The following is a 56,659-nucleotide window of genomic DNA, read 5'->3' on the forward strand; positions in this document are numbered from 1 at the left end:
ACCGGCACCGGCAACCATGACCACGATAACGGCTTGTTGGACTCGGCCGCAGGCTTGCCAGAAGGCGATGGACTGGTGAAGGCATGCCCTGAGGCAGAGGCATTGCAGGACAAGTTAGCACAGCTTGATTCCTGGCGCCTGGTGCGTCACGAGCTCAACGAAATCAGGGGCCTTCTGGCACTGGATTTCTAATGCGACGAGCCCGAAATCAACGCTGTCCGTGGTTATAATTCAACGCTTCGGTGTGTGGCGCAGCCTGGTAGCGCACTTGCATGGGGTGCAAGGGGTCGAAGGTTCGAATCCTTTCACACCGACCACAATTTAAGAGCTTGAAAAGCAGATCGCTTTTCAAGCTTTTTTACTTTCCGGGGTGGCTCATGCTGTCATGTTCAATTTGCTTTTGCAGGTGCCTTGATTGAGCGAGCCTGATCTGGCCGCAGCAGCCATGGCGGCGTTCGACCAGGTGGTGGCTGCCACACCGGGTTTTCGCGCGCGCGCCGGGCAGCGCGAAATGGCGCAACGCATTGCCAGCAGCCTGCACGACGTGAGCCTGGGCGACCAGCCCGAGCCGCACAGCTTTGTGGCCGTGATCCAGGCGGGTACTGGCGTTGGCAAGTCTGCCGCTTATTTGTCCACCACCGTGGCGCTGGCCCTGGCGCGCAAAACGCGGGTGGTGGTGTCCACCGCCACCGTGGCGCTGCAAGAGCAGCTGATGACCAAAGACCTGCCGGCATTGGCGGCCGTGCTCGACACCCCTTTTGTCTATGCCCTGGCCAAAGGCCGTGGGCGCTATGTCTGCAAGCTCAAGCTGGAGCGCCTGGTGGGTCATGTCGGGGAAGACGCGGCCGAACTGTTTGAAGGTGACGACGAAGCCAATCCTCCGCAGTCCCCCGGCACTTTCCAGTCCAACCGGGGAGCGGTCTGGCAAGACCCCATGGAGCGACGCATCGTCCTGTATGAAACGCTGGCGTCAGCGCTGGCCTCGGGTAAGTGGAACGGCGACCGAGACAGTCTGGCCGAGCAACCCGAGCCGCGTGACTGGTCCACGGTGGCCGCCGAGCGCCACACCTGCACGGCGCGCCATTGCCCGCGTTTCTCAAGCTGCAGTTATTACCAGGCCCGCATGCAATTGGCGCAGGCGCAGGTGATTGTGGCCAACCACGATCTGGTGCTGGCCTCGCTGGGCATGAAGGCGCTGCCCGATCTGGACAACTGCCTGGTGGTGTTCGACGAAGGCCATCATTTGCCAGCCGTGGCGCTCGACCAGTTTTCCAGCGCCATGGACCTGAGCGGCTTGCGCTGGCTCGACAAGCTGCCAAAAATCCTCGCCGAGGTGGCCGACAAAATGGGTTTGACGCTGGCTCAGGATGTCACCACGCTGGCGCAGCAGCTCAAGACTGCGCTGCTGGAGGCAGGCCGGCTGGCGATGGAACTGGTGCGCGGCGCATCAAGCGGCTACGACACGGTGTATCGCTTCAAGGACGGCGTTGTGCCCGATGCCATGCTGGAGCCGTTCAAGCAGATTCACGACCAGGCCGCAGCGCTGTCCGACGCGCTGGAAGCCTTGGGCGCCGAACTTAAATTACGCGCCAAGGAAGACCCTTCGCAAGCGGCGCACTGCTCGGTGCAATACGCCAGGCTGGGCCAGATGGCGCCCAAGCTCAACAGCGTGGTGGCCACCAGCGTGCAGTGGCTCAACAGCGATGAAACGCCGCTCGCCAAATGGCTCAAGTCCGACACTGGCTCTGGGCTCGTTTCCTTGAGCGCGCACGCCTGTCCGATCGTGCCCGGTGATTTGCTGCGGCGCCACTTGTGGAGCCAAGTGCGCGGCGCCGTGGTGACGTCGGCGTCGCTCACCACCTGCGGCAGTTTCGATTTTTTTCTGGGGGAAACCGGGCTGGCCGATTCGCCGCAGGTGAGTACACTGGCGGTAGAGAGTCCGTTTGACTACCGCACGCAGGGCCAGTTGATCGTGGCCGACACCGCCGCCGACCCGAAGCAGGTGGATCTTTACACCACGCAGATGGTGGCCGCCCTGCTACTTGACCTGCGCGAGGTGCCGCACGGTGCCCTGGTGCTGTTTACCTCGCGTGTGCAGATGCAGGCGGCCGTGAGTGCGCTCGACCCATCCTTGCAGGAACGTGTGCTGGTGCAGGGGCAGATGGCGCGCGCTCGCTTGTTGGGCATCCATCAGGCGCGGGTGGAGTCGGGCTTTGCCTCGGTGATTTTTGGCCTGCAGTCGTTCGGCGAGGGGCTGGATTTGCCGGGCCAGCTGTGTGAAACGGTGTTCATCGCCAAGCTGCCGTTCGGGTCGCCATCAGACCCGGTGGACGAAGCGCGCGCCGAATGGCTCAAGCGGGCCGGGCGTGACCCGTTCTCGGAACTGGTGGTGCCGGCCACCGGCATCAAGCTGTTGCAGTGGACCGGGCGTGCGATTCGCTCCGAGACCGATCAGGCGCGGGTGGTTTGTTATGACAAGCGGCTACTGAGCATGGCTTACGGCAGGCGCATGTTGCAAGGCCTGCCGCCTTATGCGGTTTCAAGGCGTGTTGCCGGGGCTGTTTCGGCGTTTTGATGCGAAGATGACAGCCTGTGTGTTGCGTTCAAGGATGTAAAGGGTGAATAATTTCTTTAGACAGGTCACAAGCTGGGGCGCGCGAGTCGGCTTGCTGCTGGCCGCGTTGGTTTTCATGGCCAGCTTGGTGTTTGCCGCCGGGCTGCTGTTGGCGCTCTGGCTGTTGCGCGCTTTGTGGGCAAAACTCACTGGCCGACCGGTGCAACCCTGGGTCTTCAAGATGCATCGGACCGACCTCTGGCAAAGGGCTTATCAGGCGCGCGCGCCTGACGGCCGTGGCAAGGCTCCCGTGGATGTGATCGATGCCGAGGTGAAAGACATTACCGATGTGACCGACGTCGAGGAAAAACGCCCTTGAAACCCCTGCGGCAAGCGCCTGGGATCAGCGCAATTCTGGTTCGGTGGGGGCTGCGCTCACGTTGCCGGCTTGTGTGAGGGTGACCCGCCGGGCGCCATCGAAGCGACGGCTCCAGTACGAACCGCCCATGTTTTCCACCCGAACCTGCGCGCCGGGTTTGGGGGAATGGATAAATTTACCCTCGCCAATGTAAATACCCACATGGCTGAAGGCGCGACGCAGGGTGTTGAAGAACACCAGGTCGCCGGGTTGCAGTTCGGAGCGGTCGATCTGCTGGGTGGCGGCGGCTTGCTGCTCGGCCTTGCGCGGCAGAATCAGGCCCACGGTTTGCTCATACATGGCTTTGACAAAGCCGCTGCAGTCAAAACCTGTTTCTGCTGAATTGCCGCCGCGCAGGTAAGGTACCCCCAAGAACCCCAATGCATTCAACACCAGATCGGAGGCCTTGTGGGTCACCTTCTGGCGCACTTGGTCCATTTGCGCCAACAAGCCTTTATCATTCAGAAAACGGCTCAGGTCATCAGGCGCTTCTGCCGGTGTGGCGTGCACGTTGGTGGCAAGCAGCAGGGATGACAGGAGGGTGGCGATGCGCATCGGCGTAGTTTACACACTTTTATCAACCTGCAACTGTTTCGAGAAACCTCTCTTAACCCATTGATTCATAATTATTTTTAAGGATTTTATATGTTCAAGGCATTGTTGTTGGAAAACACAGACGGCTTCAAGGCCAGTGTGACGCAGGTGGATGAGTCGCGCCTGCCGCAGGGCGACGTGACGGTGGCGGTGTCTTGGTCCACCCTCAATTTCAAGGACGGCCTGGCCATCACCAACAAGAGCCCGGTGGTGCGCCAATGGCCGATGGTGGCCGGCATCGACGGTGCCGGCACGGTGCTGGCATCGAGCCATCCCGACTGGCGGGCGGGCGACGCCTTTGTGCACAACGGTTGGGGTGTGGGCGAGACGCACTGGGGTTGCCTGGCCGAAAAGGCCCGGCTCAAGGGTGACTGGCTGGTCAAACTGCCCAGCGCCTTCACGCCCCGCCAGGCCATGGCGATCGGCACGGCAGGCTACACCGCCATGCTGTGCGTGTTGGCGCTGGAAGACCATGGCGTGAAGCCCGATGCGGGTGAGGTGCTGGTGACGGGCGCCACTGGCGGCGTTGGTAGTGTGGCGATTGCACTGCTGGCCAGGCTGGGCTTCAACGTAGTCGCTGCCACGGGCAAGTCCAGCGAAGAGGCTTACCTGAAGTCCTTGGGCGCCGGCAGCATCATTGACCGGGCCACCCTGTCGGCACCCGGCAAGCCGTTTCAAAAAGAGCGTTGGGCGGGCGTGGTCGATGCAGTGGGCTCGCACACGCTGGCGAATGCGCTGGCGCAAACACGCTACGGCGGCGTGGTGGCGGCCTGCGGCCTGGCGCAAGGCATGGACTTGTCGACCACGGTGATGCCGTTCATCTTGCGCGGCGTCACGCTGGCGGGCGTTGATTCGGTGATGGCACCGCTGGCCAAACGCCGGCGTGCCTGGGAGCGCCTGGCACGCGACCTCGATACCGCCTTGCTGGAAACCATGGTGCAAGAGGTACCGCTGGAAGCCGCCATTGCCAGTGCGCAAAAATTGATGGATGGCAAGGTGCGGGGCAGGGTGGTGGTGAAGGTTGCGGTCTAATGAAGGCTTACCTTGTGATTCATTTTTGAAAGCCCGTTATGCTGCTCGACGCTGAACTCTCCCAACTGGTGCTGGTTGATTACCAGACCCGCCTGATGCCCGCCATTTTCGAGGCGCCGCTGGTGCTGGCCAACGCCGTGCTGCTGGCGCAAGTGGCCAAATTGATGCAGGTGCCGGTGTGGGGCACCGAAGAAAATCCGTCCAGGCTCGGCGAAAACCCGCCCGAACTGCGCGCCCTGTGCCAGCGCACCCTGGCCAAGATGCAATTCAGCGCAGTCGAAGAAGGTCTGGGCGAATGGCTGCGGCCCCCGGTCAAAGCGCCTGCGGGCAATGCGCGCAGCCTGCCAAAGCACCTGCAAAAGCCGTCCAGCACACCCGTTGCGCGCAACAGCATTGTGATTGCGGGTTGCGAAGCGCATGTGTGCCTGCTGCAGACTTCTTTGCATCTGCTCGAAGACGGTTTCGATGTCTGGGTGGTCACTGATGCCTGCAGTTCGTCCACCGAACGGCTGCGCGATGCGGCCTTCGACCGCCTGGCCGGTGCGGGCGCCGACCTGGTGACCACCGAGATGGTGGCCTTCGAGTGGTTGCGCAGTGCCGAGCATCCCCAGTTCAAGCCGGTGCTGGCCTTGCTCAAGCAAGGCCATCGTCGCGCCTGAATGTCGGCTGGCCGGCGGCCATAATCGCCGGTCATTCAAGGAGTTGTTGTGGACATTGTGTTGCTGATCAAAGCCGCCATCATGGGCGTGGTGGAGGGCTTGACCGAGTTTTTGCCGATTTCGAGTACCGGCCATCTGATACTGGCGGGTGCTTTGCTGGGTTTTGATGACGAAAAAGCCAAGGTGTTCGACATTGCCATCCAGACCGGCGCCATTTTTGCCGTGATCCTGGTCTATTGGCAAAAAATACGCGACACCATGCTGGCCCTGCCATCCGAGAAGCAGGCACAGCGATTTGCCCTCAATGTGCTGATCGCCTTCGTTCCGGCGGTGGTTCTGGGCCTGCTCTACGGCAAGGCCATCAAGGCGCATCTGTTCACGCCGGTGGTGGTCGCCAGCATGTTCATCATTGGCGGTTTCATCATCCTCTGGGCCGAACGGCGGCAGCAAGGCAAGCCGGCGGCCACGCGCATTCATGACGTGGAATCCATGACCGCGCTGGACGCGCTCAAGGTGGGCATGGCACAGTGCACCGCCATGATTCCGGGCATGAGCCGCAGCGGCGCCACCATCATTGGCGGCATGTTGTTCGGCCTGAGCCGAAAGGCTGCCACCGATTTTTCGTTTTACCTGGCCATTCCCACGCTCATTGGCGCCGGCGCCTACAGCCTGGTCAAGGAGCGCGCCTTGTTGTCCATGGCTGACGCGCCAATGTTCAGTGTCGGGCTGGTGATGTCCTTCCTGAGTGCCTGGTTGTGCATCCGCTGGCTGCTGCGCTTCATTTCGACGCACAGTTTTGTTGGCTTTGCCTATTACCGCATCGTTTTCGGCCTGGTGGTGCTGGCCACCGCCTGGAGCGGCACGGTGAACTGGTCGGCATAACGATTTGTCAGCTCAAGCCCTGCAGATTGAGCAGAGCCGCCTCGATGGCCGCCGCCGTCACCAGCGGCTTTTCCATCGGAAACAGGTGGCTGCCGTCGATCATCATAAGGCGGCCCTGCGTGACGCGCCGCGTCAGGTCCAGTCCTACCTGGCTGATTTCGCTTGAGCGCGTGCCGCCAATGAAGGCCACAGGGCACTTGATCGGGTGCTGCCTGATCAGCGCTTCCAGGTTGCTGGGCAAGGTGTTGTAAATGGCGGTTTCAATCTCGCGATCAAAGCTCAACACGCGCTGGATTTGCCCGTTGACGACCTCATCATGGGTGCCGTGGGCAATGTAATCTTCCAGCACTTGCGGATGCCATTTGGCAAAGGCTTTCTTGCTCTTGAAATGCGCCAGGGCGGCGTCAAAGCTGGGCCAATGCTGGCGGCGCTTGCGGCTGAACTTGCCCGGCGACACCGACCCCACCAATTGGGTGCGCTTGGCCAGGCCCAGCGCTTGCGCCCGCCAGCCACCCACCAGGGGCGAGTCGAGCAGCAGCACGCCACGCACCAGCCGGGGCGCCTGGCTGCCTGCCATCAGGCTCAGGAATCCACCCAGGGAGTGACCGGCCAAAAAAACCGGGGCACCGGCCTGATCTGCCTGCAACCGTACAAAGTCGATCAGTTGTTGCACCAGATTTGGCCAGTTGTTGCTGACCGGATAACGCGGGTCGTGGCCATATTTGTCAATGGCCGAAACCTGGATGCCACGCGCCTTCAAGGCCTGGAACAGCACGCCGTAAGTGGCTGCACCGAAGCTGTTGGCGTGGGAAAAAATGAGGGGCGTTGAGGGGCGCATCCTGATCAGTGGAGCACAGAGCAAAATTGCTCCGCAAAAGTTGGTCTGTGCCGCAAAGGTATCAGATTAATTTTTCTTGCGGCGAGCTGATCTTCTTCAGTGCCTGGTTGCGACTGGTGGCTTGCATCAGCGGCACGGCGGTTTGCTCGCCGTTCCACATGGGGTCTTCGATGCTGTCAAAAACCTCGCGCAGCTTGGCACCCCAACTGTTATGCATCATCTTGAAGTAGGGGTTGTGCTCGTCGATGCAGACCACCTTGTCGGTTTGGAACCGGTTGACTTCATAGACCACCATGTCCAGCGGCAGACCCACCGACAGGTTGGATTTGAGGGTGGAGTCCATCGACACCAGCGCGCACTTGGCCGCCTCATCCAACGGAGTGGAGGGGGTGATGACACGGTCCAGCACCGGTTTGCCGTATTTGGACTCGCCCACCTGAAAGTAGGGCGTTTCGGGCGTGGCTTCAATGAAGTTGCCGGCTGAATAGACCTGGAACAAGCGCATGCCCTCGCCCTTGATCTGACCGCCAAAAATGAGCGACACATTGAAGTCAACCCCCGCCTGCTTGAGCGCGGCGGCGTCGCGCTCGTACACATGGCGAATGGTCGCCCCCAGCACGCGCGCGGCGTCGAACATGCTCTTGGCGTTCCAGATGGTGATGGGCTCGCCGTCTTCGGTGTCCTTGAGTTTTTCGACCTGCAAGATCTCGCGCACCGACTGCGAAATGCTCAAGTTGCCGGCCGACAGCAGCACCATGAAGCGGTCGTCAGGCTTTTCGTAAACGATCATTTTGCGAAAGGTGCTGATTTGGTCCAGACCAGCGTTGGTGCGGGAATCGGACAAAAAAACCAGTCCGGCGTTGAGTTTGATGGCGACGCAATAAGTCATGTAGAAACGAGTTGAAATATACCTTCCGAGTTTAATCCGTTCATGACATCATCCGGCACCGGTCGTTCCCGTCGGCGCGTCCGGTCATCGACTTCGGATAAACCCTAGGTTCGATGGATATTTTGGCAAACTTGACCGCAATCAAGAGAATTTATACCAAATCGTCAGACTATCCACTTCAGCCAAATTCAGCACATGAATTCAAGGCTTTTATGGCAAATAAATCACAGGAGACAGCATCATGAAATTTCGTTTATCAGGATTCAAATCCAGCAAATCCGCAGCGACGGTTGCCAGTGCAGTTGCGCTGGCCACAATGACAGCAATGTCCCCGGCATTCGCCGCTTGGGAGCCGAGCAAGCCGGTGGAATTCGTGGTGCCTGCGGGTACTGGCGGTGGCGCTGACCAAATGGCACGCCTGCTGCAAGGCATCGTCATCAAGCACAAGCTGATGAAAGAACCCTTGATCGTGGTGAACAAGTCCGGTGGCGCCGGTGCCGAGGGTTTCCTGGCCGTCAAGGAAGCCAAAGGCGATGCGCACAAGATCATCATCACCTTGTCCAACCTGTTCACCACCCCGATGGCAACCGGTGTTCCCTTCAACTGGAAAGACATGACGCCTGTGGCCATGCTGGCGCTGGACCAGTTTGTCCTGTGGACCAACGCTGATGCGCCTTACAAATCTGCCAAGGAATATCTTGACGCGGTGAAAGCGGCCGGCCCCAGCAAAATGAAGATGGCGGGCACGGGCTCCAAGCAGGAAGACCAGATCATCACCGTCGCGCTTGAGAAAGCCACAGGCACCAAATTCATCTACGTGCCCTACAAAGGCGGTGGCGATGTGGCGGTGCAACTGGTGGGTGGTCACGTCGATTCGACGGTCAACAATCCGATTGAAGCCGTCGCCCAGTGGCGTGCCGGCAAGCTGCGCGCCCAGTGCGTGTTCGACACCGATCGCATGCCCTACAAAACCAAGGTCACAGAGACCCAGTCCTGGAATGACATTCCAACCTGCAAGGAAGCCGGTGTTCCGACCGACTACACCATGCTGCGCGGTATTTTCATGCCAGCAGGCGTGACCCCCGACCAGCTCGCGTTTTATGTGGATTTGCTGAAGAAAATTCGCGAGACACCAGACTGGAAAGAGTACATGGAGAAGGGCGCTTTCAACCAGTCATTCATGACCGGTGCCGAGTTCACCAAGTGGCTGGACGCGACCGAAAAGACGCACCGCACGCTCATGACAGAAGCCGGTTTCCTGGCGAAATAAGCCAACTTTTTCCGGGAATGACTCAATGGACCGGTTTGAACCGCAGCTGCGGTTCAAACCGGCCCGTCCGGGCATCCGATCAACTTTGAAAACCGAGTGAGAATTCCTGATGGAACATAACGAAGCATCTGGTGAAGCTGTGCTAAGGGGCGTCGCTACCTACCTGGTGGAGGCCGTGGTTGCCTTCTGCCTTTTGGTCCTTGGGATCGTGGTGACCTACGAGAGTAGCAAACTGGGGGCTGGCTGGACCACCGATGGTCCCGGTGCCGGTTACTTCCCGTTTTACATTGGCATCATCATGTCCATTGCCAGTGCCGGCTTGTTGTACCAGTCCTTGCTGGGGAAAAATAAGAACACCAAGGTGTTTGTGGATCAGGAGCAGTTAAAGCAGGTCATGATGGTCCTGCTTCCTGCTGGTCTCTATGTTTTGGTGGTCCAGTTTCTGGGGCTTTACCTGTCATCGGCCATCTACATCGCCTTGTTCATGATCATTCTTGGCAAGTACTCCTGGATCAAAAGCGTGATCGCAGCTTGTGCGGTCAATACACTGTTTTTCTTTATGTTTGAAGTGTGGTTCAAGGTGCCCTTGTTCAAAGGCTCTCTGGAACCGCTGAGCTTCCTGGGTTACTGAGTCGAAACCCTCCCGGTCGCAGTTTCGCCACCGGTCTGCAAAACGTACAAAATCACTTGGAACATTGAAAATGGAAGAAATTAACTCATTAATGCAGGGGTTCGCGGTCGTGCTGACCCCGATGAACATCGGCTTGATGTTCGTCGGCATCATCCTGGGTGTGCTGATCGGCGTTTTGCCAGGGCTTGGCGGTGCCAATGGTGTGGCCATTTTGCTGCCCCTGACGTTCACCATGTCGCCCACCTCGGCCATCGTGATGCTGTCGTGCATCTACTGGGGTGCCTTGTTTGGCGGGGCGATTACCTCCATCCTGTTCAACATTCCGGGTGAACCGTGGTCGGTAGCGACGACCTTCGACGGTTATCCGATGGCGCAAAACGGGAAAGCCGGGGAGGCGCTAACGGCTGCTTTCACCTCTTCATTTGTCGGTGCTTTCCTCGCTGTGGTCATGATCACTTTCATGGCGCCGCTGGTCGCCAAGTTTGCGCTCAAATTCGGTTCCCCCGAGTTTTTTGCCGTGTACCTGCTCACATTCTGCAGCTTTGTCGGCATGGGCAAGGGCTCGCCCTTTAAAATCCTGCTGTCGATGGCACTCGGCTTTGCCCTGGCGACGGTCGGCATGGACACGGTCACCGGCCAATTGCGTCTGACGTTCGGTCAACCCGAGTTGATGCGCGGCTTTGACTTTTTGATCGCCGTGATTGGCTTGTTCGGTATCGGTGAAATCCTGATCTCGATGGAAGAGGGATTGAACTTTTCCGGCAAGAGCGCGAAGATCAACGCCAAGGTGGTTTTTGAAACATGGAAGCAACTGCCCAAGTACTGGATGACCTCGATCCGCAGCGCCTTGGTGGGCATCTGGATGGGCATCACCCCCGGCGGCGCGACACCAGCCTCGTTCATGAGCTATGGCCTGGCCAAAAAGATGTCCAAAAACGGTGCCAAATTCGGTACCGGTCACATCGAAGGCGTGGTGGCTCCCGAAACCGCCGCTCACGCTGCGGGCACCAGTGCCTTGCTGCCGATGCTGGCCCTGGGTATTCCAGGCTCACCCACGGCAGCCGTGCTGTTGGGCGGCTTGCTGATCTGGGGTCTGCAGCCAGGCCCGCTGCTTTTTGTCGAGCAACATGACTTCGTCTGGGGTCTGATTGCCAGCATGTACCTTGGTAACATCGCCGGCCTGATCGTGGTGCTGACCACGGTGCCCTTGTTTGCGTCGATTCTGCGCATTCCGTTTTCCATCATCGCGCCGGTCATCATCGTGATCTGTGCCATTGGTGCCTACACGGTGCACAACGCCATGCTGGACATCTGGTTCATGATGGGCTTTGGCATCATCGGCTATGTGTTCAAGAAACTCGATTACCCTCTGGCGCCGCTGGTGCTGGCGTTGGTGTTGGGCGACAAAGCCGAAGACTCGTTCCGTCAGGCCATGCTGGTGTCGCAAGGCGACGTCATGATCATGTGGTCCAATCCGCTGGTCGGCGGTATCACGACCCTGGCCTTGACCATGCTGTTCTGGCCACTGATTTCCAAGGCACTGGCGATCATCCGCCCTGGCAAGGTGGAAGAGTTCCCCGCTGAACGCCCCGTTGATTGATCCAGGAGAAACCAAAATGACAGTGATTGCAATGACCCAGGAAATGGGCTCGCTGGCCAAGGATGTGGCCCTGGAGCTTGCCGGAGCCTTGAATCTTTCCGTGATGCGCAAGGAAGTGGTGCAAAACGTGGCCGGCAAAATGCACGTTCCCACCAGTCTGATTTCCCGTCTGCGCGAGGGCAAGGCGGGGTTCATTGAGCGAGCCACCACCGACAAGGAGCGTGTTGCCATCTACACCGCTGAAGAGGTATTTGAACTGGCCAACGAGGGCAATGTGATTTTGCGTGGCTGGGGCTCGACCTGCCTGCTGCGCCCTGTCCCGCACGTTTTGAGTGTTCGGATCATGCGCTCCCTGCCCAAACGTGTCGAATGGCTGATGCACTACCTGGATACGGACGATCGTGAACTATGTGAAGCCGAGATTTTGCGCAGTGATGCTGCGCATGCCAGCAGCATCCAGCAGCAATTTGGCGTGACCTGGGGTGACCCTCAGCTCTATGACATCGTTTTGAATACGGACCGACTTTCTGTAGCAGCCTGTGTCGATCAGATCAAACTGCTGTGCAGTCGCCCTGAGTTCAAGCTGAACGAGGAGTCGCATGAGATTTTGGCGGGTTTGACGCTGTCGGCACGGGTGCGCGCCGCCTTGAAGTTCGAAGAACCCACCAAAGATGTCAACATTACGATTGAAGCCAAAAAGGGCATCGTGACCTTGACTGGCATTGTTCTGAATGAAGGCGAGCGCTCAGAGGTTGAAAGAGTCACGTCGCGGGTGCTCGGCGTGACGGGTGTCGAGGACAAGCTGCGCGTGATGACCACCTTCAGGCGCTTTACCTACGCCAAGACCTGAGTCTGTGGAACTGACCGGATGGTGCCCTGCAGGGCAGTCCGGTCAGATTTTCCCACGCTGTTTGAGGCGGCTCAGCGTTTCTGCTGACAAATTCAGGTACGAGGCCAGTTCCTTTTTGGGAATGCGGTCAAACAAATCGGGATGTTTACGCAAAAAGCGGTGCACCCGGCCCGGTGCATCCAGCAAATGCAAGGTGATGGTGTGGGCCATGATTTCACTCATTTCCCGCATCACCTCGTACTCGAATAATTTTTTAACCCCGGCGTGGCGTTCCATGAATGCTACCCACTGCAACATGGACAGCTTGGCAACGCGCGCCTTGGTCACGCAGACGATGCTGTAGGGCGTCGGCGTCTTCAGACACCAGGCGGCATAGCTGGTTTCCATATCCCGCTCGGCCGTAAAGCGCAGGATCATTTCCTTGGCGGCATTGTTCGTCACCACACGTTTCAGAATGCCGTCAAGAATGAAGTACTGCTCCATTTCATGCACGCCCTGGTGCAGGAGCATGTCGCCTTTTTGGCAATCAAGCACCGTCAGTTGCGGCTCGAGTTCCGCGCTCATTTCGTCACTCAGTCCAGTGAGCAAAACATTTTGCTTGAGCTGGACGCGAATGATGTTTTTATCGGGATGATTTTGAACGCGCGACATTGGGGTAAGGAGCGGGGTGTTAACCCCGAATTCAAGCTTATTGTTTCGAAAATTGACCGTGGTCAATGGCGATTTTCAGCCTGTGATTTTATCATGCCCGCCATGTGCAAACGATCCGTCAGAGCACATGCGTCAGCCAGCTCCTTTACCTGTGCAAGGCTTGATGCAATTGCAGGATTTCCCGGGGTGGCCAGTCCAGTGACAGCCAATTTGATCAACCTTCATCGAAGTTAAACGAAGAGACATTCCAACATGACCAACAACGCGCAATCCCCCGAACTGACCGACGGGTTTCATCTTGTCATCGACGCCATGAAGCTCAATGGCATCGATACCATTTTTACGGTACCCGGCATTCCCATCACCGACTTTACGCGCATGGCCCAAGCCGCAGGTATTCGCGTCATTTCGTTCCGTCACGAACAGCACGCTGGAAACGCGGCGGCCGCTGCCGGTTTTCTGACCCAGAAACCAGGCATTTGCATGACGGTTTCTGCGCCCGGCTTTCTCAATGGTTTGACTGCGCTGGCCAACGCCACTACCAACTGCTTCCCGATGATCCTCATCAGCGGTTCGAGCGAGCGCGAGATCGTTGATTTGCAGCAGGGCGATTATGAGGAAATGGACCAACTCGCCATCGCCAAGCCACTGTGCAAGGCCGCCTTCCGCGTGCTGCATGCCCAAGACATCGGCGTTGGCATTGCGCGCGCCATTCGGTCGGCTGTGTCAGGTCGCCCGGGCGGTGTCTATCTGGACTTGCCGGCCAAGTTGTTCGGTCAGACCATGGACGCTGAAGCAGGCAAGAAATCCTTGATCGAAGTCGTTGATCCGGCACCGCGCCAGATCCCTGCGCCGGATGCTGTGCAGCGTGCGCTGGACATGCTCAAAGGTGCCAAGCGCCCGCTCATTCTGCTCGGCAAGGGTGCCGCCTACGCCCAGGTGGATGCCGACATTCGCGCATTGGTCGAGACCACCGGTATTCCTTATCTGCCCATGTCCATGGCCAAGGGCCTGATTCCCGACAATCACGATCTGTCCGCCTCGGCAGCCCGGTCGTATGTGCTGGCTGAAGCCGACGTGGTGCTGCTGGTGGGGGCGCGCCTGAATTGGCTGCTGTCGCACGGCAAGGGCAAAACCTGGGGCGGCCCGAACGCCGCTACCCGTCAATTCATCCAGATCGACATCGCGCCGACCGAAATCGACAGCAACGTCGCCATTGCTGCTCCGCTGATTGGCGATATCGGCTCCTGCGTCTCGGCACTGCTGGCGGGCATGGGGGCCAACTGGTCCAAGCCGCCTGCCGACTGGACCGGTGCCATTACCGAGCGCAAGGACAAGAACCTGGCCAAGATGGCAGCCACCCTGACGCTGAATCCGTCACCGATGAACTTCCACGGCGCCCTGGGCGCCATCCGCGACGTGATCAAGGCGCGTCCGGATGCCATCGTCGTCAACGAAGGCGCCAACACGCTGGACTTTGCCCGCAGCATTGTTGACATGTACCAGCCGCGCAAGCGCCTTGACGTCGGCACCTGGGGCATCATGGGGATCGGCATGGGTTATGCCGTCGCCGCTGCCGTGGTGACCGGCAAGCCGGTGATCGCGATCGAGGGCGACAGCGCCTTCGGTTTCAGCGGTATGGAAGTCGAGACCATTTGCCGCTACAACCTGCCGGTCTGCGTGGTCGTGTTCAACAACAACGGTATCTACCGCGGCACCGATGTCAATGCCTCGGGCGGTGCCGATGTCGCCCCCACGGTGTTCGTCAAGGGCGCGCGCTACGACAAGATGATGGAGGCGTTCGGCGGTGTCGGTGTGCACGCGACCACGCCACAGGAACTGACGCTGGCCCTGAATGCGGCTATTGCCAGCGGCAAGCCGACCCTGATCAATGCCGTCATCGACGAAACAGCGGGCACCGAGAGCGGCCGCATCACCAACCTGAATCCCAAGAGCGCTGCGCTCAAGAAGTGATTGAGACCGATAGCAGTTTTCTTCAAACTATCAGCCAACAGACCCACCCCAATCGTTAACCCCTAGACAAGGAAAGACAAACATGAACAAACCCCTCAACGGCATCAAGATCATCGACTTCACGCACGTGCAAGCGGGCCCGGCCTGCACGCAGATGCTGGCCTGGTTCGGTGCCGACGTGATCAAGGTGGAGCGCCCGGGCTCGGGCGACGTGACGCGCTCGCAACTGCGCGACATCCCCAACGTGGACGCGCTGTACTTCACCATGCTCAACAGCAACAAGCGCTCGCTAACGCTCGACACCAAGACCGCAGAAGGCAAGGCGGTGCTCGAGAAAATGATCAAGGAATCCGACGTCATGGTGGAAAACTTCGGCCCGGGCGCACTCGACCGCATGGGCTTCTCCTGGGAACGCATCCAGGAAATCAACCCCAAGATGATCCTGGCCTCGGTCAAGGGCTTCAGCGATGGCCACGAATACGAAGACCTCAAAGTCTATGAAAACGTGGCCCAGTGTGCCGGCGGCGCGGCCTCCACCACCGGCTGGTGGAAAGGCGAGCAATCGGGCCCGATGATCTCGGCAGCGGCGCTGGGTGACACCAACACCGGCATGCACCTGGCCATCGGCATCCTGACCGCCTACATCGGCCGCCAGCAAACCGGCAAGGGCCAAAAAGTGGCCGTGGCCATGCAGGACGCCGTGCTCAATCTGTGCCGCGTCAAAATGCGCGACCAACTGCGCCTGGACACCGTGGGCTACCTGGAAGAATACCCCCAGTACCCGCACGAAACCTTCTCCGACGTGGTGCCGCGCGGCGGCAACGCCGGCGGCGGCGGCCAGCCTGGCTGGATCCTCAAGTGCAAAGGCTGGGAAACCGACCCCAACGCCTACATCTACTTCACCATCCAGGGTCAGGCCTGGTCACCGATTTGCGACGCCCTGGGCAAACCCGAATGGAAGACCGACCCGCTCTACATGACGCCCAAGGCGCGCCAGCCCCACATCATGGACATCTTCGCCACCATCGAAGACTGGCTCAAGGACAAGACCAAATACGAAGCCGTTGACATCCTGCGCAAGTTCGACATCCCGTGCGCGCCGGTGTTCTCCATGAAAGAGCTGCTGCACGACAAGTCATTGCGCGCCAGCGGCTCCATCGTCGAAGTGCCGCACAAGGAGCGCGGCAGCTACTGGACCGTGGGCAGCCCGATCAAGTTCTCCGACCTCAAGCCCGAGATCACCGCCTCGCCCCTGCTGGGCGAGCACACCGATGGCGTGCTGGCCGAGCTCGGCTACAGCGCCGAACAAATTGCGGCTCTGCACGCCGCCAAGGCCGTGTAAAGATGGTCACCTGAAAACTTTGGTTTTCCGGTCACCTGACAACGGCGCTCACCTTGGGCGCCGTTGTTGTTTGCAGGATTGCGCAAACGGCTGATGCCGTCCGATCGTCACCTGGCTCAAAAATAGCGATTGAGGGTGCCATGGGTGATTAAAATTACCGGCTGACACCATTCACCAATCGATCAAAAATTTATGAGCAAAGCATTAGACGGCGTTCGCATTCTTGACTTCACGCACGTCCAGTCAGGACCCACTTGCACCCAACTGTTGGCCTGGTTTGGCGCCGACGTCATCAAGGTGGAGCGCGCCGGAGAAGGCGATGCCACACGCGGGCAGTTGCGCGACATTCCGAACGTGGACAGTCTGTACTTCACCATGCTCAACCACAACAAGCGCTCGATCACGCTGAACACCAAAAAGCCCAAAGGAATGGAGGTGCTCAACCGGCTCATCAAGGAGTGCGATGTGCTGGTGGAAAATTTTGCCCCGGGCGCGCTCGATCGCATGGGCATCACCTGGGAGCACATCCAGAGCATCAACCCGCGCATGATCGTGGCTTCGGTGAAGGGTTTTGGCCCGGGGCCTTATGAGGATTGCAAGGTCTATGAGAACGTGGCGCAATGCGCGGGGGGGTCTGCCTCCACCAGCGGTTTCGACGACGGCCCGCCGATGGTCACTGGTGCCCAGATTGGCGACAGTGGCACCGGCCTGCACTTGGCGCTCGGTATCGTGGCGGCGCTGTACCAACGCAACAGCACCGGACGCGGGCAAAAGGTGCTGGCGCCGATGCAGGACGCCGTGCTCAACCTGTGTCGCGTCAAGCTGCGCGACCAGCAGCGCCTGGAGCGCACCCACACCTTGCACGAGTACCCGCAGTATCCCGATGGCAAGTTCGGCGACGCGGTGCCGCGCGCCGGCAACTCGTCGGGTGGCGGCCAGCCCGGCTCGATCCTGAAGTGCAAAGGCTGGGAGACCGACCCCAACGCCTACATTTACTTCATCACGCAGGGAGCCGTCTGGCCCGAAGTGTGCAAGGTGATCGGGCAGGAAGACTGGCTCACCGACGAGGCTTTTGCCACCCCGTCTGCGCGTCTGCTGCACCTCAAACCGATTTTTGCCCGCATCGAACAATGGACCATGACCAAAACCAAGTTCGAGGCCATGGAGATTCTCAACCAGCACGACATTCCGTGCGGGCCGATTTTGTCGATGAAGGAAATTGCCGAAGATGCTTCGCTGCGCGCCACCGGCACCATCGTCGAGGTCGACCACCCCACGCGTGGCAAATATCTGTCGGTGGGTAACCCGATCAAGATGTCGGACAGTCCGACCGAAGTCACCCGAGCGCCCCTGTTGGGCGAGCACACCGAAGAGGTGCTGGGCCAGCTTGGCTTCAGCGCCGAACAGGTGGCCCAATTGCGTGCCGAGTCGGTGATCTGACCAGGTTGTTCGTTCGCCCCAAGGGCGCGGCGCCAACACCGCGGGTTGCACCCCCAGCAAGCACCCCGAATGGCATCCGGGTGGTGTATCCATACCATGGCGCTCGCGGTTTGATTTTGACGCGTCCGGCTCAGGGTAATAGTGTCAATTGTTCCAAAAATTGACCATGGTCAATGGTGAATTTCGAATCCATTTTTATCATCCACGACAGCGCTAAAGAGCATCCTCTTTTGGCCCGCTTCAATGACGTTTTTGTCGGATAGATAAAAGGAAAGACAAACATGAACAAACCCCTCAACGGCATCAAGATCATCGACTTCACGCACGTGCAAGCGGGCCCGGCCTGCACGCAGATGCTGGCCTGGTTCGGTGCCGACGTGATCAAGGTGGAGCGCCCGGGCTCGGGCGACGTGACGCGCTCGCAACTGCGCGACATCCCCAACGTGGACGCGCTGTACTTCACCATGCTCAACAGCAACAAGCGCTCGCTAACGCTCGACACCAAGACCGCAGAAGGCAAGGCGGTGCTCGAGAAAATGATCAAGGAATCCGACGTCATGGTGGAAAACTTCGGCCCGGGCGCACTCGACCGCATGGGCTTCTCCTGGGAACGCATCCAGGAAATCAACCCCAAGATGATCCTGGCCTCGGTCAAGGGCTTCAGCGATGGCCACGAATACGAAGACCTCAAAGTCTATGAAAACGTGGCCCAGTGTGCCGGCGGCGCGGCCTCCACCACCGGCTGGTGGAAAGGCGAGCAATCGGGCCCGATGATCTCGGCAGCGGCGCTGGGTGACACCAACACCGGCATGCACCTGGCCATCGGCATCCTGACCGCCTACATCGGCCGCCAGCAAACCGGCAAGGGCCAAAAAGTGGCCGTGGCCATGCAGGACGCCGTGCTCAATCTGTGCCGCGTCAAAATGCGCGACCAACTGCGCCTGGACACCGTGGGCTACCTGGAAGAATACCCCCAGTACCCGCACGAAACCTTCTCCGACGTGGTGCCGCGCGGCGGCAACGCCGGCGGCGGCGGCCAGCCTGGCTGGATCCTCAAGTGCAAAGGCTGGGAAACCGACCCCAACGCCTACATCTACTTCACCATCCAGGGTCAGGCCTGGTCACCGATTTGCGACGCCCTGGGCAAACCCGAATGGAAGACCGACCCGCTCTACATGACGCCCAAGGCGCGCCAGCCCCACATCATGGACATCTTCGCCACCATCGAAGACTGGCTCAAGGACAAGACCAAATACGAAGCCGTTGACATCCTGCGCAAGTTCGACATCCCGTGCGCGCCGGTGTTCTCCATGAAAGAGCTGCTGCACGACAAGTCATTGCGCGCCAGCGGCTCCATCGTCGAAGTGCCGCACAAGGAGCGCGGCAGCTACTGGACCGTGGGCAGCCCGATCAAGTTCTCCGACCTCAAGCCCGAGATCACCGCCTCGCCCCTGCTGGGCGAGCACACCGATGGCGTGCTGGCCGAGCTCGGCTACAGCGCCGAACAAATTGCGGCCCTGCACGCCGCCAAGGCCGTGTAAAGAACACCTTTTGGCTGCGCAGGTTTTTATCAGGCTGGCAACAGGTAACACGAATGACGCCGCTGCATCGCTGCGGCAAGAAAACAATGAACCCGAAAATTATCCCCATCGCTGTACAGCAGGTTTCAAAAGAACGCAAACGGCAAGCCCCCAAAGGGCGTCGCGTCGATCCTGTTGCTTTGGCCGAGGTGCAATCCTTGCTGGGTGATGCGTCGCGACAAGCCGATTTGCTGATAGAGCATTTGCACAAGCTGCAGGATCGCTTCGGCCATTTGTCGGCGCCGCACCTGGCCGCCTTGGCGCAAGAGATGCGCATGGCGCAAACAGAGGTCTATGAGGTGGCCACTTTCTACCACCATTTCGATGTGGTCAAGGAGGGCGAGGCCGCGCCTGCCGCGCTCACGGTGCGCGTCTGTGACGGCTTGTCCTGCGAAATGGCGGGCGCGCGCGAATTGCTGGTCAGGCTGCCGGCGCTGCTGGGCCGGGAAGTGCGTGTCATTGCCGCCCCCTGCATCGGGCGCTGCGAGCAGGCACCGGCGGCGGTGGTCGGGCAGAACCCGGTGCCGCAGGCCACCTGCGAGTCGGTGGCGACCGCGGTGGCCGAGGCTGCCGTCACGGACGTTCCCGAGGGCTTTATCGATGCCGCCAGCTACCAGGCCGGTGGCGGCTATGCACTGCTCAGGGAATGCGTCAGCGGTGCACGCGATGTCGAATCAGTCATCAAAACCATGGAAGATTCCGGTCTGCGGGGATTGGGTGGCGCCGGTTTTCCGTCGGGACGCAAATGGCGTATCGTCCGCGCTGAAGCCAGCCCGCGGCTGATGGCGGTGAACATCGACGAGGGCGAGCCGGGCACGTTCAAGGACCGTTTTTACCTGGAACGCGATCCACACCGCTTTCTGGAAGGCATGCTGATTGCCGCCTGGGCCGTGGGCATTGCCAAAATCTACATTTACCTGCGCGACGAATATCATGGCTGCCGCGCCCTGCTGGAGTCCGAGCTGGACAAGCTGCGTTCGGCCCCGCCCATGGCGGACATGCCGCAGATCGAGCTGCGCCGCGGCGCGGGCGCTTACATCTGCGGCGAAGAGTCGGCCATGATCGAATCGATCGAAGGCAAACGCGGCATGCCGCGCCTGCGCCCGCCCTACGTGGCGCAAGTGGGTCTGTTCGGGCGGCCCACCCTGGAGCACAACTTTGAAACCCTTTACTGGGTGCGCGACATCCTGGAAAAGGGCAGCGCCTGGTTCAGCGCGCATGGGCGCAACGGCCGCAAGGGTTTGCGTTCATTCTCGGTTTCAGGGCGCGTCAAGAATCCGGGGGTCAAGCTGGCCCCAGCCGGTATCACGATCCAGCAACTGATCGACGAATACTGCAGTGGCATGCAGGAGGGGCACACCTTTTACGGTTACCTGCCTGGCGGCGCCTCGGGCGGCATCCTGCCCGCGTCGATGAACCAGATTCCGCTCGATTTCGACACCCTTCAACCTTACGGCTGCTTTATCGGCTCGGCCGCCGTGGTGGTGCTGTCAGACCAAGACAGCGCCGTTGGCGCGGCACGCAACCTGATGCGGTTTTTCAAGCATGAGTCGTGCGGCCAATGCACGCCTTGCCGTGTCGGCACAGCCAAGGCGGCCGATTTGATCGACCAACCCAAATGGGACCTGGCCCTGATTGCAGAACTGTCGAACGTGATGCGCGATGCTTCCATTTGCGGTTTGGGGCAGGCTGCGCCCAACCCCATGGACAGTGTTGTCAAGTATTTTCCACACGAGCTGAGCTGATCTTGACAGCAGCCCCAGAAGTCTAAAGAGAATCACCATGAATGCGATTACCAGGCGTGAATTGGCGCAACTCGATGCGCCGCTTGTCACCTTCAGTCTCAACGGGCGCGAGGTGACGGGGCAGGCCAGCGAGTCCCTGCTGCAGGTCGCCGAGCGCGAGGGCATTGAAATCCCCCACCTTTGCTACAAGGAAGGTCTGGAGGCGGTCGGCAACTGCCGCTCCTGCATGGTCGAAATCAATGGTGAACGGGTGCTGGCGCCTTCGTGCTGCCGCAACCCGGCGCCGGGCATGAAGGTGGTGACGGACAGCGCGCGCGCGCTGGCTTCACAAAAACTGGTGCTTGAACTGCTGCTTTCGGACATGCCCGAGAAGGCCTACACGCGCCACAACGAGGTTGATCACTGGGCTGGCAAGATAGGGGTTGGCAAGCCGCGTTTCAAGGCGCGCCAGCAGGTCAGGCAAGACCTGTCGCATCCGGCTATTGCCATCAACCTGGATGCCTGCATCCAGTGCACCCGTTGCCTGCGTGCCTGCCGCGACGAGCAGGTCAACGACGTCATCGGACTGGCGTTTCGCGGCAACCAGGCCAAAATCGTGTTCGACATGGACGACCCCATGGGGTCTTCCACCTGTGTCGCCTGCGGCGAGTGCGTGCAGGCGTGTCCCACGGGTGCGCTGATGCCGGCGCGCGAGGCTGCGCTGGCAGTGCCTGACAAACAGGTGGCCTCGGTCTGCCCGTATTGCGGCGTGGGTTGCCAATTGACCTACAACGTCAAGGACAACAAGATTCTTTTTGTCGAAGGGCGCGACGGACCGGCCAACCACGGCCGGCTGTGCGTCAAGGGGCGTTATGGTTTTGACTATGCGCACCACCCGCAGCGCTTGACCCAGCCCCTGATCCGGCGCGCCGATGCGCCCAAGCGCGGCGACTTCACCATGGACCCGGCGCGGGTCATGGACGTGTTTCGCGAGGCCACATGGGAAGAAGCGCTGGCGCTGGCGGGTGGCAAACTAAAGCAGATCCGTGACCAGTACGGCAAAAAATCACTGGCAGGCTTTGGCTCGGCCAAGGGCAGCAACGAAGAAGCCTACCTGTTTCAGAAGCTGGTGCGCACCGGCTTCGGCAGCAACAATGTGGACCATTGCACCCGTCTGTGCCATGCCTCGTCGGTGGCTGCCTTGCTCGAAGGCATCGGTTCGGGCGGCGTTTCGAACCCGGTGATGGACGTGACCCAGGCCGAGGTGGTCATCGTCATTGGTGCCAACCCCACCGTGAACCACCCGGTGGGCGCGACCTGGATCAAAAATGCGGTCAAGAACGGCACCAAACTGGTGGTCTGCGACCCGCGCCGCTCCGACATGGCGCGCCTGGCGCACCGTTTCCTGCAGTTCAAGCCCGACACCGACGTGGCCCTGCTCAATGCGATGATGCACGTCATCGTGCACGAGGGCCTGGTCAATCAGGACTTCATCGCCAGCCGCACCATCGGTTTTGAGGAGCTGCGCAAAAATGTCGAGGGTTACAGCCCCGAGGTCATGGCGCCGATTTGCGGCATCGATGCCGACACCATCAAATACGTGGCGCGACTCTATGCCACCTCCAAAGCCTCCATGATCCTGTGGGGTATGGGCGTTTCGCAGCACATCCATGGCACGGACAATGCCCGCTGCCTGATTGCGTTGGCCCTGATGACTGGCCAGATCGGCCGCTCCGGCACCGGCCTGCACCCCCTGCGCGGCCAAAACAATGTGCAGGGCGCGTCTGATGCCGGCCTGATTCCCATGATGTACCCCGACTACCAGTCGGTGTCCGATCCGCAGGTGCAGGCCCGCTTCGAATCCAGCTGGAAGCTGCCCGCAGGCAGCCTGGACAACAAGCCCGGCCTGACCGTGATCGAGGTCATGCACGCCATCAAGCGGGGCGAGGTGCGCGGCATGTACATCATGGGCGAAAACCCGGCCATGTCGGACCCGGACGTGCACCATGCGCACGAGGCGCTGGCAGCGCTGGACCATCTGGTGGTGCAGGACATCTTCCTGACCGAGACGGCCTACCTGGCCGATGTCATTTTGCCGGCCAGCGCCTTTCCGGAAAAAACCGGCAGCTTTACCAACACCGACCGCCTGGTGCAAATGGGGCGTCAGGCGATCACGCCACCCGGCAACGCCAGGCAGGACTTGTGGATCATCGAGCAAATGGCGGCCCGTCTCGGTCTGGACTGGCAGTACGCCGATGTTTCCCAAGTGTTCGACGAAATGCGCCACACCATGCCCAGCATTGGCGGCATCACCTGGGACCGGCTGGAGCGTGAGCATGCGGTCACCTACCCGTGTGTGGCCGAAGGCGACCCGGGCGAGCCGGTGGTGTTCGTTGACAGCTTCCCGAGGGAATCCGGCCGCGCCCGCTTTGTCCCGGCCGACATCATTCCGGCCAACGAGCGTCCCGACGCCGAATACCCCATGGTGCTGATCACCGGACGCCAACTGGAACACTGGCACACCGGCAGCATGACGCGGCGCGCCACGGTGCTCGATGCCATCGAGCCAGATCCGGTGGTTTTGATGCACCCGCTCGACCTGGCCGCGCTGGGTGGCAAACCCGGCGATGTAGTCACCTTGGCATCCCGCCGCGGCACGGTATCGCTGTACGCCCGGGCCGACGAGAGCTCGCCGCGCGGCGCGGTGTTTGTGCCGTTTTGCTACTACGAGGCGGCGATCAACAAGTTGACCAACGCCGCGCTGGACCCGTTCGGCAAGATACCCGAATTCAAATACTGCGCCATTCGTGCCACCCTGGGCGGTGAAGCCCCGGTGCAGAGCAGCTATGGCGGTGGCCAGGCACTGTTGTTGGCGACCCACTGACATGCTTAAACCAGCGGCAAGCAACGAGCCCATCCGGCTGTGATGGGCGTCGTTTGATCATCATTATTTAGGAGAATTTGAATGGAATTGCAAAACATCGACTTCTGGATTGGTCTGCTCAAGATCATCTGGATCAATATCATTTTGTCGGGCGACAACGCCGTGGTGATCGCACTGGCAGCCCGTTCGCTGCCGCCCAGCCAGCAACAAAAGGCGGTTTTGCTGGGCTCTGGCGCAGCGGTGGTGATGCGCATTGCGCTGACCGTGGTGGCGGCCATGCTGCTGGAGCTGTCATTCCTGCAAATCATCGGGGGCCTGATGCTGCTGTGGATCGGCGTTCAATTGCTCAGCGGCGATGAAGAAGGCGATGGCGGGGTGAAGCAGACCGGCACCTTGATGGCGGCGGTGCGCACCATTTTGATTGCCGACCTGATCATGAGCCTGGACAACGTGATTGCGGTGGCAGCGGCGGCCAAGGGCAGCATGACCCTGTTGATCCTGGGCCTGGCCATCAGCATCCCGCTGGTGATTTTCGGCAGCACGCTGATGATCAAGCTGATGGAACGCTACCCCGTCATCGTGACGCTGGGTGCCGCCCTGATTGGCTGGGTGGGGGGCGAAACGGTGGTCAGTGATGTGGCGTTGAAGGGGGTGATGGTCGCCAACCCCTGGCTGCATTACGCTGCTGCGGCGATCGGTGCCACATTGGTGCTGGGTATTGGGCGGTTAATGCAAAAACGCCATACCGAGCACGTCACATTTTGACGCAAGCCCCGCATTGGCAGCGTTCACCAAAATAGCCTGGATCCCCTGCGTGAGCAGGCTGGCGTTGGTTTCGCTTAGCCGGGCTGCGTCAAAAGCCACATTCAAAATCAAGCTGTCCCGGTAGCTGCTGGCTGCCGTGAACAGCGTCTGGTAGGGCATGGGACACAGCGCAAACGAGATGGCTTCGACCGCAGGGTCTTCCGTCACCGTGGCAATGGCGCCCACATTGCTGACCATGGTGTTGGGAAGCGAGGCCAGTGTTTTTTGCCGGAACGATGTCAGCCGTTCAGGCAACACCGGCGTCCCGTCCAGCCCAAACAGATGAAACAAAAGATGGCCTTCGCCGCGGGCGATCTGCAACCGGGTCTGCCCGATGATGTCGCGCGCCAGTTGCCAGAAATCGGTGTCGGTTCGAACTGAAAAAGTGGCGGAAATCAGCGACACGAACAGGCCGGTGGGCGATGCCGGTGGCACCGGCTCCAGATGCGGGCGCATATCCACCGGGCAGGACAGGAAGAAAACGCTGGCGTCAACGCCTGCCTGCAACTGGCGTTGCGCCAGCAGTTGCGCTGCGCACAGGGCGCCGTGCACGCTGGTGCCGTGGGCACGCGCTGCCGTTAGCAGCCGCCGGGTGAGCTCGGGGGCAAAGTTCAGCCGAACGAATTTGGGAACTCTGCCGGTGGCCTCAGCGGCAAGCCAGGGGATAGCCGGCAGTGGGCCGTGGCGGCGGTAGTCGGCGATCAGCGTGCTTCTGAGCTGTTTGGCTGCTTCCGGCTGCTCGGCCCAGCGAAAACGCGCGGGGTGAACGTCAGCCATGGCGGGCAGCGCGCTTGGACCAGGCTGCGGGCCCGGATCGTCCTGGCTTGCCATCACGGACAGCATTCGCCGCAGCAGCGCAGTACCAGCGCGGCCGTCGGCAATCGCGTGGTGAAAACTCAGCGCCAGCACCGAGCGCTCGGGCATTTCCAGATACAGGCAACGCATCAGCGGGGCGGCCTCTGCCACAAAGGGTTCGGACAGCTGCTGCTCGATGCAGCCTTGCCAATCGGCGGCGGTCACGCTGTGGCAGCGCAATTCGATTTGCGCGCCAGGCGCGTGGGTGAAACACAGGCCGTTTTCCTCGCTCCAGTGGACGCTGGCCCGCAGCAACAAGTTTTCCAGTTGCAGCAGATCGAGCGCAGCGCGGATGCGCTCGGGCTCGAGATGGCCACGGCGTTCGGCAAACACGACAAAGTTCATGCAGGACACGAGGTCCGACATGTAGAAAAAGGCTTCTCCCGGGTCCAGCGGACGAATGATCGGCGGTGCCGGCAAGGTCTCGGTCACGCTACTGGCACGCAGCTGCAAAACAAATTGCGGTCGCCATAAACGTTGTCGATGCGTCCCACCGGTACCCAGTATTTGGAAGACTTAAGGCCCGGCACCGGGAACGCCGCGAGTTCGCGCGAATAAGGCCGGTCCCAGCCTTCACCCAAGAGCGACGCCGCCGTGTGCGGTGCATGGCTCAGCGGGTTGTTGCCCTGCGGCCAGATGCCTTGCTCGACCTTGGCAATCTCTGCGCGGATGGCGATCATGGCGTCGATGAAGCGGTCGAGTTCGTCCAGCGTTTCGCTCTCGGTGGGCTCGACCATGAGTGTGCCCGGCACCGGAAAGCTCAGCGTGGGCGCATGGAAACCATAGTCCATCAGGCGCTTGGTCACGTCCTCGGCGGTCACGCCGTGAACGCCGCCACTGCTTTCCTTCAGGGGGCGCAGGTCCAGAATGCACTCGTGCGCGACACGACCGGGTTTGCCCTCGGAAGAGACGCTGGTATAGAGCGTGGGGTAGTGGTCTTTCAGGCGCACGCTGATGTAGTTGGCGCTCAAAATGGCAACTTCGGTGGCGGACTTGAGGCCCGATGCGCCCATCATGCGGCAATACATCCAGCTGATCGGCAGCACGGCCGCATTGCCCAAGGGTGCGGCTGACACGGCACCGACGCCAGCGCCTGGCAAATAGGGCACCAGGTCGGCCACCACACACACCGGGCCCACACCCGGACCGCCGCCGCCGTGCGGGATGCAGAAGGTCTTGTGCAGGTTCAAGTGGCTCACGTCGCCGCCAAATTCACCGGGTGCGGCCAGACCGACCAGCGCGTTCATGTTGGCGCCGTCCACATAGACGCGCCCGCCGTGGCTGTGCACCAGGGCGCACAGTTCCTTGACGCTGGTCTCGAACACGCCGTGGGTGCTGGGGTAGGTGATCATGATTGCCGCCAGATTGGCGCTGTGCTGTTCGCACTTGGCCTTGAGGTCGGCCATGTCAACATTGCCATTGGCATCGCAGGCGGTGACCACCACCTTCATGCCCGCCATGGTGGCGCTGGCAGGGTTGGTGCCGTGCGCGCTGGATGGGATCAGGCAGATGTTGCGGTGGCCCTCGCCGCGCGCCGCATGGTAACCCCGGATGGCCATCATGCCGGCGTATTCGCCCTGGCTGCCGGCGTTGGGTTGCAGGCTGATGCCGGCGTAACCGGTGGCCTCGCAGAGCCAGGCGCGCAGCTGCTCGTCGAGCTCGGCGTAGCCCGCGCGCTGGTCTTCGGGGCAGTAGGGGTGGATGTTGGCAAACTCGGGCCAGGTGATCGGGATCATCTCGCTGGTGGCGTTGAGCTTCATGGTGCAACTGCCCAGCGGGATCATGGTGCGGTCCAGCGCCAGGTCGAAGTCAGACAGGCGGCGGATGTAGCGCATCATGCCGGTCTCACTGTGGTGGGTGTTGAACACCGGGTGCGTCAGGTAGCTGCTGGTGCGCATCAGGGCGGCGGGGAGCAGGCTGGCCGTGTTCTGTTCGAAGTCAGTCACCTGGGGCAGCGTCTGGCCGGGCTTGGCAAAGAAGCCCCAGAGTTGTTCCACGTCGGCGCGGGTGGTGGTCTCGTCGAGCGACAGACCGAGTGAACTGCTTGATGCCAGGCGCAGGTTGGCCCCGGCGGCGAGCGCCTTGGCAACGATCGACGCGGTGGCATCGCCCGTGTTCACAGTGATCGTGTCAAAGGCACTGGCATTGGTTACCGTGAAACCCAGCGTCTTCAGGCCGGCGGCCAGCACGGCGGTAAATGTGGCCACGCGTTGCGCGATGCGTTTGAGGCCGGCCGGGCCGTGGTAAACAGCGTACATGCTGGCAATCACCGCCGGCAGCACCTGCGCGGTGCAGATGTTGGAGGTGGCTTTTTCGCGGCGAATGTGCTGTTCGCGCGTTTGCAGCGCCAACCGGTAAGCCGGGTTGCCGTGTGTATCCACACTGACACCCACCAGACGGCCGGGCATGGTGCGCTTGTGCTCGTCGCGGCAGGCCACGTAGGCGGCGTGCGGGCCGCCGTTGCCCATCGGCATACCGAATCGCTGCGTGCTGCCCACGGCAATGTCGGCGCCGAGTTCGCCGGGCGAGGTCAGCAGCGTGAGCGCCAGCAGGTCGGTGGCCATGATCACGAGGCCACCGCGGGCCTTGACAGCAGCAATCAGGGCGCGGTCATCGCGCACCACGCCGCTGGTGCCGGGGTATTGCAGCAGCGCGGCAAAGCTGTCTTGGGTCAATTCCTCGCTGTTTTGGCACACCTTGACGCTGATGCCCAGCGGCGCGGCGCGGGTCTGGATCACAGCCAGGGTTTGTGGCAGCACCTCAGCGTCCACCAGGAAGGTGGTCGATTTGGACTTGCTGGCGCGCATCGCCATGGTCATGGCCTCGGCCGCCGCGGTGGCTTCGTCGAGCATCGAGGCATTGGCCATGGGCATGCCGGTCAGGTCCATCACCATGGTCTGGAAGTTGACCAGCGCCTCCATGCGGCCCTGGCTGATCTCGGCTTGGTAGGGCGTGTAGGCGGTGTACCAGGCGGGGTTTTCCAGGATGTTGCGCAGGATCACGCCGGGCGTGTGGGTGCCGTAATAGCCCTGGCCGATGTAGTTTTTGAAAACCTTGTTTTTGCCCGCCATGGCTTTGAGCTCGGCCAACGCCGCAGCCTCGGTGACGGGCGCGGGAATGGCCATGGGTTGGCTGCGGGCAATGCTGGCCGGGACGATTTCATCGATGAGCGCCGCGCGCGACGCCGCCGCCACGGTTTTCAGCATCACCGCTTCGTCAGCCGCATCAATGCCGATGTGGCGCGCAATAAATTCAGACGCGTTTTCAAGTTCGCCCAAAGGCGAAAGTGCAATGGGGGTCATGATGGGCGGCCTGCTCAGTGCGCGTCAGCGGCGAAAGCGGTGTAGCTGGTTTCGTCCATGAAGGCGTCCAGGTCGGCCGGGTTGGCCAGCTTGAACTTGAAGAACCAGCCCGCGTTCAGCGGGTCGGAGTTGGCCAGCGACGGGTCGTCGCGCAGGGCCTCGTTGACCTGGGTGACTTCTCCATTGGCGGGCATGTACACGTCGGCGGCGGCCTTGACCGATTCAACGACGGCGGCAGGATCTTTGGCTGCGTAAGTTTTGCCCACTTCGGGCAGATCGACAAACACCACATCGCCCAAGGCGTCTTGCGCGTGGTGGGTGATGCCAACGGTGCCGATGTCGCCGTCAATCTTGATCCATTCGTGGTCTGGTGTGTATTTGATCGTCATGGTGATTCTCTGAAAAATTGAAAAGAAAAAGTGAGGAAAAGTAAAAAGAACGTTAACCGCGGAAATAGTTGGTCGGCACAAAGGGCATCGCCACCACTTCCATTTTGACCGGCTTGCCACGCACGATGGCGTTGACCCGGTTGCCCAGGGTGGCCAGGGCCGGCGGCACATAACCCATGGCGATGGGCTGGTCGATGGTTGGGCCGAGCAGGCCGCTGGTGACCTCGCCGATAGGTTCACCGTTCAGGTCTTGCAGCTCAATATGCTCACGCACGGGAATGCGTTCCAGCGCTTTCAGGCCGACACGCTTGCGCGTGACCGAACCCGGTTCTCCAGCAAGTTGGGCCAGAATTTTGTCCGCACCCGGGAAACCGCCCGCGCGCGCGCCGCCTGCGCGGCGTACCTTTTGCATCGCCCATTGCAGACCCGCCTCCACCGGCGTGGTGCTGCTGTCGATGTCGTTGCCGTAGAGGGGTAGTCCGGCCTCCAGCCGCAAGGAGTTGCGCGCACCCAGGCCAATCGGCTTGACTTCGGGTTGCGCCAGCAGCGCCCTGGCCAGCGCCATCGCCTCCGAGGCGTGGACCGAGATCTCAAAACCGTCTTCACCGGTGTAACCGCTGCGGGTCAGGAACACGTCGATTTTTTGCTCTCCGGTGTCCACCGTGAAGCTGCCGCCGGTCATGAATACCAGCTTTTCCACGCCCGGCGCCAGACGCGACAGGGCGGTCACGGCTTGCGGGCCTTGCAGCGCCAGCAGAGCGCGCTCCGGCATGGGAATGACATGGCAACGGCTGCCAATTTTGGCCTGAATATGCGCGATGTCGCCCACCTTGCAGGCGCCGTTGACGATGACAAAGATGTCGCCACCGTTGGCATGGTCGCGGTTGACGAACATCAGGTCGTCGATGATGCCGCCGGCATCATTGAGCAGCAGGCCATAGCGCTGTTTGCCCACGGCCAGGTCGATCACATCGACCGGAATCAGGCTCTCGAATGCTGCTGCAGCATCCGACCCGACCAGGCGCAACTGGCCCATGTGCGACACATCGAACAAACCGGCGGCAGTACGCGTGTGTTTGTGCTCGGCCATCAGGCCTTCGGGGTATTGCACCGGCATGCTGTAGCCGGCAAAAGGCACCATGCGGGCACCCAGGGCAATGTGTAAATCGTTGAGGGGAACTTTGAGCAGGTCGTCAGGGGTGGCGGACATCAGGACTCCAAAAGAGCAGGGGGCAAATCAAAATCCATGGCCTGACCGTGCGTCAATGCCATGGGCTGCCCCCGCTGTCCGCTTTACCTGAGAGATTCGCCGCCGCCAGTCGCGCAGGGCGCACGGGCTTTGGGTTGCTCCTTCGGTGGATCATGATTGGCACAGGTGCCAGCGATGACCTCTCTCCAGTGGGGAATCGTCAACAAGTTTCAGGGCTCGATGACGGTTGTCAGTCCTTTTGCCTGAGCGTTCAAGCGGCTGCAATCAGCCACTCTGCGCCTTCGGCGGCCTGCCTCTGAGGACAAGCTCTCTCCTGACGGGGCAAATTCTACATGGGGTTCATGACGGACTTCGCGGCGCGGCCTTGCTCCAACAGTGCGGCATTGGTAGGAGCGGCGCCCCCGCCGCGAATGCCCGCCAAATGCAGACGCCCCATATTGGTCAACAATCGACACCTTTGAAAACTACATTCGCTTTGCATGGCGAAAGTTCAACCATGAAAATGATCAATGACATTGGCATCCAGATTCCAACGGTGTATCTGCCGAAAAAAAGTATCGACCTGAAAAAGTGGGCGGTGATTGCCTGTGACCAATTCACGGCCGAGCCGCAATACTGGCAACAGGTTGAGGAACAGGTGGGCGCGGCGCCCTCGACGCTCAAGCTGATCTTTCCCGAGGTGTATCTGGACAAACCAGGCGCGCCCGAGCGCATGACGGCCATTGGTCAGACCATGACAGATTACCTGCGCGATGGCGTGCTGCTGCCCCACGACGGCATGGTTTACGTCGAACGCAGCGTGGCCGGCAAAACCCGGCACGGCCTGATGCTGTGCCTGGACCTGGAGTGCTACGACTACCGCTCGGGTTCGGCCAGCCTGATTCGCGCCACCGAGGGCACCATTGTTGACCGCCTGCCGCCGCGCATCAAAATCCGGGAACAGGCGGCGCTGGAGCTGCCGCATATCCTGGTGCTGATCGACGACCAGGATCACACCGTGATCCAACCACTCACCGCAGCCAAGGCCGGATTCGCGCCGCTCTATGACTTTGAGCTGATGCAGGGCGGCGGCCATCTGGCCGGGTATGCTGTCACAGATGCGGCGCAGCAGCGCGTGGTGGATGCGCTGCGGGCGCTGGCACAGCCAGAGCGCTTTGCCGCCCGTTATGGCGTTGGCCCCGAGCAGCCAGTGCTGCTGTTTGCCATGGGCGACGGCAACCATTCGCTGGCCACGGCCAAGGCGATCTGGGAGAAAAACAAGGCGCGCTTCGGCCTGGATCATCCGAGCCGTTTTGCGCTGGCTGAAATCGACAACGTGCATGACCAGGCGCTGGAGTTTGAGGCCATCCACCGGCTGCTGCTTGGCTGCAGGAACGATATGCTGACTGAGCTCAAAACAGCCTTTGGTTCGAACCTCAGTTACACCGAAGTGGCTTCAGCCGAACTTATGCGCCAGCGCGTCGATGCCTCACAGGGGCCCAGACAGGCCGTTGGTTTTATCGGTGGCGGGCAGGCATTCGGGGTCATCGAGATTGATCCGCCCACGTCCAACCTGCCGGTGGGCACACTGCAAACTTTTCTGGACCAGTTTCTTAAAGGGGGTGGTGCCCAGGCGATTGATTATGTGCATGGTGCCGACGTGTTGGAGCGCCTGGCTTGGCAAAGCGGCAATGCCGGTTTTTATTTTGCCGGCATGCACAAGTCAGAGCTATTCAAGACCGTCATTCTGGAGGGCGCCTTGCCGCACAAGACCTTCTCTTTGGGCCAGGCACGCGAGAAACGCTATTACATGGAAGCCAGAAAGATCAGCTGAGCCCGTGAACGGCAAGACGCAATACAGTTGCCAAGCCGATGTCGGCTTGGCAGGCAACTTGGTCGATCTCGTGCTGCGTCAAAGCACCATTTCGTGCCGTCGCAAACACTTATCCCACAATCACCCGGTTTCGACCCGATTCCTTGGCTGAATAAAGCGCCTCGTCGGCGCGCTTGACAAGTTCCTGATCACTGGCGGCGGCAAGTTCCGGGAAAGAGGTGATCCCGATGCTGATCGTGACGCAGATCATCTGATCTCCCTCCGCCACGGACGAGTCTTCCACCATGCGCCGTATCCGTTCGCCGAGGTCGTGGGAATTGGCTTTCGAAGCGGCGGGCAGGATAACCAAGAATTCCTCGCCGCCGTAACGCATGAGAACGTCTCCCTCGCGAAGGGCGGCGCGCGTTGTTTTGGCAACATGGACGAGGACCCGGTCTCCCGCGAGGTGGCCGTAGGTATCGTTCACCTTCTTGAAATGATCGATATCGAGCATCATGACACCGAGGGTCCCAGTCATGCGGATCGCGCGGCCGAACTCCTCGTGAAGCCTCGCCATGCCGAAGCGCCGGTTGTAGATGCCGGTCAGCGGATCGAGGGCGGCCAGCGTTTGAAGGCGGTCATGGGTCAGGGCGTTATTGAAGGCGAGCGCCAGCCCATGGCGGAACAGATCGAGGCGAGACTTCGCATCATCCTTGAATCCAGCGCCACTGGCCAGGACGATGGCGCCGAGCGGGACTTCCTTGTAGAACACGGGGTCGACAAGCACCTCACGAGGCCGGAAGTTCGTCAGAATACCCTCAACAGTCACGTCTTGCGGCAGGTTCACGGTGACCCGGCTTGCGGTCTGGATCGCGCGTCGGACATGGTCGCTTTTACACAGCGAATCCGGCGTGCGGATGCCCTGTGATGACGCAATCTTCAGTTCGCCTTCCTCGGTGATCAGAATGGCGCCTGCAGCCGCCTCGGAATGCTCCAGCAACTGCTCAAGAGCCTTACTCGATAAAACATCGAGTTCAAGATGGCTGGAAAGCACCTCGGTAAAGGAGCGCACTGCCGCATCAGTGCGGTGTGAGTAGGCAAGGGACTCCACGAGATAGTTGAAGGCCTTTGCACTCTCGCCTATTTCATCTTCCGAGTCCACGTCGACGTGACAGGCATCGACCGTGCATTTTTCCGCATTCCCGGTCTGCGCAAACGTCCTCAGGTTGGTTTCAACGAACCTCATTCGGTCAGCCAGTGTGCGCAACCTGATGCCGACGACCGATTTGGTCAGCCATATATTGGCCCCGCCAACCATACATCCGGCGGTCATGGTCGCGGCGAAAAACCACGGCGTCAGGGCCAGTTCAGCCGGCACTCCCATCATCCCGACAAAGAATGGGAAGACCAGACCCATGACAAGGCCCAGTCCGATCATCCATATGGCGAGATCGGTAAATACCTTCCGTGTCAGACGAATCATGGCGATCTCCTGCTTTATATGGAACGGCTAAAAGTATCTCATACGGGGGGTCCCGTCAGACCATCATTGAGCACCGGGAGCAAGAAGGGGCCAAACACACGCATCCGCTTGTAGGTCGGTTGCTACTTGAACAGCCCTTTGATGCCTGCACCCACCTGATTCAAAGCGTCACCACCGGATTTCATCAGCCGGTCAAAGCTGGCCACCCCACTCAGCTTGGTCTTGAGGGCCGAGACCACTTCCTGCCCCAACTCGCCCGGCGAGATGCCGCCCTTGGCACGGCCCAGATTTTTCAAGGTGATGTCGGGCAGGGCCACGCTGCCGGTCTTGCCGTTCATGAAGGCGGCGCTGGCCTGCGCCTGCGCGTGGCGGATGGTCAGTAACTCGACAATCAGCTTTTTACTGGGCCGCGATGGATCAGCGTTGGTGTTGACGGCTTTGACAATGTGGTTCGACAGGGCGTCAAAGTTGGTCAGCGTGTCGCCTTTTTCGTAGATCACATCGGGCGCCTCGATGGCAATGCGCCGCACCAGAACCACGTCTTGGGTGACGCTGGCGACGTCGATTTCGACCTCGACGCTGGCCACTTTCAAGGCGTAGGCGGTCTTGAAGCCCGGCGGGTTGCCAACGCTGAAAGCTTTGACGCTGCCCCGGCCATCGGTGGGTGAGAGTTTCACGCTGCCGACGCTGACCCTGGCCTGCGTCATGCTGCTGCCATAGCTCTCGATGGCATTTTTGACCAGGCCATCAAGGTTGCCAGACAGCCAGAACAGGGCGCCCGCCACCAAGGCAGCAGCAACAGGATCAGACCGAGTTTTTTCAAGTGGCCTCCAAGAGCAGTCTAATCAGGCGCTTACATCTCGGTGTAATTGGGTCCGCCACCGCCCTCCGGCGTGACCCAGACGATGTTTTGCATCGGGTCCTTGATGTCGCAGGTCTTGCAATGCACGCAGTTGGCGGCGTTGATCTGCAGGCGGTCGGCTCCGCTGTCGTCCTTGACAAACTCATACACCCCGGCCGGGCAGTAGCGCGCCTCGGGGCCGGCAAACTTGGCCAGGTTCACGGTCACCGGCACGCTGGCATCCTTGAGCGTCAGGTGCGCCGGTTGGTTTTCTTCATGGGCGGCATTGCTGATGAAGACGCTGCTCAGGCGGTCGAAGGTGAGCTTGCCATCCGGCTTGGGGTAGTCGATGGGCTTGCATTCTGACGCGGGCTTGAGGTAGGCGTAGTCGGGTTTGTCGCGTCGGATGGTCCAGGGCATCCTGCCATTCAAGCCAAACTGCTCCAAGCCGTTCATCAGCGTGCCGACTGTGAGGCCGTGCTTGAACCAGGCCTTGAAGTTGCGCGATTTGTTGAGCTCGGCATACAGCCAGCTGGCCTCGAAAGCTTCGGGGTAAGCCGTAAGTTCGTCGTGCGCGCGGCCTGCGCTCACAGCATCAAAAGCCGCCTCGGCGGCCAGCATGCCAGACTTGATGGCGGAATGGCTGCCCTTGATGCGACTCACGTTCAAGAATCCGGCATCACAACCCACCAGCGCGCCACCCGGGAACACGGTCTTGGGCAATGCCAGCAAGCCCCCGGCGGTGATGGCGCGGGCACCATAGGCCAGGCGTTTTCCGGTCACTTCGCCCTGGTCGTTTTCCAGGTACCAGCGGATGTTGGGATGAGTTTTCCAGCGCTGGAATTCCTCGAACGGACTTAAGAATGGGTTGGCGTAGTTCAGGCCGGTGATGAAACCCAGGGCGATCTTGTTGTCTTCCATGTGGTACAGAAACGAGCCGCCGTAGGTGTCGTTTTCCATCGGCCAGCCGGCGGTGTGCACCACCAGACCGGGTTCGTGGCGGCTGGGTTCGGCTTCCCAGAGTTCCTTGATGCCGATGGCGTAGCTTTGCGGGTCGCAGCCTTCGTCCAGATTGAATTTGTCGATGACCTGCTTGCCCAAGTGGCCGCGCGAGCCTTCGGCAAAGACGGTGTATTTGCCCAGCAGCTCCATGCCGATCTGAAAGTTGGGGCCGGGCGCGCCGCTTTTCTCCACGCCCATGTTGCCGGTGGCCACGCCGGTGACCTGGCCGGCCTCGTTGTACAGCACTTCGGCAGCGGCAAAGCCGGGGAAAATTTCAACGCCCAGGCTTTCGGCCTGGGTTGCCAGCCAGCGCGTCAGCGCGCCCAGGCTGATGATGTAGTTGCCGTGGTTCTGGCTGCATTCGGGCAGCATCATGTTGGGCGTGCGGTAGCCGGTGGACTCGCTCAGGAACATCATGGCTTCGTCGGTAACCGGCTGATTGAGCGGTGCGCCCATGGCTTTCCAGTCGGGGAACAGCTCGGTGAGCGATTGTGGGTCGAGCACCGCACCGGACAGGATGTGGGCACCGGGCTCGGAACCCTTTTCCAGCACCACCACCGACAACTCAGCGCCTGTTCCTGCGGCCAGTTGTTTCAGCCGGATGGCGGTGGCCAGGCCGGCGGGGCCGCCACCGACCACGACCACGTCGTACTCCATGGATTCGCGGGGGCCGTATTGGGTCAGGATTTCCTGGTTTGTCATGGTGGGACTCGCTTCATCAACTGATTAAACTCAAGCCAATGTGATGTTGGCTAAAACTGGCGTGAATTGTCTTCCAAAAATTCAAATTTCAGGCAACGCACCAAGCACAATAGAACAGTCGTTCTATTACTGATGGAATAAATGGAGAAATCACCATGACATACAGCATTGACCTTTCGGGCCGGGTGGCCTTGATCACGGGTGCCTCGGGTGGATTGGGGGCGCAGTTTGCCCGCACCCTGGCGGAGGCTGGTGCAGCCGTGGTGCTGGCCAGCCGCCGGGTGGAGAAACTCAAGGAATTGCGCGCGCAAATTGAGGGCGCGGGCGGCGACGCCCATGTGATCAAGCTCGATGTGACGGATCAGGACTCGATCAAGTCTGCCGTGGCGCACGCCGAAACCGAGGTTGGCTCGATCGACATTTTGGTCAACAACTCGGGTGTCAGCACCACCCAGCGCATCCAGGATGTGAGCGAAGACAACTTTGATTTCATGTTTGACACCAACGTCAAGGGTGCCTTTTTTGTGGCGCAAGAGGTCGGCAAGCGCATGCTGGCGCGCGCCCAGGGGGCAGCGCCGGGCAGCTTTACCGGAGGGCGAATCATCAATATCGCCAGCACAGCGGGGCTGCGCGTGCTGCCAAAAATTGGCGTCTATTGCATGAGCAAGGCGGCGCTGATCCAGATGACCAAAGCCATGGCGCTGGAGTGGGGCCGCTTTGGCATCAATGTCAACGCCATTTGCCCCGGCTACATCGACACCGAGCTCAACCATGCCCACTGGCAAACGGAAGCGGGCCAGAAGCTGATCCAGATGTTGCCGCGCAAGCGCGTGGGTCGACCGCAGGACCTGGACGCGCTGCTGGTGATGCTGTGCTCCGACCAAAGCCATTTCATCAACGGCGCCGTGATCTCTGCCGACGATGGCTTTGCGGTTTAGCACTGCATGCTGACCGGACTGGTTGCGGGCCTCGCCGCGGGCGCCTTGTGGGGCATGGTGTTCGTGGTGCCGCGTATGACACCGGGTTTGAGTTCGGTGGATCTGACGGCCGGGCGCTTCATCAGTTACGGCGGCATGGCGGCGCTGGCCATGCTGCTGACTTGGCGCAGCCATACTTGGCCCACGGCGCGCCAGGCGGTCACCGCCCTGGGCATGAGCCTGCTGGGCGCGACCGGCTACTACCTGCTGCTGGCGCAAAGCATCGTTTATGCGGGCACCGAGGTGCCCACCCTCATCATCGGCACCATTCCGATCTGGGTCATGCTGCTGGGCAAGCCGGTCGGCCTCAAATGGGCTGGCCTGTTGCCGGGGCTGCTTCTTACCCTGGGCGGACTGGCGCTGATGATGCAGTCAACCTTGAGCCAGGCAGCAAGACTGCCCGCCGGGGGTGGCCAGTTCTGGTGGGGCGTGCTGCTGGCGCTCGGCGCCATGCTGTGCTGGACGGCCTTTGCCCTGGTCAACGCGGCTTGGCTCAAGCGCCACCCGGAAGTCAGCGCCACCGAATGGGCCAACTGGCTTGGCGTGGCCACCGGTCTGGGCGCTTTTGTGCTCTGGTTGCTGCTGGGTTCTGACATCCGGACGCTTTCCCTGCTGGACAATCAGGCCGTCATCGTGATGGCCTGCATCGCCACCGGCATCGGGTCGGGCTGGGCTGCCAGCATTTTGTGGAACGTGGCCAGCCAGCGCCTGAGCGTCAGCCTGTGCGGTCAATTGATTGTGAGTGAAACCTTGTTCGCCCTGTTTTATTCTTTTGTCTGGGACGGTGTCTGGCCTGCGGCAACGCAAGCCTGGGCCGCCGTGTTGTTCACGCTGGGCATTCTGGCCTCGATCAGGGCGCATCGCTGATGGGCTGGCAGGCTACTTCCTCGGCGCGTGGCGGATTGCGGCATTGGTTGCAGGCTTCTGGCTCGCTCAGTGCACGGCTGGCGGCCACGGGTGAGTGCTTCAGTGTGCAGGTGCTGGTGCAAGGTCGCCAGCCGCTCACCCTGGATGAAGCGCGCGCATTGGGACTGGGTGGGCGACGCACCGGCTATGCGCGCGAGGTCTTGCTGCGGGTGGATGGCCAACCGATGGTGTTTGCCCGCAGTGTTACGGCGCACGCTGACTCGGTGGGCGCCTGGCGCTCGGTGCGTGGTTTGGGCAGCCGTCCGTTGGCTGATGTGCTGTTCAAGCGCTCGGGCATTTCGCGTGCGCCGCTGGCCTACAGTCAACTCCAGCGTCAAAGCCGGTTGCAGCGCCATGTGGCCAGTTCCTGGCTGGCGGCCACGGGCATGCCTCTGGCCACACAGGCCTTGTCAGCGCGCCGTTCGGTATTTACCCGCCATGGTGCGGCGCTGTTGGTGATGGAGGTGTTTGCCGCCCCTGAGAACTGTTGGCCTTGGCCCGCGGGTGAAGTATTAAAAAATATCAAGCGAAGGAGATAGCGATGAAGTATGACATTCCAGAACAGAAAAAGCTGGTATTCGAGGTGGTGATCCCGATCCGCTGGGGCGACATGGACGCCATGGGCCATGTCAACAACACCACCTATTTTCGCTATCTGGAAACCTGCCGTATCGACTGGATGCGCGCTGCCGGCTGCATGCCCAACCCGATGGGCGAGGGGCCGGTGATCGTCAATGCCTTCTGCAACTTTTACAAGCAGCTGGAATACCCTGGCGACGTGCTGGTCAAGATGTACGCCAGCGACCCGGCCCGCACGACCTTCGAGACCTGGGCCACCATGGAAATGACCGACCAGCCCGGCGTGATCTACGCCGCGGGCGGGGCCACCACGATCTGGGTCGATTTTCCCAAGCAAAAAGCGATTGACCTGCCCGACTGGATGCGCGCCATTGTCACGTGAAGTGACCCATCGAACCGCTTGAGCCGCTTATCTGGAAAAATGACCTGACACGATGAGTTGATCCACTTCAACTTCTGCCGTGGCCCAGTCGTCCAGCGGATTGCCGGGGGCAAAGCCGCGCCGCTGCGCCACATAAAAGGCGGCGACTTCAATGTAGTTGTGGCGCTGTTCCGAACTCACCTCGGGCCGCGCGGCAGAGGGCGTGGCCTTTACTTTGCTGATGGCTGCTTTTTTGGCAGGCGCTTTTTTCACAGCAGCAGTCGGTGCCGCTTTGGGTGACGCTGCGGTGGCTGGCGCGGCAACGGCCTTTTTGGCGGGTGATTTTTTTGCAGTGACCATGAATTTCTCCTTGGATGAAGGGTGTGTGACCATGACCAATACGGTGCCTGCTCTGCTTGCGGTGGTTGATGCAGTTTTGCGCGGCATCGTGATTAACCCGCCATTAATTTGTGCACCAGATCACCGGTATTGGACGCCTTGTATTTTCGCATCAAACGGGCGCGGTAGATTTCGACGGTGCGGTGGCTGATGGCGAGCGCCTTGCCGATCTCCTTGCTGGTCAGGCCGCCCATCAAAAAGGCCGCCACTTCGCGTTCTCGGGCGGTCAATTCTGCCTTGACCGGTCGGCTGGCACTCAAATCTTCAAAGGTCCAGATGCCCGCCTCGTGCGGTGCTGCCTGGTTGAGGGCGCGGCCGGTCACATGGCACCAGAAGGTTTCACCCTTGAAGCGGCCATCGAGCCGTTTCATGATGCGGTCATCGGCGTAGGTGCCGTTGCGGTTGAGCAGCGGGGCGATGCGCTGGCCGGTGCGCTCGAATTCGAGCGCGCTGGGGTAGAGCACCTGGAACGACTGGCCGATCAGTTGATCGGGCGCGGCGCCGAACATCTCGCACAGGTGTCGGTTGCAGTTCACCATGGTGCGGTTGCGTGACAGGGCCAGCCCCACGGGAGCCATTTCGAAAGCCAGGCGGTAATCAATGTCCATGATTCAAAAAATTTGCGGGTCAGACCATTCGCGCAGCGACGTGCTCTGACCCCAACTGATTAGGGTTTGCACCTTACGAAAAACTACGTATGGAATTAGGTAGTATCGTAACGCTACTGTTTCTATCTACGGAGTTTTCGCAGTGAATAAAATTTACCCATCGGCAGCCGCAGCGCTGCAAGGCATTGTCAGGAACGGCCAATTGCTGGCTGTTGGCGGCTTTGGCCTGTGCGGCATTCCAGAGGCTCTCATCGACGCCTTGCGCGACAGCGGCGCGAGTGACCTCACGGTCATTTCCAATAACGCGGGTGTCGATGGCTTTGGCCTGGGCAAGCTGCTGGAAACACGCCAGATCAGCAAGATGATCTCCAGCTATGTGGGCGAGAACAAGGAATTTGAGCGCCAGTACCTGGCCGGCGAGCTGCAGCTGGAGTTCACACCGCAGGGCACGCTGGCCGAGAAGCTGCGGGCAGGTGGCGCCGGCATTCCGGCGTTCTACGTGCGCACTGGGGTGGGCACATTGGTGGCCGAAGGCAAGGAAAACCGCGTCTTTGACGGCCATGTGTACATTCTGGAACACGCCCTGGTGCCAGATGTGTCGCTGGTCAAGGCCTGGAAAGCCGACAAGAGCGGCAACCTGCTGTTCCGGCGCACCGCGCGCAACTTCAACCCTGCCGTGGCCATGGCTGGCAAGATTACCGTGGTGGAAGTGGAAGAAATTGTCGAAACCGGGACGTTCGATCCCGACAGCGTGCATTTGCCCGGCATCTACGTGAACCGCATCGTGCTCAATGCCAAACCCGAAAAGCGCATTGAAAAGCGCACGATTCGCTGAATTTTTGCGGGACAGACCGCAGCGACGCAGTCGCCAGCTCTGTCCTCAACATATTAAACAAATAGGAGTTTGATCATGGCTTGGACACACGACGAAATGGCCGCTTTGGCGGCGCAGGAACTGCAGGACGGCTACTACGTGAACCTGGGCATTGGCTTGCCGACGCTGGTGGCCAATTTTGTGTCGCCCGACATCGAGGTCTGGCTGCAAAGCGAAAACGGCATGCTAGGCATTGGTCCGTTCCCGACCGACGACGAGGTCGATGCCGACCTGATCAACGCCGGCAAGCAAACCGTGACCACCATTCCCGGCTCCAGCATTTTTGGCAGCCACGACAGCTTTGCCATGATTCGCGGCGGCAAGATCAGCCTGAGCATTCTGGGTGCCATGCAGGTCAGCGAAACCGGCGACCTGGCCAACTGGATGATTCCCGGCAAGATGGTCAAGGGCATGGGTGGTGCCATGGACCTGGTGGGCGGCGTGAAAAACGTGGTGGTGCTGATGGAGCACGTGGCCAAAAAGAAAGACGGCACCATCGACATGAAGATCCTGCCCAGCTGCACCTTGCCGCTCACCGGCGTGGGCGTGGTGGACCGCATCATCACCGACCTGGCGGTGATGGACATCACCCCGCACGGCGTCAAGGTGGTGCAGCGCGCGCCCGGCGTGACGATGGAAGAACTGCAGTCGAAAACCGGCGTCCAGCTGCACTGATCTGATCAGCGTAGCCGGCTGCGTGCCACCCGCCTGAGCAGCGCCGTGAGCCCCAGCGCGGCAATGGTCAACCCCACCACCAGCGCAATCCAGAAGCCCTGTGCGGCCATGGGGTGTGCCGGTGCCCACGGCATCCAGGCAGGGGCCAGACCCAGCGTGTAGCCCAGCGGCAGGCCAATCAGCCAAAACGCCGTCATGTGGATCAGCATGGGCGCGCGTGTCACTTTGTAGCCCCGAATGGCGCAACTGGTAATGACCTGGGTGGCATCCGAGAGCTGGAAAAATGCCGCCAGCAACAGCAGTTGGGCGGTGAGCGCCACCACGGCTGCGTCATTGGTGTAGGCGCTGGCAACCTGCTGGTTGAAGACGGCGATCAGCGTGGCCGAGACAGCGGCAAAGCCCAAGCCCAGCGCGACGCCCACCCATGCCTGGTAGCGTGCCCTTGTCGGATCCCCTGCACCCAGGGATTGGCCCACACGCGTCAGCAGCGCCAGCCCAAGGCTGAGCGGCACCATGAACACCAGTGAGGTGAAATTGAGCGCAATCTGGTGCGCGGCCATTTGCGTGCTGCCAAATTTGGCAATCAAGAGCGAAATCAGGCTGAAAGCACTGGTCTCGGCAAAATAGGTGACGCCTATCGGCAGGCCCAGTTTGAGCAGGCTTTTGATCTCGGGCCAGTGCGGCGCCTCAAAGTGTGCAAATGGCCAACTGGGGCGGTAAACGGCTGAGCGTCGCATCCACCAGATGAGCGCGACCAGGTTGAAAATAACGGTCAGCAGCGTGGCCCAGGCGCAGCCGACCCCGCCGAGCCGCGGAAAGCCCAGCTTGCCGAACACCAGCAGCCAGTTGATGATGATGTTGAGCGCCAGCGACAGCAAGGCAATTACCATCAGCGGCTTGGTCTGATTCAGGCTGGTGCTGTAGCCATAAAGCACGCGGTAGCAGGCAAACAGCGGCAGCGCCAGGCTGGTGATCAGCACGAAGTCCTTGGCGAGATCGTGCACGCGCGGTTCCAGGCTCAAGTGGTCAAACAACAGCCCTGCCAGGTTGGCGAGCATCAAGCCGAGCAGACCGATGCCCAGCGCCTTCCAGAGCGCCTGGCGCACCTTGTGCGGTATTTCTTCAAGCTTACCGGCGCCCACGTGATGCGCCACGACCGGGTTGATGGCCATCGTGATGCCCATGACGGTGAGCATCAGCATGTTCCAGATCGACACCCCGAGCGACACGCCCGCCAGGTCCTGCGCTGAGGCATGGCCGGCCATGGCCACATCGACCACCGCCATACCGACGTAGGCCAGTTGCCCTACCAGAATCGGCCAGGCCAGATGCCACAGGCTGCGCAGTTCGGTGCTGAGCCGGTTGCGCTGCGCCGGGTGGCGCATCAGTTGTTTGAAAGGGCTTAACAAAACGTCAACGCCCGCGCATGAACAGCGCGTCGAGTTCGCGCAGGCTGATGGGTCGCCAAGTGGGCCGGCCGTGATTGCACTGGTCGCTGCGTTCGGTGGCTTCCATCTGGCGCAGCAGCGCGTTCATTTCTTCGAGCGTCAGATGCCGGTTGGCGCGCACCGCGCCGTGGCAGGCCATGGTGCCGAGCAGCTCGTTGTGGGCGCGCTGCACCACGCTGCTGGCCTCATGCTGGCTCAGCTCGGCCAGCACGCTGCGCGCCAGTTCCACCGCATCACCTTGCGCCAGCGTGGTCGGCACGGCGCGCACCGCCAGCGTCCTGCCGGAAAAGGGCGTGATGTCGAGGCCCAGCAGGTGCAGCGTGGCGGCGTTGGCTTCTGCCGTGGCGACTTCGAGCGGTGTCGCGGCAAAGGTGGCAGGAATCAGCAATGGCTGGCTGGGCAGGCTGGAGGTGCCCTCGGTGTCAGACCACTGCGCCTTGAGCCGTTCATAAACGATGCGCTCGTGCGCCGCGTGCATATCGACAATCACCAGGCCCTGCGTGTTTTCGGCCAGGATGTAAATTCCCTTGAGTTGCGCCAGTGCACGGCCCAGCGGCCAGTCGTTCGCCTGCAGGGGAGCCGCCGTTGGCTGGGGCTGCCACAGCGCTGCCATGTCACTGACGCGATGGCCCGCCGGTGCCTCAAAATGCATCCCCGACTGCGTGTAGGAATAGGAGGCCGGTGACAACGCCTGACCCCAATCGGTGACCTGGGCCGCTGACTCAGTGCGGGTCATCGATGCAGCGACTTGCGGTGACGTCTGCCCGGCACGCGGCGCGGCCAGCGCACTTTCCACGGCATGACGCACCGCCTGGTGCACCTCGCGGCTGTCGCGAAAGCGCACCTCGATTTTGGTCGGGTGCACGTTGACATCGACCCGCGTCGGGTCCAGTTCGATGTACAGCGCATAAACCGGCTGGCGCTGGCCGTGCAGCACGTCCTCGTAGGCGCCGCGAGCCCCATGGGTGATGACCTTGTCGCGCACGAAACGACCGTTGACATAACAAAATTGCTGGTCGCCACGCGCTCGTGCGGCGTCGGGTATGCCGGCCCGGCCCCAGACTTTGATGACGGGTGCGTAGTCCGGGCGGCCCGGTGTGACAGCGCTTGAGAAATCGACCCATACCGAGCGCTCGACAAAGTCGCTGCCCAGCGCATCGGCCAGGCGCTGCTCCAGCGCGGGCAGGCTGCCCGCCTCGCCGCAGCGCCGCCATTGTTCGACCAGCTTGCCCTCATGCCAGACGGCAAAGCCGACATCGGGCCGGGCCAGCGCGTGACGCCGCACCGCCTCGACACAATGTGCGAGTTCGGTGGCATCGGTTTTGAGAAACTTGCGCCGCGCGGGTGTGCTGAAAAACAGCTCCTTGACCTCGACCGTGGTGCCGGTGCTGCGCGCCACCGGTGTGATTTCGCCGGTCTGGCCTTCCAGCAGGTAGGCATGGGCCTGGCCGCTCACGCGGGACAGCAGGGCGCAATCGGCAATGGCATTGATGGCAGCCAGCGCCTCGCCCCGAAAGCCCATGGTGCCGACCGACTCCAGGTCTGCCAGGCTGCCGATCTTGCTGGTGGCGTGGCGCTTGAGCGCGATCGGCAGTTCTTCAGGCAGGATGCCCGAGCCGTCGTCTTCCACGCTGATCAGGCGCACGCCGCCTGCGAGCAGTCGCACGGTAATCTGGCTGGCGCCGGCATCGAGCGCGTTGTCCACCAGCTCACGCACCACCGAGGCAGGTCGCTCCACCACTTCGCCGGCGGCGATCTGGCTGATCAGTGCGTCAGGCAGTTCACGGATGGGGCGACGGGGGACTGTTTGGGTCAGCGCGTCACTCATGGGCTGTGAGCAAGGCGGATCGGTGGGTGTTGGTTGATTCGAGTCGCTCAGCAAGCCAGACTTTGATCACTGATTGGCGTGTGACGCCCAGTTTGCTGGCTTCACGGTCCAACGACTCAACCATCCAGGCTGGAAAGTCAACGTTGACGCGTTTTTGAACTTGCGCCACACGACGCGCTTTGGCAACATCGAGCTCGGCGCTAATGTCGATGCCCTCATCGAATTTCTGGTCGAAATCTTTAGCTTTCATAAAGTGCTATCTCCTCGGTTCTGGATCTGCGCACGGAGATGAGTCGAATATGGCTGCCGCGATAGGTCATCACGGCTGACCAGTGTTTGTCAAGGATCATCCCAATGACCAAAAACCGAGGCTCGTCCTCGGTCTTTGCTGGAATCTCCAACAAGTGCGGATCACTCCAGAGGCTTTGGGCATCTTCAAAGCGGATGCCATGCTTGAAGAAATTGGACTCGCTCTTGTTTGGATCAAACTCAAATACGTGCATGGTATAAAAATTATACCAATCCAGAACGTCAAATCAAGCCACTCGCCGATGCCAGCAGGTAGCCCGTCAGGCACGAGGTGGCGACGCCAATCAGCCCTGGGATGATGAAGCTGTGGTTGATCACATACTTGCCGATGCGGGTGGTTCCCGAGCGATCAAACTGAATGGCGGCCAGGTCGCTGGGATAGGTGGGCAGGATGTAATACCCATAAGAGGCGGCGGCAAACGCCACGATGTAGCCGGGCGGCACGCCAATGGCCAGACCCACCGGCACCATGGCGCTGATGGCGGCGGCCTGCGAATTCACCAGCTTGGACACCAGCAGCAGGGCGATGGCGTAAGTCCAGGGTTGGGTCTGGACCAGTTCAGAGAGAGCGGCTTTTAATTCGGGCAGATGGGCTTCAAACACCGTGTCGGCCATCCAGGCAATGCCGAACACGGCCACCACGGCAATCATGCCGGCGCGGAACACTTCGGTCTTGCCAATCAGAGTCGGATCGGTTTTGGTGAGCATGATCATCAGTGCACCCGCCAGCAGCATGAACATCTGGATGGTGAGCACCATCGACAGCGGCTTGCCATCGAAGGCTGGCCGCAGGCTGGGGTAAGCACCCAAAAAGGCCACCACGGCAATCGCACCGAGGAAAATCCACATCGCGGTCCATTGGTCGCTGGAGAGGGTTTTGTTCATCAGCGTGGCGCTGTCGCCGTAGATCATTTTGCGTTGTTCAGGGTCGGCAATGCGCGCCTGAAACTCGGGGTCTTTATCAAGGTCTTTGCCGCGGAACCAGCTGAAAATACCAATGACCAGCACCCCGGCCAGGGTCGAGGGGATGGTGATGGACAGCACCTGGATAAAGTCGATCACGTGGCCATCGACGGGAACCTTGGCCAAAAAGGCCACCAAAGACACCACGGCCACCGACACCGGGCTGGCCAGGATACCCATCTGGCTGGCGATGGACGATGCCGCCATGGGCCGCTCGGGCCGAATGCCGTTCTTGATGGCAATGTCATAAATGATGGGCAGCATGGTGTACACCACGTGGCCGGTGCCACACAAGATGGTCAGGAAACAGGTGACAAAAGGCGCCAGGATCGAGATGTACTTCGGATTGCGGCGCAGCAGTTTTTCCGCGCCCTTGAGCATCACTTCCAGGCCACCCGATGCCTGCAAGGTGGCGGAAGCTGCCACCACGGCGATGATGGTGAGCATCACATCGACCGGTGGCTTGCCGGGCTTGAGACCAAACACAAAGGTCATGATGACAATGCCGATGCCGCCCAGCAGCCCCAGCGCCACACCGCCTTTTCTGGCACCGTAAAACAGGCAGACCAGAATGACAATCAGTTGCAGAAAAATGTCCACATTCAGCTCCTTCAAAGAAGGCTCTACTGTAAACATAATTAGGGTAAACCCTAGGTATTGACCTGTAGCTTGTTTGATTTGAATCAATCAAGCTGGATAAACTGTAATTATTCTTTAATTATTTACGCTTGACATGTCTTTTGCCAGCCACTGGAGGCCTCCACTTGCCGGGGATAATCCAGTCGCATGGACATCATCAGCTTTCTTCTTGACTTCATCCTCCACGTGGACAAACACCTGGAGGCCTTCGTGCAAAGCTACGGCGTGTGGGTCTATGCGCTGCTGTTTTTGATCATTTTTGTCGAAACCGGTCTGGTCGTGATGCCGTTTTTGCCGGGCGACTCGCTACTGTTCGTGGTGGGCGCGCTCTGTGGCGCGGGGCTGATGAGCTACCCGGTGGCGGTCTCGGTGCTGTTGCTGGCTGCAGTTTTGGGCGACCAATGCAACTTCACCATTGGACGCTATTTCGGGCCCAAGGTGTTCAAGTGGGAAAACTCGCGCCTGTTCAACAAGGCGGCGTTCGACCGCACGCACAATTTTTACGAGCGTTACGGCGGTATCACCATCATTCTGGCGCGCTTCATGCCGTTCCTGCGCACTTTTGCGCCCTTCGTGGCCGGGGTGGCAGCCATGAGTCGCGTCAAGTTCACCCTGTTCAACGTGGCGGGCGCCGTGATCTGGGTGCTGGGCATTTGCACGGCGGGCTTCTTTTTGGGCAGCATTCCGTGGGTCAAAGTGAATCTGGACAAGATCATCTGGGCAATGATTCTGGTGCCGGGTCTGATTGTATTGTTCGGCGCCTGGAAAGCACGCAACCAGCCGGTCACGTAGTCCGGCTGCGCGCCAGCGGCGGATTTTTGGAAAAATAGGCCTCGATGCCGCGCATCAGGGCGTCGGCCAGTTGAATTTGGTAGGCATCGCTGTTGAGCTTGGCTTCCTCGTCCGGGTTGCTGATGAACGCGGCTTCCACCAGCACGCTGGGAATATCGGGCGCCTTGAGCACGGCAAAGCCGGCCTGCTCGACGCGCGGCTTGTGCAGTTTGCCGACGCGGCCGATTTCCCTCAGCATGGCGCCGCCCAATTGCAGGCTGTCCTTGATCTGGGCAGCGGTGCTCATGTCGAGCAGGGCGCGCTTGACCTGGGCATCCCGGGCGCGCACATTCAGCCCGCCGATCACGTCGGCCTTGTTTTCCTTGGCAGCCATCCAGCGCGCGGCGCTGCTGGAGGCGCCGTCCTGGCTCAGGGCGAACACGCTGGCACCCTGGGGTCGCGGCGTAAAAAAGGCATCGGCGTGCAGACTGATGAAGAGATCGGCCTGCACCCGGCGCGCCTTGTCCACCCGGATGTGCAGCGGCACAAAGAAGTCGGCATCGCGGGTTAAAAAAGCGCGCATCGGATTGCCGTTGCTCGATGCAGCGTTGATGCGGTCGCGCAGTCGATGAGCCAGGCGCAGCGCCACGTCTTTTTCGCGCGTGCCGCCGGGGCCGATAGCGCCGGGGTCCTCACCGCCGTGACCGGCATCGAGCGCAATGATGATCAGTCGGTCGGTAGCGCTCGGTGCCGGCACGCTCATGCTTTGCGACGACAGCCTTCTGATTTCTTTTTTACCCCCGGACCCGGCAGGCAGTGCTGATGCACGGACAGGCGGCGGCTGGGTTTTTTGCGCAATCAAATCACCCAGCGGATCACTGGCTGGCGCCGTGGCCGCAGCGGTACTGGCGCTCTCCTGGAGGCGCTCGGCGATCAGGGCTTCCAGCGGGTCTGCCACCTGGGTCGGGTACAAATCGAATACCAGCCGATGCTGGTAGGCCGCCACCGGCGTCAGGGTGAACACCTGCGGCGCAATGGGCTGCTTGAGGTCAAACACCAGCCGCACAACACTCGGGCCGAACTGGCCCACGCGAATGCCGGAAATGGTCGGGTCGTTGGCGCTCACCTTGGCCACCAGTTCCTTGAGCGCCGGATTCAGGTCGATTCCTTGCACGTCCACCGCCAGTCGAGGCGGGGTGGGAATAAAAGTCTGGTTGAAACTCAGGCGCGCGTCGGATTCGATGGTGACACGCGAATAGTCGGGCGCCGGCCAGACCCGCACTGCCACGATGCTGGCGCCGCGCGCCAGATGCTGCGCGCCCAGCAACAGCACCAGCGTGCCGGACTGCAGCAGCTGGCGGCGTTTCATGGTCTGTCCTCATCAGGCGCCGAATTTGCAAGCTGATGGAGCAGGCTTGCACCCAGCTTTGTTTGCGCGGTCAGGGTCACCTGACGCGTCTCGTCATCCTGCACATCGAGTTGAATGATCAGGTCGGCCGGCGGCACGCAGCCTGCGGCGTTTTCCGGCCATTCGGCAATTTTGAGGCCGGGGCTGGCAAAAATGTCGCGAAAGCCGGCATCAAACCACTCGCGCGGGTCACTGAAACGGTAAAAGTCGAAATGCCAGATGTTGAGGCCGGGCAGTTCATAGGGTTCCATCACGGCATAAGTGGGGCTTTTGATGCGCCCCTGCACCCCCAAGGCGCGCAGCATATGGCGCACCAGCGTGGTCTTGCCGGCACCCAGGTGGCCTTGCAGTTCAATGTAGGCTTGACGCACGCCAGGCAGCGCCGCCAGCGCGCGGGCAAAGCGCGCGGTGGCGGCTTCATCGCACCAATGCAGGCTTTTTACAATGGGCAGGTGAACAACACCTTGCAGCAAATCAACGGCAGTCAATGGGTCTCCAGAATTCAGCAATGGGGGCGGGCACTGGGATTTTCACAAATTGGCGTGGCCGGTGTCGATTTGAAGGACGCAGAACCCGGATTATCGGCGTGGCTGGCCGCTGGCTGCCACGGTGATATGCACTACATGGCGATGCATGGCCTCAAGCGCGCGCGTCCGGCCGAACTGGTGCCGGGCACCTTGCGCGTGATCACCGCGCGCATGGATTATTTGCCGGCCGACTGCCCCGAGGGCTGGCAGACACTGGAGCTGGACCGGCTCAGACGTCCCTCGGAAGCGATTGTGTCGGTTTATGCCCGCGGCCGGGACTACCACAAGGTGATGCGCAACCGTTTGCAACAGCTGAGTGGTCAGATTGTCAAGGCGCTGGGGCCACTGGCATACCGGGTGTTCACCGACTCGGCGCCGGTGCTCGAAGCCGAGCTGGGAAGCCGCAGCGGTCAGGGCTGGCGCGGCAAGCACACCCTGCTGCTGAGCCGTGATGCCGGCTCGATGTTTTTTTTGGGTGAAATCTTTGTCGATATGGCTCTGCCCGTGACCGACCCAGTGGCGGGGCATTGCGGCCGTTGCAGCGCCTGCATCGACATCTGCCCGACGCAGGCCATCATCGCCCCGTACCAGCTCGATGCCCGGCGCTGCATCTCGTACCTGACGATCGAACATGCCGGATCGATCCCGCTGGAACTGCGGCCCCTGATGGGCAACCGCATTTACGGCTGCGACGATTGCCAGTTGATTTGTCCCTGGAACAAGTATGCCCAGCGCAGCGCCTTGCCCGACTTCGACGCTCGTGCCGGTCTGGCGGGCAGCCAACTCGTCGAGCTGTCTGGCTGGAGTGAGGAGGCATTTTTGCGTTTCACCGAGGGCAGCCCGATCCGCCGCATCGGCCATGAGCGCTGGCTGCGCAACATTGCCGTGGCGCTCGGCAACGCGCTGCGCGAGCTTGATGTCGACGCTGCAGAGCCACTTTTGACTGCGCTAGCCTCGCGCGCCGGGCACCCGAGCGCCTTGGTGCGTGAGCATGTGGCGTGGGCGTTAAAACAATTGGGGTCAGATTCCAATTAATTCAGCTGGCAAGCCGGTTCACCTTACCCGCGCAGTGGCTGGCTTTGGCGGCTTCCTCATGCTGGGGTACCAGAAATCGTCAGCCCCCAAAGCCAGCCACTGCGCTGGACGCCGGTGCGTGAGAAACGGATGGCTTGGCGTGGTGAGGCACAAATCCGACAGGGCATCTGCCCTGGTATCTGAATTTGAGTTTGAGTTTGAGTTTGAATTTCAAAAATCGTTGCATATCACTGTCTCGCGTAGCAATCGGCAGGGGTGGTCACCGATTTCTGGTGCCCCAGCATGAGGTGGCCGCCCCTGCCGATTACCACGCGAAGCAAGTCACCGCTGGTTCGAACGCGGCAAGATTAGAGCGCTTTGGCCAAACGATGACAGCCCCTGGGTTGACTAAACCAACGACCTCAAAACCCCCAGCGCCAACGGCAAACTGAGCATGCCGAGCACGGTGGACACGGTCACCAGCGCAGCCACATAAGGCCCGTCATAACCCATGCGCGCGGCCAAGACATAACAGCTCGACGCTGTCGGCAGCGCGGAGAACATCAGCAAGATGGTGGCTTGCACCTGATTCAGGCCAAATAACAGGCACAAAGCAAGTGCCAGCAATGGCATCAGCAAGTGGCGAATCAGAAGCACCGCCACGCCCAACAACTTGGCGTGGTTCAGGGCACTCAGTTGCATGCCGGCACCGGCGGCCATCAGTCCGAGCGTCAGCGATGCGCCGCCTATGCGGGTGACGGTGGGTTCGGCCCAGCCCGGGATCGAAAAACCGGCCAGGTTGGCGACCAGTCCGCTGGCGGTGCCGATGATCAGCGGGTTGCGCACCAATTCGCCCAGAAAACCGCGTTCGGCGTGGCGCGCCATCGGCCACACTGCACCAATGTTCATTAGCGGCACACTGACACCGATCAACAGCGCAAGCACCAGCAGGCCCGGTGGTCCGGCCAGACGTTCGGCCAGCGCCAGGCCGATAAAGGAGTTAAACCGGAAAGCAACCTGGGCGCTGGCCGCGTGCTGGCGCGCCGCCATGTGCTGCCTGAAGCCCGGCCAGTAGGGCACCGAGTAGGCCATGGCGATGCCGCCCAGTCCCAGCGCCCAGCCGGCCAGCACCAGGTTGCCTGCCGCGCTGATGTCGAGCGGGCTTTTCAGGATCGAGTGAAACAGCAGCACCGGAAAGAACAAAAAATAGACCAGTTGCTCCACTTGCGTCCAGACGGCGCGGTTCAGTGGCGTGAAGCGGCAGATCAGGTAGCCGATCAGAATCAGCGAAAAGTCGGGAAAGAGGAGCTGGGCGTAGTTCACGCCTTGAGAATAGCAGGCCTGGACGCGCCAAATCCACCGATGGCGCCCGCAGGCGACAGCTCGGCATAAGATGCGCACTTCTTTTTGTCTTCATGCCCATGCCCCCGACTCCAGCCCTTGTGAATGCGACTGCGCGCCGCGCCAAAACCGCACCCGACCCGGTGGTCGACACCTTCATCGATGCCCTGTGGCTCGAAGAAGGCTTGTCCAAAAATACGCTGGCGGCCTACCGGCACGACCTCACCTTGTTTGGCGCCTGGCTGGCCGCGCAGGGCAGGCATTTGCTGGACGGCACCGAGATGCTGCTCAATGGCTATTTTGCCGACCAGCACGCCGCAACCAAAGCCACCACCGCCAACCGCCGCCTGACGGTGTTCAAGCGCTTTTACCGCTGGGCCTTGCGCGAACGGCTGCTGGGTGCCGATCCGACGTTGAAACTGCAGGCCGCCAAACAATCGCTGCGCATGCCTAAAACGCTGACCGAGCCGCAGGTGGAAGCCCTGTTGAACGCGCCCGACACCAACCAGGCGCTGGGCGTGCGCGACCGCACCATGCTGGAGCTGATGTACGCAAGCGGCCTGCGCGTGAGTGAGCTGGTGGGCTTGAAAGTGTTGAATGTGAGCCTGTCGGACAACGTGCTGCGCGTCTTTGGCAAGGGCAACAAGGAGCGCCTGGTGCCGTTCGGCGAGGTCGCCAGCCTATGGCTCAAGCGCTATCTGGCCCAGCCCCGGGTCGAGCTGTTGGCCGGCCACGCCAGCGAGGCGCTGTTTGTCACCCTGCGCGGCCGCACACCGGGCACGGCCATGAGCCGGGTCATGTTCTGGATGATCGTCAAAAAATACGCGCTGCTGGCAGGCATCACTGCGCCGTTGTCACCGCACACGCTGCGCCACGCCTTCGCCACCCATTTGCTCAACCATGGCGCCGACCTGCGCGCGGTGCAATTGCTGCTCGGCCATGTGGATATCTCCACCACCACCATCTATACCCATGTGGCACGGGAGCGCCTCAAAGTCCTGCACGCCCAGCACCATCCGCGCGGATGAGCGCTTGAGGCAAATTAAGCGGCGGTGACGCTGGCTTGAGCGCTCAAGGCGCTGAGTTCGGCTTCGGTGAAGCCCGCGGCGCGGCGCGCGTCCAGGTTGAATGGGCCCTTGAGGGTGGGCGCCTGATAGAGCAGCGCCAGTTCGGCATAGGCGCTGATGGGGTCGAGTTGGCGCGCTGCGCAAAGAAAACGGTACCAGCGGTTGCCAATGGCCACATGGCCGATTTCGTCGCGCAGGATGATGTCCAAAATTTTGGCGGCGCCATGGTCGCCCGCAGACACCAGCCGGTTGCGCACTGCTGGCGTGGCGTCCAAGCCGCGCGCCTCCAGCGTGCGCGGCACCAGCGCCAGGCGCGCCAGCACATCGTTTTTGGTGCGCTCTGCCATGTCCCACAGGCCGTCGTGGGCGGGAAAGTCGCCATAGGCGAATTCCATCTGGTTCAGGTGCGCGTTGAGCAATTCAAAATGCAGCGCTTCCTCCTGCGCCACGCGCCACCAATCGCGGTAAAAATCGTCGGGCATGCCGGCAAAGCGCCACACCATGTCGAGCGCCAGGTTGATGGCGTTGGCCTCGATGTGGGTCAGCGCGTGGATCAGCCCGGCGCGGCCTTCAAGCGTGCCGACGGCGCGGGTCTTGAGTTGAGCGGGCTGGACCAGCAGCGGTCGTTCGGGTCGCCCCGGCAGGCCGGGCGGCTCAGGGAAAGTTTCAGCAGCATCAGGCGCGCAGCGGTCTGTGGACATGGCGCGCACCCGCGCCGCCTTATCCTGCGGGGCGCTGATTTGCAGCAGGCGCAGGCATTCAGGGCGCAACGAATTCATTGAGGCTGCTTTGAACTCGCTTGGCGCAAGGCTTGAGGCAGTGGGGCGCATGAGGCTGTGGTGTTTCCCTACAATTCTAGACATATGATTTTGAAAGCTGATGATGGCAATTTATGAAGTGGATGGCATGACGCCGCAGATTCCGGACTCGGCCTGGGTGGCAGACAGTGCCGAGGTGATGGGCGATGTGGTGCTGGGCGACCAGGTCAGCATCTGGTTTGGCGTGGTGGTGCGGGGCGACTCCGAGCGGATCACGATTGGTGCTGGCACCAACATTCAGGATTTAAGCGTGCTGCATGCCGACCCGGGCAAGCCGCTCATCATTGGTTCTGGCGTGACAGTGGGCCACAAGGTCATGCTGCATGGCTGCACGGTCGGCGACGACAGCCTGATCGGCATCGGTGCGGTGGTGCTCAATGGTGCCAGAATTGGCAAAGGCTGCCTGGTGGGTGCCAGTGCACTGGTGACCGAGGGAAAAGTGTTTCCTGATGGCTCCATGATCATCGGCAACCCGGCCAAGGCGGTACGGGAACTCACTGCGGAGCAGTTGCAGGGCCTGCCCCTGATTGCCCAGCATTACGTGGCCAATGCGCTGCGCTTCAAAGCCAGTCTGCACAAGGTTGCCTGAGGTCGCTACGCGAGTGGTCTGACCCGCAAGGTGTTTCATCAATTAGTTGGGGTCAGAGCACGTCGCTACGCGAGTGGTCTGACCCGCAAGGTTTCAAATGTCTGAAATTCACAAATTTATCTTCGAGGGTCTGCCGGTGCGCGGCGCCTTGGTGCGCCTGACCGACGCCTGGGTCGAAATATTGCGGCGGCGCGCCAGCAACACCCTGCATGGCGCTTACCCGCCGCAGGTGCAAGAGTTGCTGGGTGAAATGACGGCGGCTGCCGTGCTAATGCAGTCCAACATCAAGTTCAACGGCTCGCTAATCGTTCAGGTGTTCGGCGACGGCCCGGTCAAGCTGGCCGTGGTGGAGGTGCAAAGCGACTTCGCCCTGCGCGCCACCGCGACCGTGTCCGGCGCGCTCAGCCCGGATGCCACGCTGAGCCAGCTGGTCAATGTGGGCAATGCGGGGCGTTGCGTCATCACGCTCGACCCCAAGGACCGCCAGCCCGGCCTGCAACCCTACCAAGGCGTGGTGCCACTGTTTGGCGAGGCCCACAAAAAGCTCGAAAAGTTCAGCGATGTACTGCAGCATTACATGCTGCAGAGCGAGCAACTCGACACCACGCTGGTGCTGGCCGCCGACGGCAAGGTGGCCGCAGGCCTGCTGATTCAGCGCCTGCCGATGGCGGGGTCGGGCAACCTGACCGGCAGTGCCCAGTCTGCCGATGAAGACCAGATCGGCCGCAACGAGCACTACAACCGGATCGCCATTTTGGCTTCGAGCTTGAAACGCGAAGAATTGTTGACGCTGGACGTGGACACCATCCTGCACCGACTGTTCTGGGAAGAAAAGCTGCTGCGCTTTGAACCTATGCAAGGCGCAACCGGCCCCCATTTTTCCTGTTCCTGCAGCCGCGAGCGGGTGGGCAGGATGATCGTGGGTTTGGGCCAGTCCGAGGCTGATGGCATTTTGCGGGAGCGTGAGGTGATTGAAGTCGGCTGTGATTTCTGTGGTCTCCAGTACCATTTTGACGCGGTCGATACGGCCCTGCTTTTCCGCAGTTCAGTCCAGACCACGCCCCCGGCGCCGCTTCAGTAGCACCGACCCGGCCCCTGCCAGGCGACAGGGCGCGGTGCTATACTCCAATGGCTTTGCGGTGGGTCTGGTTTTCAGGCCACTGCCGTAGAGTCATCCGCAAACCAGTTCATCAAGGTGTTGCCAGAACCCTGGCAAAACGAACTGGATTTCAGACCTAACCTTTGGAGTATTTTTATGGCAGTTACTATGCGCGACATGCTGGAAGCCGGCGTCCACTTTGGTCACCAGACCCGCTTCTGGAATCCCAAGATGGCCCCCTTCATTTTTGGCCATCGCAACAAAATTCACATTATCAATCTGGAAAAATCGCTGCCGATGTTCCAGGAGGCCGCCAAATTTGTCCGTCAAATTTCGGCCAAACGCGGCACCGTGCTGATGGTGGGCACCAAGCGCCAGGCGCGCGAAACCGTGGCCCTTGAGGCGCAACGCGCCGGTGTCCCCTACGTCGACACGCGTTGGCTTGGCGGTATGCTGACCAACTTCAAGACCGTCAAAACCTCGATCAAGCGTCTCAAGGACATGAAGATCCAGCAAGAAGCCGGTCTCGAAGCCATGAGCAAAAAAGAGCAATTGATGTTTGCCCGTGAGATGGCAAAGCTGGAAAAGGACATTGGCGGTATCCAGGACATGGTCACCTTGCCTGATGCCATTTTTGTGATCGATGTGGGCTACCACAAGATTGCCATCTCCGAAGCCCGCAAGCTGGGTATTCCGCTGATTGCCGTGGTGGACACCAACCATTCGCCAGAAGGCATCGACTACATCATTCCGGGCAATGACGACTCGTCCAAGGCCGTCACCCTGTATGTCCGCGGCATTGCCGACGCCATCCTCGAAGGCCGTGCCAATGCCATGGACGACGTGGTCAAGGCGGTTGCCGAAGACAGTGCCGATGAATTTGTCGAGGTGAATGAGGCTGCTGCCTGATTTGTTGGCGACCCCAATCCAAAGGGGGGCTCATGTGCCCCTTTTTTTAATTTCAATTGATTAACTGAACTGATTTCCGGAGAAAAAAATGGCTGTAATTACCGCAAGCATGGTGGCTGAACTGCGTGGCAAAACCGATGCCCCGATGATGGAGTGCAAGCGCGCCCTGACCGAGGCCGAAGGCGATATGGTCAAGGCCGAAGAACTGCTGCGGGTCAAACTGGGCAGCAAGGCCGGCAAAGCCGCTGGCCGCATCACGGCCGAAGGCGTGGTGGTGTACAGCTTTGACGCCGGTGTGGGCGCTCTGCTCGAAGTCAATTGCGAAACCGACTTTGTTACCAAGAACGATAGTTTCCTG

Annotated in this window: 53 protein-coding genes, 1 tRNA gene and 2 riboswitches (2 of these 56 only partly in view); of the genes, 32 read left to right on the forward strand and 22 right to left on the reverse strand. The window is 60.8% G+C overall.

Going from position 1 to position 56,659, the window contains the following annotated elements; all coding sequences use genetic code 11:
* The 4 genes from PHF15_RS02585 to PHF15_RS02600 all read left to right on the forward strand — a co-directional run.
* Positions 1-192, forward strand: partial view of a MerR family transcriptional regulator gene (locus PHF15_RS02585; RefSeq protein ID WP_300118735.1) — the end only. 258 nt of this gene lie to the left of the window's left edge; only the last 192 of its 450 coding nucleotides appear in the window; its start codon lies off the left edge, out of view; it ends in the stop codon at positions 190-192.
* Between the two features lie 48 nt (positions 193-240).
* Positions 241-317 (forward strand) — tRNA-Pro (locus tag PHF15_RS02590).
* A gap of 98 nt (positions 318-415) precedes the next feature.
* Complete coding sequence (gene dinG, locus PHF15_RS02595) at positions 416-2,575, forward strand: ATP-dependent DNA helicase DinG (protein WP_300118737.1); 2,160 nt, start codon at positions 416-418, stop codon at positions 2,573-2,575.
* 43 nt (positions 2,576-2,618) lie between these two features.
* Entirely contained in the window at positions 2,619-2,933 is a 315-nt protein-coding gene (locus tag PHF15_RS02600) for a hypothetical protein (protein WP_300118739.1), read from the forward strand.
* Positions 2,934-2,957: 24 nt separating this feature from the next.
* Here the strand turns inward: PHF15_RS02600 and PHF15_RS02605 are convergent, their stop codons facing one another.
* Complete coding sequence (locus tag PHF15_RS02605; RefSeq protein WP_300118741.1) at positions 2,958-3,527, reverse strand: C40 family peptidase; 570 nt, start codon at positions 3,525-3,527, stop codon at positions 2,958-2,960.
* Positions 3,528-3,617: 90 nt separating this feature from the next.
* On the opposite strand from PHF15_RS02605, the gene PHF15_RS02610 reads away from it, so the two are divergent.
* The 3 genes from PHF15_RS02610 to PHF15_RS02620 are packed head-to-tail and all read left to right on the forward strand — an operon-like array spanning position 3,618 to position 6,139.
* Complete coding sequence (locus tag PHF15_RS02610; RefSeq protein WP_300118742.1) at positions 3,618-4,598, forward strand: MDR family oxidoreductase; 981 nt, start codon at positions 3,618-3,620, stop codon at positions 4,596-4,598.
* A 38-nt stretch (positions 4,599-4,636) separates the two neighbouring features.
* Positions 4,637-5,257 (forward strand): isochorismatase family protein, encoded by a 621-nt coding sequence (locus PHF15_RS02615; RefSeq protein WP_300118744.1) that lies wholly within the window; start codon positions 4,637-4,639, stop codon positions 5,255-5,257.
* Positions 5,258-5,305: 48 nt separating this feature from the next.
* A complete protein-coding gene (locus PHF15_RS02620; protein WP_300118747.1) occupies positions 5,306-6,139 on the forward strand; it encodes an undecaprenyl-diphosphate phosphatase in 834 nt (277 codons plus the stop codon).
* A gap of 7 nt (positions 6,140-6,146) precedes the next feature.
* Here the strand turns inward: PHF15_RS02620 and PHF15_RS02625 are convergent, their stop codons facing one another.
* Positions 6,147-6,977 carry an alpha/beta hydrolase gene (locus PHF15_RS02625; protein WP_300118749.1) on the reverse strand — a complete coding sequence of 277 codons (831 nt, stop codon included), beginning with the start codon at positions 6,975-6,977 and terminating at the stop codon, positions 6,147-6,149.
* 61 nt (positions 6,978-7,038) lie between these two features.
* Positions 7,039-7,866, reverse strand: a complete 828-nt coding sequence (locus PHF15_RS02630; RefSeq protein WP_300118751.1) for a proteasome-type protease — start codon at positions 7,864-7,866, stop codon at positions 7,039-7,041.
* 241 nt (positions 7,867-8,107) lie between these two features.
* Here PHF15_RS02630 and PHF15_RS02635 point away from each other — a divergent pair, with 241 nt between their 5' ends.
* The 4 genes from PHF15_RS02635 (at position 8,108) to PHF15_RS02650 (ending at position 12,217) form a co-directional block, all read left to right on the forward strand.
* Positions 8,108-9,136 carry a tripartite tricarboxylate transporter substrate-binding protein gene (locus PHF15_RS02635; RefSeq protein ID WP_300118753.1) on the forward strand — a complete coding sequence of 343 codons (1,029 nt, stop codon included), beginning with the start codon at positions 8,108-8,110 and terminating at the stop codon, positions 9,134-9,136.
* 109 nt (positions 9,137-9,245) lie between these two features.
* Positions 9,246-9,767 carry a tripartite tricarboxylate transporter TctB family protein gene (locus tag PHF15_RS02640; protein ID WP_300118754.1) on the forward strand — a complete coding sequence of 174 codons (522 nt, stop codon included), beginning with the start codon at positions 9,246-9,248 and terminating at the stop codon, positions 9,765-9,767.
* A 70-nt stretch (positions 9,768-9,837) separates the two neighbouring features.
* Positions 9,838-11,367 (forward strand): tripartite tricarboxylate transporter permease, encoded by a 1,530-nt coding sequence (locus PHF15_RS02645; RefSeq protein WP_300118755.1) that lies wholly within the window; start codon positions 9,838-9,840, stop codon positions 11,365-11,367.
* A 16-nt stretch (positions 11,368-11,383) separates the two neighbouring features.
* Positions 11,384-12,217, forward strand: coding sequence for a cytidylate kinase family protein (locus PHF15_RS02650; protein WP_300118757.1), 834 nt, complete (start codon positions 11,384-11,386; stop codon positions 12,215-12,217).
* A 42-nt stretch (positions 12,218-12,259) separates the two neighbouring features.
* Here PHF15_RS02650 and PHF15_RS02655 read toward each other — a convergent pair whose 3' ends face one another.
* Positions 12,260-12,868 (reverse strand): Crp/Fnr family transcriptional regulator, encoded by a 609-nt coding sequence (locus tag PHF15_RS02655; RefSeq protein WP_300119082.1) that lies wholly within the window; start codon positions 12,866-12,868, stop codon positions 12,260-12,262.
* A gap of 252 nt (positions 12,869-13,120) precedes the next feature.
* Here PHF15_RS02655 and oxc point away from each other — a divergent pair, with 252 nt between their 5' ends.
* From oxc to PHF15_RS02690, 7 genes are all read left to right on the forward strand, one after another.
* The gene (oxc, locus tag PHF15_RS02660; RefSeq protein ID WP_300118759.1) at positions 13,121-14,842 is read left to right on the forward strand and encodes an oxalyl-CoA decarboxylase; all 1,722 of its coding nucleotides are present in this window, start codon (positions 13,121-13,123) and stop codon (positions 14,840-14,842) included.
* Between the two features lie 82 nt (positions 14,843-14,924).
* The gene (gene frc / locus PHF15_RS02665) at positions 14,925-16,184 is read left to right on the forward strand and encodes a formyl-CoA transferase (RefSeq protein WP_300118760.1); all 1,260 of its coding nucleotides are present in this window, start codon (positions 14,925-14,927) and stop codon (positions 16,182-16,184) included.
* Positions 16,185-16,376: 192 nt separating this feature from the next.
* Positions 16,377-17,624 (forward strand): formyl-CoA transferase, encoded by a 1,248-nt coding sequence (gene frc, locus PHF15_RS02670; RefSeq protein WP_300118761.1) that lies wholly within the window; start codon positions 16,377-16,379, stop codon positions 17,622-17,624.
* A gap of 281 nt (positions 17,625-17,905) precedes the next feature.
* Positions 17,906-19,165, forward strand: a complete 1,260-nt coding sequence (gene frc, locus PHF15_RS02675) for a formyl-CoA transferase (RefSeq protein WP_300118760.1) — start codon at positions 17,906-17,908, stop codon at positions 19,163-19,165.
* Positions 19,166-19,251: 86 nt separating this feature from the next.
* A complete protein-coding gene (locus PHF15_RS02680) occupies positions 19,252-20,949 on the forward strand; it encodes an NADH-ubiquinone oxidoreductase-F iron-sulfur binding region domain-containing protein (RefSeq protein ID WP_300118762.1) in 1,698 nt (565 codons plus the stop codon).
* Between the two features lie 37 nt (positions 20,950-20,986).
* Positions 20,987-23,812, forward strand: coding sequence for a formate dehydrogenase subunit alpha (fdhF, locus tag PHF15_RS02685; RefSeq protein WP_300118763.1), 2,826 nt, complete (start codon positions 20,987-20,989; stop codon positions 23,810-23,812).
* A gap of 81 nt (positions 23,813-23,893) precedes the next feature.
* The gene (locus tag PHF15_RS02690; RefSeq protein ID WP_300118764.1) at positions 23,894-24,577 is read left to right on the forward strand and encodes a TerC family protein; all 684 of its coding nucleotides are present in this window, start codon (positions 23,894-23,896) and stop codon (positions 24,575-24,577) included.
* Here the strand turns inward: PHF15_RS02690 and PHF15_RS02695 are convergent.
* The 4 genes from PHF15_RS02695 to gcvT are packed head-to-tail and all read right to left on the reverse strand — an operon-like array spanning position 24,539 to position 30,372.
* Complete coding sequence (locus tag PHF15_RS02695; protein ID WP_300118765.1) at positions 24,539-25,924, reverse strand: condensation domain-containing protein; 1,386 nt, start codon at positions 25,922-25,924, stop codon at positions 24,539-24,541. The two genes, PHF15_RS02690 and PHF15_RS02695, sit on opposite strands and share 39 nt — an antisense overlap.
* Positions 25,900-28,773 (reverse strand): aminomethyl-transferring glycine dehydrogenase, encoded by a 2,874-nt coding sequence (gene gcvP / locus PHF15_RS02700; RefSeq protein ID WP_300118766.1) that lies wholly within the window; start codon positions 28,771-28,773, stop codon positions 25,900-25,902. Before gcvP ends, PHF15_RS02695 begins: the two co-directional genes overlap by 25 nt.
* A 14-nt stretch (positions 28,774-28,787) precedes the next feature.
* Positions 28,788-29,162 (reverse strand): glycine cleavage system protein GcvH, encoded by a 375-nt coding sequence (gcvH, locus tag PHF15_RS02705; protein WP_300118768.1) that lies wholly within the window; start codon positions 29,160-29,162, stop codon positions 28,788-28,790.
* Positions 29,163-29,214: 52 nt separating this feature from the next.
* A complete protein-coding gene (gcvT, locus tag PHF15_RS02710; protein WP_300118770.1) occupies positions 29,215-30,372 on the reverse strand; it encodes a glycine cleavage system aminomethyltransferase GcvT in 1,158 nt (385 codons plus the stop codon).
* A gap of 64 nt (positions 30,373-30,436) precedes the next feature.
* Positions 30,437-30,571, reverse strand: a riboswitch (glycine riboswitch).
* 21 nt (positions 30,572-30,592) lie between these two features.
* Positions 30,593-30,698: riboswitch (glycine riboswitch) on the reverse strand.
* A 170-nt stretch (positions 30,699-30,868) separates the two neighbouring features.
* On the opposite strand from gcvT, the gene PHF15_RS02715 reads away from it, so the two are divergent.
* Entirely contained in the window at positions 30,869-32,185 is a 1,317-nt protein-coding gene (locus tag PHF15_RS02715) for a DUF1015 domain-containing protein (protein WP_300118772.1), read from the forward strand.
* 109 nt (positions 32,186-32,294) lie between these two features.
* Here the strand turns inward: PHF15_RS02715 and PHF15_RS02720 are convergent, their stop codons facing one another.
* The 3 genes from PHF15_RS02720 to PHF15_RS02730 all read right to left on the reverse strand — a co-directional run bounded on the left by PHF15_RS02720 (position 32,295) and on the right by PHF15_RS02730 (position 36,192).
* Entirely contained in the window at positions 32,295-33,647 is a 1,353-nt protein-coding gene (locus PHF15_RS02720; protein WP_300118774.1) for a GGDEF domain-containing protein, read from the reverse strand.
* A 122-nt stretch (positions 33,648-33,769) separates the two neighbouring features.
* Entirely contained in the window at positions 33,770-34,432 is a 663-nt protein-coding gene (locus PHF15_RS02725) for a hypothetical protein (protein WP_300118775.1), read from the reverse strand.
* 68 nt (positions 34,433-34,500) lie between these two features.
* A complete protein-coding gene (locus PHF15_RS02730) occupies positions 34,501-36,192 on the reverse strand; it encodes an electron transfer flavoprotein-ubiquinone oxidoreductase (protein ID WP_300118776.1) in 1,692 nt (563 codons plus the stop codon).
* Positions 36,193-36,347: 155 nt separating this feature from the next.
* Here PHF15_RS02730 and PHF15_RS02735 point away from each other — a divergent pair, with 155 nt between their 5' ends.
* From PHF15_RS02735 to PHF15_RS02750, 4 genes are read left to right on the forward strand one after another with little or no spacing between them, the layout of a single operon-like run.
* On the forward strand, positions 36,348-37,130 hold the full coding sequence (locus PHF15_RS02735) for an SDR family oxidoreductase (RefSeq protein WP_300118778.1): 783 nt from the start codon (positions 36,348-36,350) through the stop codon (positions 37,128-37,130).
* Between the two features lie 6 nt (positions 37,131-37,136).
* On the forward strand, positions 37,137-38,036 hold the full coding sequence (locus tag PHF15_RS02740; RefSeq protein WP_300118780.1) for a DMT family transporter: 900 nt from the start codon (positions 37,137-37,139) through the stop codon (positions 38,034-38,036).
* On the forward strand, positions 38,036-38,614 hold the full coding sequence (locus tag PHF15_RS02745) for a chorismate lyase (protein ID WP_300118782.1): 579 nt from the start codon (positions 38,036-38,038) through the stop codon (positions 38,612-38,614). Before PHF15_RS02740 ends, PHF15_RS02745 begins: the two co-directional genes overlap by 1 nt.
* 2 nt (positions 38,615-38,616) lie before the next feature.
* Positions 38,617-39,036 (forward strand): acyl-CoA thioesterase, encoded by a 420-nt coding sequence (locus tag PHF15_RS02750; protein ID WP_300118784.1) that lies wholly within the window; start codon positions 38,617-38,619, stop codon positions 39,034-39,036.
* A 27-nt stretch (positions 39,037-39,063) separates the two neighbouring features.
* Here PHF15_RS02750 and PHF15_RS02755 read toward each other — a convergent pair whose 3' ends face one another.
* Positions 39,064-39,375, reverse strand: coding sequence for a DUF2934 domain-containing protein (locus PHF15_RS02755; RefSeq protein WP_300118786.1), 312 nt, complete (start codon positions 39,373-39,375; stop codon positions 39,064-39,066).
* 92 nt (positions 39,376-39,467) lie between these two features.
* Positions 39,468-40,022 (reverse strand): PAS and helix-turn-helix domain-containing protein, encoded by a 555-nt coding sequence (locus tag PHF15_RS02760; protein ID WP_300118787.1) that lies wholly within the window; start codon positions 40,020-40,022, stop codon positions 39,468-39,470.
* 142 nt (positions 40,023-40,164) lie between these two features.
* Between PHF15_RS02760 and PHF15_RS02765 the strand changes: the two genes are divergently transcribed.
* Positions 40,165-40,857 carry a CoA transferase subunit A gene (locus tag PHF15_RS02765; protein WP_300118789.1) on the forward strand — a complete coding sequence of 231 codons (693 nt, stop codon included), beginning with the start codon at positions 40,165-40,167 and terminating at the stop codon, positions 40,855-40,857.
* Between the two features lie 75 nt (positions 40,858-40,932).
* The gene (locus tag PHF15_RS02770; protein WP_300118790.1) at positions 40,933-41,571 is read left to right on the forward strand and encodes a 3-oxoacid CoA-transferase subunit B; all 639 of its coding nucleotides are present in this window, start codon (positions 40,933-40,935) and stop codon (positions 41,569-41,571) included.
* Positions 41,572-41,576: 5 nt separating this feature from the next.
* On the opposite strand, the gene PHF15_RS02775 is transcribed toward PHF15_RS02770, so the two are convergent.
* Genes PHF15_RS02775 through PHF15_RS02795 form a run of 5 tightly spaced genes read right to left on the reverse strand, consistent with a single transcriptional unit; the run spans position 41,577 to position 46,719 of the window.
* A complete protein-coding gene (locus tag PHF15_RS02775) occupies positions 41,577-42,956 on the reverse strand; it encodes an MATE family efflux transporter (RefSeq protein WP_300119084.1) in 1,380 nt (459 codons plus the stop codon).
* Between the two features lie 28 nt (positions 42,957-42,984).
* Positions 42,985-44,847, reverse strand: a complete 1,863-nt coding sequence (mutL, locus tag PHF15_RS02780) for a DNA mismatch repair endonuclease MutL (RefSeq protein WP_300118792.1) — start codon at positions 44,845-44,847, stop codon at positions 42,985-42,987.
* Positions 44,840-45,097 carry a CopG family transcriptional regulator gene (locus PHF15_RS02785; protein ID WP_300118793.1) on the reverse strand — a complete coding sequence of 86 codons (258 nt, stop codon included), beginning with the start codon at positions 45,095-45,097 and terminating at the stop codon, positions 44,840-44,842. Before PHF15_RS02785 ends, mutL begins: the two co-directional genes overlap by 8 nt.
* Positions 45,087-45,350: a BrnT family toxin gene (locus PHF15_RS02790; protein WP_300118794.1), complete on the reverse strand. Its 264-nt coding sequence runs from the start codon at positions 45,348-45,350 to the stop codon at positions 45,087-45,089. The genes PHF15_RS02785 and PHF15_RS02790 overlap by 11 nt, the downstream gene beginning before the upstream one ends.
* A gap of 28 nt (positions 45,351-45,378) precedes the next feature.
* Entirely contained in the window at positions 45,379-46,719 is a 1,341-nt protein-coding gene (locus PHF15_RS02795; protein WP_300118795.1) for an anaerobic C4-dicarboxylate transporter, read from the reverse strand.
* 186 nt (positions 46,720-46,905) lie between these two features.
* Here PHF15_RS02795 and PHF15_RS02800 point away from each other — a divergent pair, with 186 nt between their 5' ends.
* The gene (locus tag PHF15_RS02800) at positions 46,906-47,550 is read left to right on the forward strand and encodes a DedA family protein (protein ID WP_300118796.1); all 645 of its coding nucleotides are present in this window, start codon (positions 46,906-46,908) and stop codon (positions 47,548-47,550) included.
* Here the strand turns inward: PHF15_RS02800 and PHF15_RS02805 are convergent.
* On the reverse strand, positions 47,543-48,898 hold the full coding sequence (locus PHF15_RS02805) for an N-acetylmuramoyl-L-alanine amidase (RefSeq protein WP_300118797.1): 1,356 nt from the start codon (positions 48,896-48,898) through the stop codon (positions 47,543-47,545). The two genes, PHF15_RS02800 and PHF15_RS02805, sit on opposite strands and share 8 nt — an antisense overlap.
* The gene (gene tsaE / locus PHF15_RS02810; protein WP_300119086.1) at positions 48,895-49,389 is read right to left on the reverse strand and encodes a tRNA (adenosine(37)-N6)-threonylcarbamoyltransferase complex ATPase subunit type 1 TsaE; all 495 of its coding nucleotides are present in this window, start codon (positions 49,387-49,389) and stop codon (positions 48,895-48,897) included. The genes PHF15_RS02805 and tsaE overlap by 4 nt, the downstream gene beginning before the upstream one ends.
* On the opposite strand from tsaE, the gene queG reads away from it, so the two are divergent.
* Positions 49,390-50,499: a tRNA epoxyqueuosine(34) reductase QueG gene (queG, locus tag PHF15_RS02815; RefSeq protein WP_300118798.1), complete on the forward strand. Its 1,110-nt coding sequence runs from the start codon at positions 49,390-49,392 to the stop codon at positions 50,497-50,499. It abuts the gene before it with no gap.
* Positions 50,500-50,886: 387 nt separating this feature from the next.
* On the opposite strand, the gene PHF15_RS02820 is transcribed toward queG, so the two are convergent.
* Complete coding sequence (locus PHF15_RS02820; protein WP_300118799.1) at positions 50,887-51,801, reverse strand: AEC family transporter; 915 nt, start codon at positions 51,799-51,801, stop codon at positions 50,887-50,889.
* A gap of 98 nt (positions 51,802-51,899) precedes the next feature.
* On the opposite strand from PHF15_RS02820, the gene xerD reads away from it, so the two are divergent.
* Complete coding sequence (gene xerD / locus PHF15_RS02825) at positions 51,900-52,847, forward strand: site-specific tyrosine recombinase XerD (protein ID WP_300118800.1); 948 nt, start codon at positions 51,900-51,902, stop codon at positions 52,845-52,847.
* Positions 52,848-52,861: 14 nt separating this feature from the next.
* Here xerD and PHF15_RS02830 read toward each other — a convergent pair whose 3' ends face one another.
* Positions 52,862-53,665, reverse strand: coding sequence for a ferritin-like domain-containing protein (locus PHF15_RS02830; RefSeq protein ID WP_300118802.1), 804 nt, complete (start codon positions 53,663-53,665; stop codon positions 52,862-52,864).
* Positions 53,666-53,768: 103 nt separating this feature from the next.
* Here PHF15_RS02830 and PHF15_RS02835 point away from each other — a divergent pair, with 103 nt between their 5' ends.
* The 4 genes from PHF15_RS02835 to tsf all read left to right on the forward strand — a co-directional run.
* Positions 53,769-54,293: a gamma carbonic anhydrase family protein gene (locus PHF15_RS02835; protein ID WP_300119088.1), complete on the forward strand. Its 525-nt coding sequence runs from the start codon at positions 53,769-53,771 to the stop codon at positions 54,291-54,293.
* 97 nt (positions 54,294-54,390) lie between these two features.
* The gene (locus PHF15_RS02840) at positions 54,391-55,374 is read left to right on the forward strand and encodes an Hsp33 family molecular chaperone HslO (RefSeq protein WP_300118804.1); all 984 of its coding nucleotides are present in this window, start codon (positions 54,391-54,393) and stop codon (positions 55,372-55,374) included.
* Positions 55,375-55,548: 174 nt separating this feature from the next.
* Positions 55,549-56,301, forward strand: coding sequence for a 30S ribosomal protein S2 (gene rpsB, locus PHF15_RS02845; protein WP_300118806.1), 753 nt, complete (start codon positions 55,549-55,551; stop codon positions 56,299-56,301).
* A gap of 88 nt (positions 56,302-56,389) precedes the next feature.
* A protein-coding gene (tsf, locus tag PHF15_RS02850) for a translation elongation factor Ts (protein WP_300118808.1) crosses the window boundary here: on the forward strand, positions 56,390-56,659 show its start. 654 nt of this gene lie beyond the right edge of the window; only the first 270 of its 924 coding nucleotides appear in the window; the start codon lies at positions 56,390-56,392; the stop codon falls past the right edge of the window.

Source organism: Rhodoferax sp. (assembly GCF_028689295.1).
GTDB lineage: Bacteria > Pseudomonadota > Gammaproteobacteria > Burkholderiales > Burkholderiaceae_C > Rhodoferax.

Excerpts from the sequence above, each read along its gene's own strand:
- PHF15_RS02830 (WP_300118802.1), bottom strand. The coding sequence starts at position 53,665 with ATGAATTCGTTGCGCCCTGAATGCCTGCGCCTGCTGCAAATCAGCGCC.
- PHF15_RS02615 (WP_300118744.1), top strand. The coding sequence starts at position 4,637 with ATGCTGCTCGACGCTGAACTCTCCCAACTGGTGCTGGTTGATTACCAG.
- PHF15_RS02680 (WP_300118762.1), top strand. The coding sequence starts at position 19,252 with ATGAACCCGAAAATTATCCCCATCGCTGTACAGCAGGTTTCAAAAGAA.
- PHF15_RS02735 (WP_300118778.1), top strand. The coding sequence starts at position 36,348 with ATGACATACAGCATTGACCTTTCGGGCCGGGTGGCCTTGATCACGGGT.
- gcvH (WP_300118768.1), bottom strand. The coding sequence starts at position 29,162 with ATGACGATCAAATACACACCAGACCACGAATGGATCAAGATTGACGGC.
- PHF15_RS02775 (WP_300119084.1), bottom strand. The coding sequence starts at position 42,956 with ATGCGCCACCCGGCGCAGCGCAACCGGCTCAGCACCGAACTGCGCAGC.
- PHF15_RS02610 (WP_300118742.1), top strand. The coding sequence starts at position 3,618 with ATGTTCAAGGCATTGTTGTTGGAAAACACAGACGGCTTCAAGGCCAGT.
- PHF15_RS02690 (WP_300118764.1), top strand. The coding sequence starts at position 23,894 with ATGGAATTGCAAAACATCGACTTCTGGATTGGTCTGCTCAAGATCATC.
- PHF15_RS02640 (WP_300118754.1), top strand. The coding sequence starts at position 9,246 with ATGGAACATAACGAAGCATCTGGTGAAGCTGTGCTAAGGGGCGTCGCT.
- frc (WP_300118761.1), top strand. The coding sequence starts at position 16,377 with ATGAGCAAAGCATTAGACGGCGTTCGCATTCTTGACTTCACGCACGTC.
- PHF15_RS02650 (WP_300118757.1), top strand. The coding sequence starts at position 11,384 with ATGACAGTGATTGCAATGACCCAGGAAATGGGCTCGCTGGCCAAGGAT.
- PHF15_RS02605 (WP_300118741.1), bottom strand. The coding sequence starts at position 3,527 with ATGCGCATCGCCACCCTCCTGTCATCCCTGCTGCTTGCCACCAACGTG.
- PHF15_RS02760 (WP_300118787.1), bottom strand. The coding sequence starts at position 40,022 with ATGGACATTGATTACCGCCTGGCTTTCGAAATGGCTCCCGTGGGGCTG.
- PHF15_RS02805 (WP_300118797.1), bottom strand. The coding sequence starts at position 48,898 with ATGAAACGCCGCCAGCTGCTGCAGTCCGGCACGCTGGTGCTGTTGCTG.
- PHF15_RS02625 (WP_300118749.1), bottom strand. The coding sequence starts at position 6,977 with ATGCGCCCCTCAACGCCCCTCATTTTTTCCCACGCCAACAGCTTCGGT.
- PHF15_RS02835 (WP_300119088.1), top strand. The coding sequence starts at position 53,769 with ATGGCAATTTATGAAGTGGATGGCATGACGCCGCAGATTCCGGACTCG.
- PHF15_RS02630 (WP_300118751.1), bottom strand. The coding sequence starts at position 7,866 with ATGACTTATTGCGTCGCCATCAAACTCAACGCCGGACTGGTTTTTTTG.
- PHF15_RS02730 (WP_300118776.1), bottom strand. The coding sequence starts at position 36,192 with ATGACAAACCAGGAAATCCTGACCCAATACGGCCCCCGCGAATCCATG.
- rpsB (WP_300118806.1), top strand. The coding sequence starts at position 55,549 with ATGGCAGTTACTATGCGCGACATGCTGGAAGCCGGCGTCCACTTTGGT.
- frc (WP_300118760.1), top strand. The coding sequence starts at position 14,925 with ATGAACAAACCCCTCAACGGCATCAAGATCATCGACTTCACGCACGTG.
- PHF15_RS02755 (WP_300118786.1), bottom strand. The coding sequence starts at position 39,375 with ATGGTCACTGCAAAAAAATCACCCGCCAAAAAGGCCGTTGCCGCGCCA.
- PHF15_RS02645 (WP_300118755.1), top strand. The coding sequence starts at position 9,838 with ATGGAAGAAATTAACTCATTAATGCAGGGGTTCGCGGTCGTGCTGACC.
- PHF15_RS02720 (WP_300118774.1), bottom strand. The coding sequence starts at position 33,647 with ATGATTCGTCTGACACGGAAGGTATTTACCGATCTCGCCATATGGATG.
- frc (WP_300118760.1), top strand. The coding sequence starts at position 17,906 with ATGAACAAACCCCTCAACGGCATCAAGATCATCGACTTCACGCACGTG.
- mutL (WP_300118792.1), bottom strand. The coding sequence starts at position 44,847 with ATGAGTGACGCGCTGACCCAAACAGTCCCCCGTCGCCCCATCCGTGAA.
- PHF15_RS02655 (WP_300119082.1), bottom strand. The coding sequence starts at position 12,868 with ATGTCGCGCGTTCAAAATCATCCCGATAAAAACATCATTCGCGTCCAG.
- gcvT (WP_300118770.1), bottom strand. The coding sequence starts at position 30,372 with ATGTCCGCCACCCCTGACGACCTGCTCAAAGTTCCCCTCAACGATTTA.
- PHF15_RS02770 (WP_300118790.1), top strand. The coding sequence starts at position 40,933 with ATGGCTTGGACACACGACGAAATGGCCGCTTTGGCGGCGCAGGAACTG.
- xerD (WP_300118800.1), top strand. The coding sequence starts at position 51,900 with ATGCCCCCGACTCCAGCCCTTGTGAATGCGACTGCGCGCCGCGCCAAA.
- PHF15_RS02790 (WP_300118794.1), bottom strand. The coding sequence starts at position 45,350 with ATGCACGTATTTGAGTTTGATCCAAACAAGAGCGAGTCCAATTTCTTC.
- fdhF (WP_300118763.1), top strand. The coding sequence starts at position 20,987 with ATGAATGCGATTACCAGGCGTGAATTGGCGCAACTCGATGCGCCGCTT.
- PHF15_RS02800 (WP_300118796.1), top strand. The coding sequence starts at position 46,906 with ATGGACATCATCAGCTTTCTTCTTGACTTCATCCTCCACGTGGACAAA.
- PHF15_RS02750 (WP_300118784.1), top strand. The coding sequence starts at position 38,617 with ATGAAGTATGACATTCCAGAACAGAAAAAGCTGGTATTCGAGGTGGTG.
- PHF15_RS02745 (WP_300118782.1), top strand. The coding sequence starts at position 38,036 with ATGGGCTGGCAGGCTACTTCCTCGGCGCGTGGCGGATTGCGGCATTGG.
- oxc (WP_300118759.1), top strand. The coding sequence starts at position 13,121 with ATGACCAACAACGCGCAATCCCCCGAACTGACCGACGGGTTTCATCTT.
- PHF15_RS02740 (WP_300118780.1), top strand. The coding sequence starts at position 37,137 with ATGCTGACCGGACTGGTTGCGGGCCTCGCCGCGGGCGCCTTGTGGGGC.
- PHF15_RS02635 (WP_300118753.1), top strand. The coding sequence starts at position 8,108 with ATGAAATTTCGTTTATCAGGATTCAAATCCAGCAAATCCGCAGCGACG.
- PHF15_RS02715 (WP_300118772.1), top strand. The coding sequence starts at position 30,869 with ATGAAAATGATCAATGACATTGGCATCCAGATTCCAACGGTGTATCTG.
- PHF15_RS02840 (WP_300118804.1), top strand. The coding sequence starts at position 54,391 with ATGTCTGAAATTCACAAATTTATCTTCGAGGGTCTGCCGGTGCGCGGC.
- gcvP (WP_300118766.1), bottom strand. The coding sequence starts at position 28,773 with ATGACCCCCATTGCACTTTCGCCTTTGGGCGAACTTGAAAACGCGTCT.
- PHF15_RS02785 (WP_300118793.1), bottom strand. The coding sequence starts at position 45,097 with ATGAAAGCTAAAGATTTCGACCAGAAATTCGATGAGGGCATCGACATT.